Source organism: Streptococcus sp. 2579, from assembly GCF_013277195.1.
Classification (GTDB): Bacteria; Bacillota; Bacilli; order Lactobacillales; family Streptococcaceae; genus Streptococcus.
Genome location: NZ_VMMM01000012.1, coordinates 1 through 57,671, shown reverse-complemented (window position 1 = coordinate 57,671; position 57,671 = coordinate 1). Strand labels below are relative to the sequence as shown.

Below are 57,671 nucleotides of genomic sequence, written 5' to 3'. Positions count from 1 at the left end.
TTAAATTTTGCTCGCAGGCGGTCTGCTTGGGCTTTTCCAATCACCTTATCCAACAAACGGGTTCGAAGACTCATGACTCCATAAACTCCTCCTCCCATGGCACCAACAAGAGCTACATAAAAGAAGCTCCACAAACGTCCACTTGGTTGGAAGAAAAATCCTAACAGCCACTGGATGGTTCCTATTAACAGAAACATGACTAGGGTCAGCAAACTGATTAAAATGGTTCGCTTCACAATCACCTTGCGCTTAACACCCGTTACTTTACAAATATCCCGATACATCAAGACGTTAGGAATGATAAGAGCGATGGTTGTTGAAATCAAGGGACCATAACTGTGGAAAAGGGCGATGGTAGGCAGTTGCAAGACCAGCTTGGCAATAGAACCATAGATAAAATAGAGAACGGCCTTGCGGTTGCGGAACATGGCTTGAAGCATGGGGGACAAGACCATGTACAAGCCTAAAATAATAGACTGCAAAACTGCAAAGACAAATAAGCCCATAGCCAAACTGTCTGGCTTGCCATAGAAGACTGTATAAAGAGGTTCTCCTACCATAACCACTCCAACCGTTGCTGGTAGCAAGAACATAAAGAGTAGGGTGAGACTGTCCTGAACGAGACGAGAAGCTGCCTTCAAGTCCCCCTTGACATAGTTTTCTGTCAAAAGCGGCAAGCCTACACTCCCAATCGAAACCCCAACAGAAATCAAAATCATCGTGATTTTATTAGGATTGGCTGAGAAATAAGAAAACATGATAACCAAGTCCTCATTGCTGTAGTTGGTAAACCAGCTCATACTATTGATAAAGGTCAGCTGGTCCAAAATCTGGAAGAGCTGGATGGCAGACCCTGTCAAGATAAAAGGAATGGCTTCCTTAATAGTATCGACCAAAAGACGCTTGCTGTTAATCTTATCTCCTGTTTCAAGGACTCTTTTGAGTAAGCCTTCTTGAGCAAGGAAATAAATCAAAACTGCAAAACTGGCGACCATGCCGACAAAGGCCGCAAAGGTTGATTGGGTAACCGCTACTAGGTAATCTCCTGAACCAAGTTTCATAATGATAAAGGTTGCTAGGAGCATCCAGATAACACGAATGACCTGCTCAGCAATTTGACTCATAGCATAAGGTTTGAGGTTATTCATCCCTTGGAAAAATCCTCGGATAACACTCATAGATGGGAAAATCAAGACTCCCCAAGCCAAGCTTTGCATGATTGGGATCAAGTCTTTGCCCACGCCAGACAAGTCTGCTAGCCAAGGAGCAAAGAGATACAAAACTAAAGCAAAAACGAGGCCAAGTCCTGTCATAAATCCTAAAAAGCTCCGAATCAGGGCAAAGCTATGCTCTTCTTCTCGCATGGTATTGTACTTGGCAACTTGCTTGGCCACCGCAACTGGAATCCCTGCTGTTGAAACCAGCAAGAACCAGGCATAGATATTGTAGCCCATGGTAAAGAGACCATTTGCCGTAGCTGCATAAGATCCCATCCAGATGTACCATGGAATAATATAAATAGCCCCGAGTAGACGACTGATAAAGTTACTAGCCGTTAGCCAAGCAGTCCCCCGTAACATCTGGGCCTGCTGGTGATTGTTTTCGTGCGACATAGATTCCTCATTCAATTTTGATAACTAGGAAAAACTCCTTATCTTCCATTATAAACTTTTCCTTGTTACTTGTAAATTTACGACTTTCGGTTTACAATAGAAAGTATGATTAAGATTGAAACCGTATTAGATATATTAAAGAAAGATGGTCTCTTCCGCGAGATTATCGACCAAGGACATTATCACTACAACTACAGCAAAGTTGTTTTTGATAGCATTAGTTACGACAGCCGAAAAGTAAAAGAAGACACTCTTTTTTTTGCAAAAGGTGCTGCCTTTAAAAAAGAATACCTTCTTTCTGCTATAACACAAGGCTTAGCTTGGTATGTAGCTGAAAAAGACTACGAAGTCGGTATCCCTGTCATCATTGTGAACGATATAAAGAAAGCCATGAGTTTGATTACCATGGAGTTCTATGGTAATCCACAAGAGAAACTAAAAATTCTCGCCTTCACAGGAACTAAGGGTAAGACAACAGCAGCTTACTTTGCTTACAACATCCTATCTCAACGCTACCCAACCGCCCTCTTGTCAACCATGAATACAACTCTAGATGGCAAAACTTTCTTTAAGTCTGCATTGACAACTCCTGAGAGCATTGACCTCTTTGATATGATGCATCAAGCTGTGCAAAATGACCGTACCCACCTCATCATGGAAGTATCCAGTCAGGCCTATCTGGTCAAACGTGTCTATGGTCTAATCTTTGATGTGGGAGTTTTCCTCAATATCAGCCCAGACCATATCGGCCCGATTGAACACCCTAGCTTTGAAGACTACTTCTACCACAAGCGTCTCTTGATGGAAAATAGCCGAGCAGTCATCATTAACAGTGACATGGACCACTTTTCTGTCTTGAAAGAACAAGTGGCAGATCAAGACCATGATTTCTATGGTAGCCAGTCTGATAACCAAATCGAGAATTCCAAAGCCTTTAGCTTTTCAGCTACAGGTAAACTTGCTGGAGACTATGATATCCAACTGATTGGTCACTTCAACCAAGAAAATGCCGTTGCTGCTGGACTTGCTTGTCTCCGTCTCGGAGCTAGTCTTGAGGACATCAAAAAAGGAATTGCTGCAACCCGCGTTCCTGGTCGTATGGAAGTCCTCACTCAGAAAAATGGAGCCAAGGTCTTCATCGACTATGCCCACAATGGGGATAGTCTAAAAAAACTAATCAAGGTTGTAGAGACTCATCAAACAGGAAAGATTGCTCTGGTTCTGGGTTCGACAGGAAATAAGGGAGAAAGTCGTCGCAAAGACTTTGGCCTCCTCCTCAATCAGCACCCTGAAATTCAAGTCTTTCTGACTGCTGATGACCCCAACTATGAGGACCCAATGGCCATTGCAGATGAAATCAGTAGCTACATTAGTCATTCTGTTGAAAAGATTGCGGATCGCCAAGAAGCCATCAAGGCAGCTATGGCTATCACAAATCACGAATTAGATGCTGTCATTATTGCTGGTAAGGGAGCCGATTGCTACCAAATCGTCCAAGGCAAAAAAGAATCCTACTCAGGAGATGCAGCCGTCGCAGAAAATTATTTATAAGAATAGAAAAAATCAAGGGAAAATGAAACCCTTGATTTTTTACTATTATTTAGTAAAAACGTTTTTCAAACCTTCAACGGCACCTTCTACAGCACCTTTAGCGTCTTCTACAACGTCTTTTGCCTTAGCAACTGTTTTTTCAACAGCTCCTTCAAGTTCTGTCTTGCTGTCTCCAGTAACTTTACCAAAACCTTCTTTGACAGCACCTGTTGCTTGTTCCAATTTGTTTTCAAGTGACATATGATTGTCTCCTTTAGTTCTATTCCGATATGTGTTATCGGTTACATTAGTATAAACTTATCGATAGATAAAGTCAAACAATGTGCTCAGAAAAAGCAATCACACTAAATAGAAAGTTAATCTCTCCTTGTCAAAATCAACGGCCAACTCATACTTTCCATCTTCATTTTGGACAATATAACCTAGGACAACTAAACTATCCACAAAGATGTCTCGGCGTTTCTGCATAAGCTGGTCTTTTTTGAGAAATTTCAACAAAAAAGTCGTCATATACTTGAGGGCATACTCAGGATTAACATCTCCCAAAATGTCATAAAGTTCCTGCTGTTTTTCTGTCAAAGGATACTGATGTTTGACCTTGTAGAAATAATTAGACAGGGTCATTTTAGTCCGCGCAAAATCTGTTTTTTCAACTAAAATAGCTGCATTGGTTTGATTGCGCAATTCTGTCTCAAAACTCTGCTCCAACAAAGCTTGATAGGCCGGGCTATCTTCGCTGACAAAAATCTCTTGATCCAGTTCGAGACTATCGAGTGATTCAAGCATAGGAAGATTGAGGTAATAACGCTTATTTTCCCGACGAACCAAGCCCACTTTTATATACTCTTCCATGAGTTTGTCAACTGCTACATCTGGAAATTGAGTCTTAATTTCCCGTAGAATCACATCCTCATGCTGGTCCAGATAGCGGATCAATTCTCCAAAAAATGGCTGTCTCGTCAAACGAGATGGATTAAAAATCTGAATCATGAAGATTCCTTTCTTTACATTCTAACAGAGGTGATGTTGCCAACTGACTAGGATTGGTCCCAGCTTGGTTCAGAGGAACAGGCAGACCTAGTTCTCTATAATACTCTCTCCAAAAATCACTAATGTCCTGCTCCCCATCACCAAATTTCATGGGAATAGTTTCAAAAATGGGGAGGATTTCTACCATATACTGAGAACAGTAAAAACCTTCTCCATCTGGATAGAAAGAAGCATTGTAGGGTGCCCCTAGATGTTTACAAGCTCTTTCCTTCACCGACTGGATATCCATTTCTGGGTAGACATAGAGGTCGTACAAGTGATTAGACTCAAAGAAGTCTGCTGATTCCTGACAAACAACACCCGCCTGTCCACTAGCATGATAAATCATCCCATCCAAATAAATGGCAACATGGTTATAGTTGCCTGTGGAAGTCTGGATGGCTTGCCCCATGTCCGACTCATCTCTCACAAAAATCAAATCACCAGTTTCTAACATGCTTCACTCCTAGAAAAAAGGAGCCGAAACTCCTTTCGATATAAGGCAAACTAGCCTTTCCGATTTTGAACTTTAACACTCAAAATCTTAAGCATTAAAGCTTTCAGTCAATTGAGGTACCACTTGTTTCTTACGTGAAACAGCACCAGCAAGGAAGGCATGATTGTTTTCAAGTTTGAAGTTGAAGGCTGCTTCAACCTTGTCCATGTTAGCACCAAGTGCTAGGATTTCTGAGTTTGAGTTGACGATATCTGTAATCATCAAGACAAAGTCAGAGTAACCGTTTGCTTCGTTAGCAGCCTGCATTGCAGTTTCAATTTCTGCTTGGCGTTCCAATACTTCAGCGATGTCAACTGTGTTTACTTGGGCAACACGGACATTATTTCCGTTCAATTCAAAAGTTTTAGCATCGATGTCAATCAATTCGTCAGTAGATTTGCTAGCCAAGTTTGTACCAGCTTTCAACATAGCTAAACCATACTCTTCCAAGTTGACACCAGCTAATTCAGCCAATTCAGGAGCAATAACCTTATCTGTTGGGTGTGTTGTTGGTGATTTCAAAAGAAGGGTATCTGAAATCAAACCTGAAAGCATCAAACCAGCAATCTCTTTAGGCACAGCTACACCATGTTCTTTGAACATACGGTAAACGATTGAAGACGCTGAACCAACTGGCTCCAAACGCATGTAAAGTGGGCTTGCAGTCTCAAAGTTAGCCACGCGGTGGTGGTCCACCACACCATAAACTTCTACTTCAGCGATATCTGATACAGATTGTTGGAATTCATTGTGGTCAGTCAGGATAACTTGCTCTGCGCCTTCTGCTTTAGCAGAAGTGATAACACGCGGTGCTTCCACACCAAAATAGTTCAAGACAAAGGCTGTTTCTTCATTTGGAGTTCCAAGGGCAACAGCTTCCGTATCCAAACCGTAAGCTTCTTTTGCAAGGTAGGCAAAAGCTACAGATGACCCGATGGCATCTGAGTCTGGATTTTGGTGACCAAATACTAGAATCTTAGACATGATAATACCTCATTTTGTTTATTCTCTTTATTGTAGCATTTTTTTCGCTTTTTGACAAAAGTAAGAGGAGTCAAAGGACTCCCCGCTACTCTTCAAAATAACTGAGTAAATTTCTATCTTGATTTTCAGATAAAAATATTTCCTTCTGTGGCCTCTTCTTACGCTTGAGAAGGGCTTCTGCCGACATGGCTTCTTCCTTACTGGCAAATCCTTCTGCATAAATAAGTTTCACTGGTAAGCGAGCCCTAGTATACTTGGCTCCCTTCCCACTATTGTGGACAGCAAGGCGTCTCCTCACGTCAGTGGTATAACCCGTATAGTAGGAACCATCACGGCACTCCAGCACATACATATAAGCCTTATGATCCATAATAAATCTCTTCGAGTTCCGGCGTATAAGAGCCATCATCATTGTGAACAATGAGAGGTGGCAAGACCTTAAAGCCACTTGTCGAGCCATCCTTGATAGCCTCAATCAAGAGCATATTGGCTTCCTTTTCCCTCTTTGGATAAACAAACTGCAGGCGCTTAGGGGCTAGATTATGTCGTTGCAACATATCCAGAATGTCCAAGAGTCGGTCAGGACGATGAACCATAGCCAACCGTCCATTAGACTTGAGAATACTCTGGGCACTACGACAGATTTCCTGCAAATTGGTCGTGATTTCATGGCGCGCCAAGAGATAATGTTCACTCTCATTTAAGTTGGAATGAGTATCTACCTTGAAATAGGGCGGATTACACAAAATCATATCCACCTTACTTCCCTGGATGTAAGCAGGCATATTTTTCAAATCATCACAGATGACCTGCATCTGCTCCTCTAATCCATTCAAACGGACAGAGCGTTCAGCCATATCCGCCAAACGCTCCTGAATCTCAACAGCCAAAATCTGTGCCTGAGTCCGAGTGCTAGCAAATAGCCCCACTGCTCCATTTCCAGCGCAGAAATCCACTATCAAGCCCTTTTTAGGAAAACGTGGAAAGCGTGACAAGAGAACACTATCCACCGAATAGCTAAAAACCTCTCTATTTTGAATGATTTTAATATCTGTCGAAAAGAGCTGGTTAATGCGCTCCCCTGATTTTAATAATTGTTCTTCTTCCATGGTTCTATTATAACAGATTTATATTAACATTACAAAAAATATAAAATTCTAAACTACTTCTTCTTTTTTAAATAGTGCAAGGCTTCTCTAGTCCAAATTGGCATCATTCGTTTGAGAGGAGCAAAGCCATAGTTAAAACGATCGCTTGAAAAGCGTCTCCGTCTTGGAAACTGGTGCTTTTCTTCCTCCAAAGTGCGGATAGAAAGACTGGCTTTCCCTGTAAATTCATCTAAATCCACTACCTGAACTTGAACCTCTTCATCGACTTTCAAGGCTTCATGAATATTTTCAATAAAGCCTGTCCGAATCTCTGAAATGTGAATCAGCCCTGTATCACCTGTCTCTAGCTCAACAAAGGCACCATAGGGCTGAATCCCTGTAATACGCCCCTTTAGCTTATCACCGATTTTCATCTTAGTCCTCGATTTCAATTGTTTCAATCACAACATCTTCAACTGGCTTGTCCATAGCCCCTGTCTCAACGGCAGCAATGGCATCCAAGACTGCGTAAGATGCTTCATCAGCTAACTGACCAAAAACCGTGTGACGGCGGTCTAGGTGAGGAGTTCCTCCTTGGTTGGCATAGATTTCCGCAATCGGTTCTGGCCAACCACCACGCGCAATTTCTTTCTTAGAATAAGGCAGGTGTTGATTTTGCACGATAAAGAACTGGCTGCCGTTGGTATTTGGACCAGCATTGGCCATGGAAAGAGCACCACGGATATTGTAAAGTTCTTCTGAGAATTCATCCTCAAATGATTCGCCGTAGATTGACTCGCCTCCCATACCAGTTCCAGTTGGATCTCCACCTTGAATCATAAAGTCCTTGATAATACGGTGGAAAATGACACCATCATAGTAGCCATCTTTTGATAGAGCTACAAAGTTAGCCACTGTTTTAGGAGCATGTTCAGGGAAGAGCTTGATCCGCAAGTCTCCGTGATTGGTCTTAATAGTCGCGATAGGACCTTCTACTGTTTCAATGTCTACTTGTGGGAAATGCAATTCTTTTTCTACCATACCAAATCCTTCTAAGGCATCAAAAATGCCATCTTCTTCTAGTGTTTTTGTTATATAATCTGCTTTTTCTTTGATTTTATCATGAGAAATTCCCATTGCAACGCTGATTCCAGCATAATCAAAGAGTTCCAAGTCATTGAGCCCATCTCCAAAAACCATGACGTTGTCTGGTTTCAAGCCAAGGTGTTCCACAACCTTTTCCACACCCGTCGCTTTGGAACCTGAAATCGGCACAATATCAGACGAATGCTCATGCCAACGAACCATGCGAAGTTTATCTGAGAGACTGTCAGGCAAGTGCAAGTCATCTCCTTTATCTTCAAAAGTCCACATCTGATAGATATTTTCTTTTTCATGAAAATCAGTATCTACATCTAAATCGGGGTAAATTGGATTGATAGCTTCACTAATCATATCGGTGCGAGTCGACAACTTGGCATCATGACTCCCAACCAAACCATACTCAATTCCCTCTTGCTTGGCCCAAGAGATATACTCCTCAACATCTGACTTCTTAATCTGATGTTGATAAATGACCTGACCTTTTTTATCTTCAATATAGGCACCATTTAAGGTCACAAAAAAGTCAGGCTTGAGGTCACGAATCTCCGGAACGACACCAAAAATCCCTCGTCCAGAAGCAATACCTGTCAAAATTCCTTTCTCACGTAATTGCTTAAAAACAGCTGGGATTGAAGACGGAATAAAACCAGTCTTTGAATTCCGCAAGGTATCATCAATATCAAAAAAGACAATCTTAATCTTTTTTGCCTTGTATCTTAATTTCGCATCCATCTCACTACCTCTTTCAATCTAACTCTTTCCATTATACCATAAAGTAGCTAAATCCCCTATTTTCAAAGAAATTCGCTATCTCTTATTCGAACTTCTTGGATAAGTACAGAACTAAATCATCATTATTTTGAATAGTAGCATTCATTTCCAAGGGTTGATTTCGATACCAGACACCTGTCCCATCTGGAATATAGCCTCGTTTGATGTACAATCTCTGGGCAGGGCCATAGCCTAAGTGTAAACCTACACCAAGAGTGACCTTACTCGAAACAAACTTGACTCGTTTTTCTGCTTCTTCTAGCAGTTGACTCCCAATCCCTTGATTTCGAAAAGGCTCAAACACATTAAAATCTGATAATTCTGGATAGACTTCTGCAAAAGGACCATGTTTAGCCAAAGGTAAAATGGTAACGTAGCCCGCTACAGCACCATCAATCTCTGCAACTAAGACTTCTCTCTCCCCACTTTCCTGTTCCAGAAAATATCTAGCCAAAATTTCCTCTCTACCAGGCCAACCTTGATTCATAAAGCCATGAGATAAGGACTCAATATCAGACTTAATCATATTTCTAATCGTACAATTCATCTTTGACTTACCCACCTTTACTCTTTCTATTACTATTATAGCACGCCAAGGTCAGAAAAAAACTATCTCGTGAAAAAAGACCCGTCGGGGTCTGAAAAAGAGGTCCACCCGGACCTCTTTTTTAATCTTCGTTTACGAAAGGCATCAAAGCCATTACGCGAGCGCGTTTGATAGCTGTTGTTACTTTACGTTGGTTTTTAGCTGAAGTTCCTGTTACACGACGAGGAAGGATTTTCCCACGTTCTGAAACGAAACGGCTAAGAAGCTCAGTATCTTTGTAATCAACATATTCAATTTTGTTTGCTGCGATGTAATCAACTTTTTTACGGCGTTTGAATCCGCCACGACGTTGTTGAGCCATGTTTTTTCTCCTTTATAATTTTAGTTGTCCATTAGAATGGTAAATCATCATCTGAAATATCCAATGGATTTGTTGCTCCAAATGGATTTTCATCACGTGAAAAGTCTGGTACTGAATTTGTAGGTGCTGAATAGTTTGCAGTTGGGGCAGAGTAAGCTCCACCTGTATGACCTTCACGCACACTACGGCTTTCCAACATTTGGAAATTCTCAGCCACGACCTCTGTCACGTAGACACGTTGTCCTTGCTGGTTATCGTAACTACGAGTCTGGATACGACCTGTCACCCCGATAAGTGAGCCTTTTTTAGCCCAGTTAGCAAGGTTTTCAGCCTGTTGGCGCCACATAACGACATTGATAAAATCAGCCTCACGTTCGCCATTTTGACTCTTAAATGTACGGTTTACTGCAAGAGTAAAAGTCGCAACTGCTACATTTGATGGGGTATAACGCAACTCAGCGTCACGTGTCATACGCCCTACAAGTACAACATTGTTAATCATAGTTTACCTTCTTACGCGTCAATTTTGACGATCATGTGACGAAGAATGTCAGCGTTGATTTTTGAAAGACGGTCAAACTCTTTAAGAGCTGCATCGTCGTTTGCTTCAACGTTAACGATGTGGTAAAGTCCTTCACGGAAATCTTGGATTTCGTATGCAAGACGACGTTTTTCCCAAGATTTTGATTCAACAACAGTTGCACCGTTGTCAGTCAAAATAGAGTCAAAACGTGCTACCAAAGCGTTTTTAGCTTCTTCTTCAATGTTTGGACGAATGATATAAAGAATTTCGTATTTAGCCATTGATATGTTCCTCCTTTTGGTCTAATGACCCCAAGACTTTGCAAGGGGTAAGTGAGGTTCGCTCACAATAAACTATTATACTAGAAAAAAATTTTTTACGCAAGTAAAAACACCTAAATAAAAAAAGAAGATGACGAATCATCTTCTCAAAAACTATGAGTTTTTAGTCCTCTTTTTTCTTGCGAGCAAGAAGTCCAAATCCACTTAGGGCTCCAAGAAGTCCAAGCGCTGCAAGGCTAGCGTTAGCTTCTGTACCTGTGTTAGGCAATTCTTTTTGACCATCAACGTATTTAGGTGTTGCTGGTTGGGTAGCTGAATCAGTTGCTACTGATGGTTCAGCTGGTGTTGGAACAGCAGGTTGGCTTGGAGTGCTTGGTTGAGCTGATTGGGAGTGCTGAGACGGAGTTTCAGGAACTTCTGTATCAAAATGTTGCGGTGTCACCACTCTCTTATAATGATGAACTTTATTGCCATTTTCATCTATCGTAGTTTTTGTAAACTCATATCCTTCAACAACTTTAGGTTCTTTAACACCTTCCTCTGATGTTGAAATATCTTTACCATTTTCATCAATAAAACGAGTCACTATTTTAACGTTTGGAGTTAATGGTGACGGTGTTGGATTTTGTTCAACAACTGTAACAATTGCTGGTACTTCCACCAAGACTTTATCCCTTCGCTTAACAACAACAATAACTTTTTTATCTCCAGTTGTACTTGTGTCTGGATTATCTTTATATTCAAATACCACACCTTCTGGATAATCAGATGGATTGATATTTTTCTTAGGATTTGGCACTACACCTTTAGATACCACTTGTGCTTTTCCTTCCACTACTTTAACCTTAGCTGGAACTTCAACAAGTGTATCATCTCCGTCTTTAGCAACAACGACTACATCTTTTTCACCTGGGGTTGTGGTATCTACAGGAGTTTTATACTCAAATGTTGAACCCTCTGGGTATTCCGTTTTATCAATACTGTTTTCTGGATTTGGTTGTTTATTGTTTTCATCCACTGGAACGATTTGAGGAACTCCCTCTACAACAGTTACTGGAACTTTAACAACCGTTGTTTTTTCTTCCCCATCAACAGTGTACTTCACAGTAACATTTACATCAGTATCATCTGACAAATCTGGATTTTCTACATTTTCATCAATACTTACATTTGTAACATTTGCTGGAAGTTTTCCTTTAAATGTACCATCTGCAATAGCTTCTTTCGCCTTAGCAAGAACTTTTTCTTTTGCTTTTTCCTTGTCGCTATCTTTAGCAACAATTAGACCTTTCGGTGTTGGTTTTGGAAGAACTATTACTTTAACTATTACTGGTTCTGTTAAAGTTGCTCCATTTTGATCCGTATAAGTTACTGGTACAGTTACTTCTTTCACACCTGGGTTTGCAGTAATATCTTTTGCTAAATCTTTGGGCACACCTTTCGTTCCATTTTCCCCTGGAGTGACAGCGTCAGTTATATCCTTGGTTGTTAATTCATCTCCTTCAAATACAACTTTAGATGTTGAAGTTGAACCAACTACATTGATTGGAACGTCGACGTCAACTGAAATGTCATCAATAACTTTTCCACTATTATCTCTGTATTTAACTGTAACAGTAGCTGGAGTTTGTTGTCCATTTTTATCAGTTTTTGGAGTGACAATAGCATCGTTCGTTACAAATGGAGTTACACCTTCAGGAACATTTGTCAAGCCATCTATTGCTTTTTTTACGTTTGCTCGAATCGCATCAATTAAAGTTTCATTTGGTGTACCGTTTAAGACCGTAACCCCTTTTGGTGCTGGTTTTGGTAATACTGTTACAGGGACATTTACAGTTTCATCTCCTGTTGGATACGTTACTGTAGTTGGAACAGTTATATCCGTTACTCCTGCTTTACCTGTTGTTTCTGGTAAATCAGTTGCTTTTGGTTCATTTACCTTTCCTCCAGTACCCGGTGTTACAGCATCTTTTACTTTGTTTGCATCTGGTTTTGTTCCTTCTACAGTGTAGACTGGTTTTGTTTCTGAACCTAATACGTTAATCGTTACTGGTACTGTTGTAGGGTATTCTGTTCCATCTACTGTATAAGTAGCTGGTACATTTACAACACCTTTGTTTGTACCTTTTTCATTTGTTAGAGTTGCTGCTACTTCTTCTGTTATATCCCCAACTGTTACTGTTGCTCCTGCTGGTAATTTCCCTTTGAAGTCTGCTGCTTCTACTAATGCTGTTGCTTTTGTTTTAGCAACTTCTTTTACTTTATCTACTGAGGCTCCTTTGTGTACTTCTACTTCACCAGTTGCTTTTGGTAAGACAGTCACTGGTACTTCAACAGTTTCATTAATGTTTGTTCCATTTATTTCATGTGTGATAGTTGTAGGAATCTTAAGTCCTGCTTCCCCAGCTTTTCCTGTTGTATTAATCACATCTGCTTCATTAGGATTATTCACCACTCCAGTTTTAGTATTAATTGTTGCTGATGTAACAGAAGATTTCACTTGGTCATCAGTAATCTTGTCTCCTTCGAATACTACTAACTTATTGGTAGTTGATTTCACTACATTTACTTCTATATCTACAGTATTTTTATAATTTTTTCCATCTCGACTATGAACTACTGGCACTTTTATAACACCGGCATTCTCTTTCGCTACGTCAGTAGCAACAACTCCCGTAGACATTCCTTGATCATCTAGAGTAGCCGTAGCATTAGTTTCATCCAGTTTTCTCTTGTATTCTTCTGATTCAATCGTTTCTTTCGCTTTTGATTTAGATAGCTCCTTGATCTTATCTAAACTAGTTCCGACTGGAACAGTGATTTTATCAACATCAGTAAATGAATCGATATACAAGGTCTTTTTATATTTGTAGTTCGGTTCATTTGAATATTTAAGACTTGGAGCATTGACATTTTCTGAAACATCATAAAAATTGGAATCATTATTTCCATATCTATGGAGAACATTTCCCAAACTATCATCTCCTGGAAATCCATTTTGACCTGAAACTTCAAAGGTAGAACTACCCACATAATCTGCTGTTGTTTCAAATGGAATTTTAACAATAAAGTCTGATTTACGATTATCTCCAGCTATAATCCCTCTTTTTGAAGAATCAACAAGAAAACTTAGCTCTGACTTAATTTTATCAAATCTAAAATCACTTGTCCATGTATTATTTAGTTCCCAAGCAGACTGTCCGTTAGCAGTATTCAAATCTAGCCTACCACTTGGCGTACCTAGTGAGCCAAGTACAACACCTTTCGGTACTTTAATCGTTACTTTATATTTTGTTTGGAATCCAGTGATAGACGCTCCACCTAAGTTTCGTATGTTTAAATCAATTGTTCCTGTTTGTTTTTTACCATATATAGCATCATCGGTAAACCCATATTTCCCAGATTTCTTTTCACTAGTGATATTAGTTGAAATATTAACGGCTGGACCTGTAGCAATCCCGATACCTCCAATGATATAACCATCTTCGATAGGGTTATTGCCAAGTGTTTTGTTGGTTTGTCCTGGACTTCCTGCTTCAACAATCACACGAACTTTTGTGGTTCCCTCTGGGATATGGACAGCACGAAGTAAATTTCGCCAACCATTTCCGACACTGCCAGGATTTTGTTCAAACTCATTTGTTGATTTTCCATTTTTACGCTTCAATTCCGTTAGTTTTTGACCAGTATAAGCATCTACTATTGTTAATTTAACATTTTCTCCCTCTGATGGTAGAGCAAGTGGTCCATAAGCTCCATTATGTAAAACATTCACAAAGAGCAGAGAGTTAGGGTTAACATCCACATCTCGATAAATTCCATTACCTTTCTTCCCTAACTCTAAGTAATAGTCTCTATCAACCCTTCCTAATCCCACTTTTTTCATGTCCTCTGCAGAAATTAACCCAGATAACATACCACCACCTGCATTAGGTCTATTTTGTCCACCAGTGGCTGTTACTTTATCATTATTGCTATATAGCTTAGCAGATTTCGGAGTGTAGGTTTGGTTAGGTTTAGGGGTGATATTGGTAGGGGATTCTCCTTTTACTAGAGTCACCTTTTCTGTATTATTTGTTAATTTCCAACCATTTAGCTTGGTGCCATCTGCTGCCTGTTCTCTGGTAAGTTCTAGTTCCTTCCAATGATATGTAGCTGAACCAACATTCGGACTATTAGTATCCGGACCTAATTGTTGATCCCCACTATCTTTTTGTTTACTAATAGCACTAGAGAAGTTCTGTTCACCAAAACCTTCCTTTAAATTTGCAAAAACACCTGTTTCATTATTATTCCCAAATCTAACAGCATTATTATTGATTGGTGCACCCCAATCAACTTTACCTGATTGATAATAACGAAGAGTATCTTTTTGAGCTTTTAGCTTTTGGAGAGCAGCATGCTTTTCTTTTTCAGTTGTTAGACTAGCTATTTCTACGTTATAAATAGTTTCTGACTTAGTCTTAATCGTGTTCAAAAGTTCAACAAATTCTTTATCTATCTCACCCTCTCCCTTTGCTTCCTCAGTAGAGATTTTAGCCGTAAGTTTTGTAATTTCACCTTGTAATTCTTGTTTAGCTTTTGTCAGTTCATCATCTGATACTCTTGCTACATCTGCAAGCGGAGTTTCTTGAGCACCTGTAGCCTCTCTAAACCCACTTTCCCCATTACCAGGAATCGCTTGTCCATTACGCGAGTCTTGATTATTGTTTGCTTCCTTCTTTTCTGCTTTTGGCATACTTTCAATAACGAAAGCTTTGTTTTTTAATTCTCGCGTAGCTTTATCTACTTCTTCTTGTGTTGCTTTTTCATTTGATAGGAAGGTTTGAGCCTTAGCTAGTTCTTCCTTAGCATTTTCGATTGTTGCGGCAGTCTTTTCAGATACGCCTGCTTTTTCAAGAGCTGATTGCATACGAGCAATAGCTGCTTCCAATTTGCTTGTATCAACCTTTGTAACTTCTGACGCTTCAATTGCTGTTTCTGGTTGTGGTTCCACAGTTGCTGGCACCCTTGGAACTGATACCGCCGGTTCCATTTCTGAGTCTGTCGAACTTTCACTAGCTAGTGTATTGTCATTCACTTTTGAAAGTGAGAGCGATTCACTATCTCCCTGTACTCCTCCTTCAGCACCTACTTCTGGTCTAGCTGGAACTACTGGAGAATTTGCTTGAACGCTGCCCCCACCTAAGAAAAACAATCCTGTAGCTACAGCTACACTAGCTACCCCAAAACTAACCTTACGAATGCTATAACGTGTAAATTTTTCCACTTGTGAACGAGCATGTACGCCTTTATTCTTAAACATTGCTACACTCCTTTTGTAATGATTATCTGTTAATATGTTTTGAGAAGGCAAATAAAAAGCCCCCCCTAAAATATCGTAGCATATTTTAAATGGACTTAATTTATTATACTCTTTTTTTATCTACAAATCAAACATTATGACGTAACTAAAAATCTAAAATTTTCTTCTTATACTCAATGAAAATTAAAGAGCAAACTAGGAAGCTAGCCGCAATCTGTACTTGAGTACGGTAAGGCGACGCTGACGTGGTTTGAAGAGATTTTCGAAGAGTATTATTTGTTAAAACCTTCAGAAGATTAGCTATGACTCGAACTCTAAGAGCACTAAAGGCTGGGCAAAAACCCGCTTTTGTCTTATTTCAATCCACTATGCCTGATAATATTTCCTTTCGCTTCCAGAGATTTCTATGAAAAAAACGCCACATGGGCGTTTTCCTATTCTTATGGTTTAATACGGTGCAACATACGTGGGAATGGAATGGCTTCACGGATGTGTTTTGTTCCTGCCGCGAAGGTTACCATACGTTCGATACCGATACCAAATCCACCGTGTGGAACTGTACCGTATTTACGAAGGTCAAGGTAGAATTCGTACTCTGTACGATCCATACCAAGTTCATCCATCTTAGCGACAAGGGCATCGTAGTCTTCCTCACGCATAGACCCACCGATAATTTCTCCATAGCCTTCTGGAGCAAGCAAGTCTGCACAAAGTACGCGCTCTGGATTTCCAGGAACTGGTTTCATGTAGAAGGCCTTGATGGCTGCTGGATAGTTCATGACAAATGTTGGCACACCAAAGTGGTTTGAAATCCAAGTTTCATGTGGTGAACCAAAGTCATCACCATGCTCAAGATGTTCGTAGTCAGCATCTTCATCATTCTCATGCTCTTGCAAGAGGTCGATGGCTTGATCATAAGTGATGCGTTTGAAGGGCTCTGCAATGTAGCGTTTCAAGAGCTCTGTATCACGTTCCAAGGTTTCCAAGGCTTGAGGCGCGCGATCAAGAACACCTTGTAGAAGAGCTTTCACATAAGCTTCTTGCAAGTCAAGCGACTCATCATGTGTCAAGTATGAGTACTCAGCATCCATCATCCAGAACTCAGTCAAGTGACGGCGTGTTTTTGATTTTTCAGCACGGAATACTGGACCAAAGTCAAAGACACGACCAAGAGCCATAGCCCCTGCTTCTAGGTAAAGCTGACCTGATTGGCTCAAGTAGGCTGGCGTTCCGAAGTAGTCAGTTTCAAAGAGTTCTGTTGAATCTTCAGCCGCATTTCCTGAAAGGATTGGGCTATCAAATTTCATGAAGCCGTTCTTATCGAAGAACTCATAAGTTGCATAGATAATAGCGTTACGAATTTGCATCACCGCTACTTGCTTACGAGAACGAAGCCACAAGTGACGGTTGTCCATCAAGAAGTCTGTTCCGTGTTCTTTTGGTGTGATTGGGTAGTCTTGAGATTCACCAATCACTTCGATGTCTGTAATATCCAACTCATAGCCAAACTTAGAACGTTCGTCTTCTTTGACAATCCCTGTCACATAAACAGAAGTTTCTTGACTCAAGCGTTTGATAACATCAAACTTCTCAAGCCCCACTTCTTCACCAAATTTTTCGACAAAGTTTGGTTTAAAGGCTACACCTTGAAAGAAGGCTGTTCCATCACGCAATTGCAAGAAGGCAATTTTCCCTTTTCCTGATTTGTTGGCAACCCAAGCGCCAATCGTCACTTCCTGACCAACATAGTCTTTTACATCAATAATCGTTACACGTTTTGTCATTGTTTTTCCTTTTCTTTTTTATTCTTTATGGCAAACCACTTCTATATTGTTCCCATCTGGGTCAATCATAAAAGCAGCGTAGTAAATCGGATGCTCACTGCGATAACCAGGGGCCCCATTGTCTCGCCCACCTGCCTCTAAGCCAGCCTCATAACAAGCTTGAACCTCTTCCTTATTTTCTGCTAAGAAAGCAAAGTGAATAGGGTCTTGTGTCCCCTGAGCCAGCCAAAAATCTCCACCAGGATGAGGGCTATTTGGGGCATGAAAACTGATTAGAGAACTAGTCTTAAAAGCCAATTTATAGCCCAAAGGAGCGAGAAAGCTCCTATAAAATCCTTCTGAAATTTGTAAATCCTTTACCTTAATTTCAAAATGATCAATCATTCTCACTACCCATAAATGCTTTCAAGCGTTTAACAGCTTCTTTAAGCGTGTCTAGGTCTGTCGCATAACTGAGGCGCACATTTTCTGGTGCTCCGAATCCTGCTCCTGTAATCAAGGCCAGACCAACTTCTTCAAGAATAGCCGTTGTAAATGCTGTTACATCGCTATAACCTTTCATCTCCATAGCTTTTTTGACATTTGGAAAGAGATAGAAAGCTCCTTGCGGTTTGACTACTTCAAATCCAGGCACCTCAGCAAGAAGGGGATAGATGGTGTTTAGTCGCTCCTCAAAAGCCTGACGCATGATCTCAACAGAATCCTGTGGTCCTGTTAAGGCTTCGATGGTTGCATATTGTGAAACAGCAGTTAGGTTAGAAGTTGTTTGACCTGTCAATTTGCTCATAGCAGCAATGATTTCTGGATCACCTACCGCATAACCAACTCGCCAACCCGTCATGGCATATGCCTTAGATACACCGTTGATAACAATGGTTTGCTTACGAATTGCTTCTGATAGACTTGAGATTGGAACAAATTCATTTCCATTATAAACAAGGCGACCGTATATATCATCAGCTAAAATCAGAATGTCATGCTCAACTGCCCAATTTCCGATAGCTAGTAATTCTTCACGAGTATAGATCATACCTGTCGGATTGGATGGCGAATTCAGCACCAAAACCTTGGTCTTGTCAGTACGAGCTGCTTCCAACTGCTCTACGGTCACCTTAAAGTGATTGTCTTCCTTAGCAGGAACAAAGACGGGAACGCCTTCTGCCATCTTGACCTGGTCTCCATAGCTAACCCAGTATGGAGTTGGAATAATAACCTCATCTAAAGGATTGATTACAGCCATAAAGAAAGTATAGAGGGAGAACTTGGCACCTGTAGCAAATGTGACTTCGTTGGCCGCTACGGAATAACCATAATAACGCTCAAAATAGGTATTGACTGCTGCTTTTAACTCAGGCAAACCTGAAGCTACCGTATAGAAAGAAGCACGTCCATCTCGAATGGCTGCAACAGCTGCATCTTGAATATTTTTGGGAGTATGGAAATCGGGCTGACCTAAAGTTAAGAAAAGTACATCTTTTCCTTCAGCCTTTAACTTCTTTGCTCTTGCATCACTAGCCAGAGTCACACTTTCTTCCATTTCTAAAACACGATTGGATAGTTTCATAGGCCCTCCTTATTGACCAATGCTCCTGTTTCAAAATCTACTAGATAAAAATCAGATCCTGACTTGACTTCCCAGATTGGTTTGTCTTGATAACGACCAAAGGTAATTTTGTCAATCTCGCCAGCTCCTTTTTCCTTAGAAACGGCTTCTGCTTTTTCTTGTGAAACACCTTGATTTAGCTGATAAACGTAAATCTTATGGTCATCTTTTCCAATCAGGACAGCAAGTACTTCTTGTTTTTTATTGCGACCAAGAACGCTATAATAAGATTCTAAGCCATTGTATAAATCAACCTGATCAGCCTGCTCTAATCCTGCATACTGCTGAGCTAATTTTTCTCCTTCACTTTTAGCTGTTTGATAAGGTTTCATGCCAAGAGAAACCAGATACAGAAAGGAAGCACTGATAACCACAAACAAAATCGTCATCCCTAGACCATACTGCCACAGTAGATTATTTTTTGCTTTGTTTTGTCTTTTTTTCACTCGTCTATTTTACCATCTATCTTGCTTTATTACAAGTGAATATAAGAATACTCTGCGAAAATCCAATTCAAACTTTGTCAGCGTCGCCTTGCCGTACCCAAGTACTGTCTGCGGCTTGCTTCCTAGTTTGCTCTTTGATTTTCATTGAGTATAAGAAACCAATTCTATTTCTTCCTTTAAACAAAACAGATTTTTCTTGATTAAAACCGAGCAAGAAAAGTAAAGACAGCTCCGAAATCAACCTATTAAAAAACTTGAGCTTTGGCACTCAAGTTTTTAGAAGTTCTTTTAATCTATGGAATCATTTTATCATCTATTCTTTTAGCCATTTTTCCTAAAAATACAGGCAATAGAAGGCTAATCATGACTAAAAAGAATCCTAGATAAAGAAATGTTAGCACAAAGCCTAAATGATCAATCAACCAGCCTGTCAGTGGGAAGAAGACAATCATACTGAGGCTAAACATCATAGAATAGACACTCAGCATGGTTGCCCTTACTTCACTTGGAAGGCGCTCTTGCAAATCATTGTCAAAAATCGGCTGAAAAAGAGCATATAGAGCATTACTAATCAAATAGACCAAAATATAGATTAGAGGTGTTCCAAAGTAGGACAACATATAGGTGACGCCAGTCAGCAGGACGAGGATAGGGAAAAGCTTCAAGGCGGCATATTTCTTTCCAATCTTACTCGCTAGATAGACTGCGACGATATTCAAGAGACTACCAAGTAGCATAACTGCTGAAATTTGCCAACTACTTAAATCTGGTAACTGATTTTGATAGTAAAAATAAAACATGCACATGAGTACTCCGACAATCTGAGACAAAATCATCCAGTTGAACAGCATGGGATTTCGCTTCAACTCATCCTTAACGGTCCAAATAATCTGTTTCATGCTCACACTATCAGCTTTTTCTAGCTTGACACTAGGTTCTTTCAGCATCCAAATCAGGAAAAGAACTATGATAGAAGTGGCAATCATGATATAGTAGGTCAGGTGCAATTGGCCATGAACGAAAAATCCTGCCAACACTGTTCCCAAATACTGAGTTCCTTCTGACACTCCTGATAGGAAGCTTGAAATGGATAGGTAACGCTCCTTTAGTCCAGCCTCTACAGCCGAGTCATAGACCATTGCTGCGCTTGTTCCTGAATCAAAATTATAAGATAAGGCACTCACCGCCATAGCTAGTGCATAAATCCAAAAATTCCCCTGCCCAGCCAACATAAGAATAGAGGACACAATTCCTGCTATTCTACTTAAATAAAGGTTGGTCTTATAGGAATAGCGGTCAGCTAACATACCAGATGGAATTTCACAGAGAAGACTGGTCGTATGAAAAATACTTTCCAGAAGTCCAATCTGCCAAAGAGACATGCCATTTTGACTGAGAAAGAGAATCCAAAAACTGGTAATCCCTAAAAATGCAAAAAACTCAACTCCGGCCATCAGGCCAATATTTTTCCGATAATTTCTTATTAACATCTTTTCTCCTTTAACAAGTGTATTATTATTTCTTTTGTCCGTCACTTGTTAATCTGTGCCTTACATGATCTCCACTCCTTTTAGAAGCATTCTTCAATGCCATTATTGTTCCTTTAATGATTTATGAAATGATACCGGAAAATAACCGTTCTACGGTTTCTTTTTCGAGTTTCTCGTTTATTTTAGCACTTATGTCATCATATTACAAGAGAATATAGGAATGCTCTGCGAAAATCAAAGAAAACTAAAATCCAAAAAACAGTTCTTACTTTTTCAGTAGCAAGTGACTAGAGTTTCGGCAATTTTATAGTTTTACTTATCTTTGAGCAAATTTCTTGCAAGTTGCTTTATTTTGTTGTAATATGTTTTATAACAACTAGAGAGTTGTCGAAATTTTAAGAAAAAGGAGACACATCATGTCTAAAAAAGTATTATTTATCGTCGGATCACTACGCCAAGGTTCTTTCAACCACCAAATGGCCCTCGAAGCTGAGAAAGCACTTGCTGGTAAAGCGGAAGTTAGCTACCTTGATTATTCAGCTGTTCCTCTCTTCAGCCAAGATTTGGAAGTTCCAACTCACCCAGCTGTAGCTGCTGCTCGTGAAGCGGTTCTCGCTGCTGATGCCATCTGGATCTTCTCTCCAGTCTACAACTTCTCTATCCCTGGAACAGTGAAGAACTTGCTTGATTGGCTATCTCGTGCCCTTGACTTGTCTGATACACGTGGCGCTTCTGCCCTCCAAGACAAGTTTGTCACAGTATCATCTGTAGCCAATGCAGGTCACGATCAACTCTTCGCTATTTACAAAGACCTCTTGCCATTTATCCGTACACAAATCGTTGGTGATTTCACTGCTGCACGTGTCAATGACTCTGCCTGGGCAGACGGAAAATTGGTTCTTGAAGAAACAGTCCTAAACTCACTTGAAAAACAAGCGGAAGACTTGGTTAATGCTATTAAGTAACTAACATAACAAAAGCGAACAAGACTAGTCTTCTGACACTCAGAAGACTAGCTTGTTCGCTTTTTTCATTTATAAACTAAAATAGCTGATGATACATATTGTCAAATACAAAATATCTGATTTCTATACTTCCTTAACAAAAACCAATTCCTGTGGCTGTGACAAATCTTCTCGGTAGTTAAATCCTGCAACGCTTAAGCGACGAGCTTCCTCAACCGTCTGTACTTGATTTTCTATCAGAGCTGTCAGGAAGGCTCCACGCGCTTTCTTAGAAATGGTTGAGTGAATCTTCAGCTGATCTCCTCTATCCTCCATGAATTTGAAGGTCACCATTTTTTCTCTGATTTCCTTAGAAAATACCGTCTCAAACTCGGATGACAAGAGAGAGAAAATTAGGTCTTCATCATTCAGAGCTTCATCATAGGCTGCCTTCCAATGGCTCTTCAAAGTCTTACCTGCGACTTTTAACTTCATCAAAAAGTCCAAACGGTGAGGTGCCATAGGTGACAAGGCTGGAACAACACCGTACAAAGCCGAGGTAATGAAGACATGATTTTCAAGATAGGCTTGTTCTGCCTCGGTCAATTTATCTCGCTTGATATGGCGATACATCAGCCCATCAAAAAGTTTCAAGGCTGGATAGTGTTGAGCAGTTTGCCTTTTCAAAGCTTGGATATTTTGAAATGCTTCCTCAGCCTTCTCAGCTGATACCTTGTAAAAACTCTCCAATTGACTAGCAGAATAGAGTGCCAAGGCATCCAGCACAGCCTGACTTTCTGGTTTTAAAGGAGTGGCTTCAATACTTGGCAAATCTGTGTTCATTTCTTTTGCTGTTGGGATTAAAATTTTCATATTGATAGTGTAGCATATTTTTTAACCACAACCAAGAAATTCATCTGAAAAACCTCGGTTTGACCGAGGCTTCTCTATTTATTTTGGCCATCCTAACCAGATAGATACGAGAACAAGGGCTGTGCCAGCCAAGCTTGTTAAGATAGATAAGAATTTATCTTTTTTCTCCTTGAACTGAGAAAAACCGAGCTTCAAAGCGAACAATCCAAGTAGCATTGAAGCAACCATCACATAAAAACCCATTTCTTTGTCCTCCATTAGGCTTAATTTACCTTATTATAACATATATTTCTTAAATAAACCTTTTTTACTGTACTTTAAAGGTCTTGAGATAATTGTCTTTTCCTACTTGACCTTCGAAGGTTTTACCATTTTCAAGGTAAGGGAGGTCATCTGATACAGAGGCCTTGACCTTGTAAATCTTGCCATCAACTTTAAAGAAGTAGACGGTATCGCCCTTGATAACAGCTGATTTGAGGTCTGCTACTACTCCCTTGATGCTTTCTGTGGTTGCATTGTCAATTTCAAGATCGTTTTTATTGGCGTACTTGCTGAGCAGTTCTTCTACTGTAGTAGCTACGATAACGTTTTGGTACTCGACTGCATCTACCAGAGCATACTCTTTGACCAAGCCAGCATTGTCCTTCAAGCCCATGATGTAGAGAGGCTTGTTATTGAGGTTGATGAGGATTGGGAAGGTCGCCTTGTAGGATTTCTCCTGAACAGCACCTTCGGCTGATTCACGGGCTGATTCTTCGGTCGCAGAAGCCAAGCTATACTTCGTGATTTCTCCTGTTCGCATATTTTCAAGGATGAAACCAAGATTACTTTCATCTGCATTGGCCGATGTCACACCTGTGTAGAGGTAGATGTCATTACCGATAGACAAGTAATTATAGCCCTTGGTAGTCTGGGTCACGTTTTTCTTGGAAATCATTGCATTCCAGAAACCGTCCTTGTACTTGCCGTTGTAGTTGATTTGCTCAATGGTTTCCTCAGCTGGATAAACCCTGTCCACCCATTCCGGAACATCTGCCAAGCTGTATTCCTTGGTTTCTCCATTTGTAGCATCCAAGATAATGACTGAAACAGGACGAGGAACCGCCAGTCCAAATTGCTTTTGGTAAACCGTTGCTACATAGAAAGGATTGCCCTCATCGTCCACCTCAAAAGATGGAGTCTTGAAGATTTTAGTTGGGTACTTCAAGCGCAGGTGACGCTTGACATCACGGTTAAAATACTCCGAGTCCGAATACTTGATTGGTGTCTTCAAGTCCACCAAGTCCGCATTACCAGTTACCATGTCCACCTTGATATACTCGCCGATTCCCTTGGCTTGATTGTTAAACCATTTGATAGGATCTGCGTATTCTAGTGGTGTAACTCGATAAGGTTTCCCATCAATCGTCAATTGGGTATAGGTATCTGCCGCTACGTATTGCGACACCTTATCGGTTAGAGAACCCAAGTAGCGGTCCCCAATTTTTTCAGCAGTACTTCTATCTAAAATAGGAACCTTACTGGTGTCAGTCTTAGGAAATTCAGTAAAGTCTTTTTCCGTAACCGTGACTACATTGGCATAATTTTTAGCCTGAAAAATGCTGGAAGTCACCAAGGAAACCAAGGCTGCTAAGAGAAGAATTCCTCCAATAGAAGCTAAAAGGATTTTCCCTAACCGATTGATTTTGAAACCCTCTAGATTTAAGGTAGCTTCCGCCTTACCGTGGCGCACATGAACCGTTTTGACAAGGTTTATCCCCTTGCCAAATCCAAATAAGATTGCCACAACTAACAAATGCCCACAGAGGAAGAAGAGAAATTCCCAGCTGGTCAGGTTAAGGGGCGGTAAAAAGATATACCAGGTCGTTGCGATAAAAATAAGTTCAAAGACTATCCGTTTCATTTGCTTTCCTCCTAAATGATTCGTCCTTCCAAATGATCCAGTTCATGCTGGCAAATCTGAGCTGGGAAGCCTGTCAAGGTAATGGTCTGTTCCTGCCACTTGCTGTCACGATAGGCAACCCTTATGGTTTCATAACGCTTAGTGGGTCTCACACCTGTCAAGGACAAACAGCCTTCCTCTGTCTCATAAGGTTCTGAAAAAGACTTGAGAACAGGATTAAACATGACCACAGGAACCAAGCCAAGATTAAAAATAATCACGCGCTTCTGCACCCCAATCATATTGGCAGCCAGACCGACACAGGTCTCACGATTTGCTAAGAGTGTATCTTGCAAATCTCTGGCAAGATAAAGGTCTTCCTGACTTGCTGGCTGAGACACCTGAGATAAAAACAAAATATCCTTTACAATTTTCTTTTCCACTTCCTCACACTCCTCTTACTTTTTACTATATTATAGCAATTATAGCACAAAAGCCGATAACTGCAAGCTCTTTCCCTCAACTGTAGCAAAAAGCCATCCGAAGATGACTTTTTTTAAATCGCATTCTTATCAAAACCAAGTTTGCGTTGAATAAACTTAACGATTTCGACGATGATAATCATTGAGAAGCTTCCGCCCATAACGATTCCCCATTGTGACAAGTCTAGTTTAGTTACATGGAAGATTCCTTCAAGCGGTTCTACAACAATTGTTGCCATGAGAAGGATGAAGGATACCAAGATAGACCAGTTGAAGGTCTTAGACTTGAATGGGCCAACTGTCAAGATGGATTGATAAACAGATTTCACATTGTAGGCATGGAAGAGCTGAATCAAACCAAGTGTTGCAAAGGCCATAGTAAGGGCATCTGCGTGAATGGCATGATTGTCACCCACGTGAACTGGGTAAGCAATCGCAAGTCCATAAACACTCATAACAATAGCTGCTTGAAGTACACCTTGATAGATGATAGAACTCAAAACACCACCTGAGAAGAAGCTTGCCTTGCGTCCACGTGGTTTATGGTTCATGACACCAGGCTCAGCTGGCTCAACACCTAGAGCGATAGCTGGGAAGGTATCCGTTACCAAGTTGATCCACAAGAGATGAACTGGCTGCAAGACATCCCAACCAAACAAGGTTGATAGGAAGATGGTTAATACTTCAGCAGTATTGGCAGAAAGTAGGTACTGAATCGTCTTTTGAATATTTGAGAAGACCTTACGTCCTTCTTCAACTGCAACGATGATAGTCGCAAAGTTGTCGTCAGCAAGAATCATGTCTGAAGCCCCTTTAGAAACCTCTGTACCAGTGATTCCCATACCGATACCGATGTCTGCTGTTTTCAGGGCTGGCGCATCATTGACACCGTCACCTGTCATGGCAACGACTTTACCTTGTTTTTGCCAAGCCTTCACGATACGAACTTTGTGCTCTGGAGACACACGGGCATAAACAGAGTATTGACCAACTACTTTTTCAAAGTCTTCATCTGACAATTCATTGAGTTCAGCACCAGTTAAAACGTGAACTTCTGTATCGTTTGCGTCAATGATTCCCAAACGTTTGGCAATAGCTTCTGCAGTATCTTGATGGTCACCTGTAATCATGATTGGACGGATTCCAGCTTCCTTAGCCACATGAACAGCCTCAGCAGCTTCCGGACGTTCAGGATCAATCATTCCAATCAAACCAGTAAAGATTAAATCATTTTCAAGTTCTTCAGAAGTGAGATTTTCTGGAATGCTGTCAATAATCTTATAAGCACCTGCAAGGACACGCAAGGCTTGGTGAGCCATTTCAGAGTTGTTTGTGTGAATGAGGTTTGTAACCTTCTCGTCAATCGGAGCAATATCCCCAGCCTTATCACGAAGAACACAACGTTTCAAAAGTTGGTCTGGCGCACCTTTAACAGCTACGAGGAAGCGTCCATCTGCAAGTGGATGAACTGTTGACATGAGCTTACGTTCAGAGTCAAATGGCAACTCAGCCACACGAGGATATTTCTCTAAGAAACCTTTAACATCGTAGCCCTTGTCCAAGGCATATTGGATAAAGGCTGTTTCGGTTGGGTCACCAATCAGGTTGCCTTCCACATCGATTTTCGTATCATTAGCCAAGACAACTGAACGTAGAAGGGGCATTTCAAGACCCAGTTCAATGTCATCAGCTGAGTCATGTAGAACCGCATCGTAAAAGACTTTTTCGACTGTCATCTTGTTCATAGTCAGCGTACCAGTCTTATCAGAAGCAATGATTTCAGTTGAACCAAGTGTTTCTACTGCCGGCAACTTACGAACGATAGAGTTTCGTTTGGCCAACACTTGAGTACCAAGAGCAAGAACGATAGTTACGATAGCTGGAAGCCCTTCTGGAATGGCTGCAACGGCAAGCGCAACAGAGGTCATCAACTCACCAAGTGGATTTTTGCCTTGAATGAAAACACCGACTACAAAAGTAACAAGGGCAATGACCAAGATAGCATAGGTCAAGACCTTAGAAAGGTTGTTCAAGTTTTGTTTGAGTGGTGTATCCGTCTCATCCGCATCTTGAAGCATGCCAGCAATATGACCAACTTCCGTGTACATACCTGTATTGACAACAACACCAAGACCACGACCATAAGTCACATTTGAGTTTTGGAAGGCCATATTGACACGGTCACCAATACCAGCATCTGAAGCCAATTCTACTGATAAGTCTTTTTCGACTGGAACAGACTCACCTGTAAGAGCTGCTTCTTCAATTTTAAGAGAGTTGGCTTCTAGTAAACGTAAGTCTGCTGGTACAACATCACCTGCTTCAAGGGCAACGATATCGCCTGGTACCAATTCTTTAGAATCAATCTCCGCCATATGCCCATCGCGAAGAACGCGGGCAGCTGGACTAGACATGGATTTGAGGGCTTCGATAGCTTCTTCTGCTTTCCCTTCTTGGTAAACACCAAAGGCAGCGTTGATGATTACCACGGCTAAGATGATAATGGCATCTGCGATATCTTCCCCACCAGAAGTCACGACTGACAAGATTGCTGCTGCAACTAGGATAATAATCATCAAATCCTTAAATTGCTCGATGAATTTGACCAGGATTGATCGTTTCTCGCCTTCTTCGAGTTCATTGTGGCCAAATTCGGCAAGGCGCTTTTCCGCCTCACTTGATGACAAACCTTGCTCGGTCGCATCCACAGCCTGCAAGACCTCTTCAGGACTCTGAGTATAAAACGCTTGGCGTTTTTGTTCTTTTGACATGTGTCTCCTCCTTGACATTGTGTGCAAAACAGACTCTCTTTCTGTCATATCTTTTCACGACAAACAAAAAGAGACCTGTTAATCATAACAAGTCTCGCTGTTTAAGATAGTGCCGGAAAGCATACTTTTCAGTATAAAATTCGGAATGACGACACTATCACAGGTTTCTGCCAGCTACTCCCTTGAGTAGTACTATTATACCAAATTTTGAAAAATTTTCAAAGAGTAAAGATTCTATAAAATTCTATCCTTATCAAAAGTACGTTCACTGATAATATATCTAGGACGACGTTTCGTTTCTAGGTAAATCTTTCCAATATACTCACCAATTACTCCCAAACTAATCAATTGTACTCCACCAAGTAGGCTAACTATTGCATAGGTGCTTGCCCAGCCTGCCACAACCGTACCAGCAAACTTACTCCATAAAACCCAAATAATCAACAGAAAGCTAAAGAGTGATGTCAAGACCCCAAGACTTGTAATCAAACGAATCGGTTTGATTGATAAACTGGTAATACCATCCATAGCCAAACCAAGCATTTTAGATAGTGGATAGTGGCTCTCACCAGCAATTCGTTCATGGCGCTTATATGAAACGTAAGAATATTTAAAACCAACTAAAGGCATTAAACCACGAAGAAAAAGATTAACTTCTTGGAACCTCTCTAACTCCTGCAAAAATCTTTTTGATACCAATCTATAGTCGGCATGATTGAAAACAACTTCTGCTCCAAATAGGCGTAACACCTTATAAAACCCTTCGGCTGTAATTCGTTTAAAGGCAGAGTCCGTATCACGGTTATCACGTACACCATAGACAATTTCAGAACCACTTTTATACTCAGAAATCATCTTATCCATGCAGTTAATATCATCTTGTCCATCGGCATCAATGGTAATGATAATATCAGCAAACTGAATAGCCTCATACATCCCTGCAAGAACGCTACTCTGATGCCCCCTATTACGACTTTGTGACACGCCAACTACAGAAGGGATGGTTTTAGCATAACTTTCTATCAGTTCCCAAGTCTGATCCTTACTACCATTATTTACATACATGATTTTACTATGGGGATGTATTTCTTCTTTCTTTACTAATTGTTCAATTTTTTCAACAAACATTGGATTAGTATACGGTAAGACTTGCTCTTCATTATAACATGGAATAACTATATATAAAATTGGCTTTTTCCTGCTCATGCTATTCTCCTCCTTTTCTATAAATCATAGCTGTATCAATCTGTTTTTCTAAGTGATAATTTACTTTAATATAATCCTTAATAAAAGAGTCAGTCCTCTTACCATAATCCCATTCAGTATCAAATACAATATAGATAGGAGGATTTTCTTGTATAGATTTTTTAAACTCATCAATAATAACTCGATCATCTGTCACAGCTGGGATGAAGAAAAATTTTGTACTAGCTAGCCGTTCACTATACAAATAAATTGTTCCATTTTGACGGTGTGTATAAATTCGGTCATCCATCGACGTATTTTTCTCTATATAGCTAGCAACGCGTTGCTGTTTCTCAGATCTATTCAGATATCTTGTATTCATACTTTTCATGATGGATTTTACATCATTCTGGTATACAATAATAAATCCTAAGAATAAGACAAAAAATACTTGAAAAGACATTTTCTTGGATATGCTATGAAATAAATAGGAAATATATGGAATCAAAATCGGGAGCATTACTAAAATGTAATGACCATAGCTTCTTTTTGAGATAAGAGCCAGAAGTAAACAAACAATAAAAACAAAATGATAGAAGATTGATTTTATTCCAAATTTCTTCCACAGTGGTATCAAGGAAAATAACATCAATAAATTAAGACTTAAGAGATTTGTTTGAGAAATGTACCATCTGATAATCTCATACATCGAAACGTTATTAGACTCTGTAGTATAAATAAAATTAATTCCAATCGACTGGTATACCATTTCAATAAAGATGCCCTTTGATAACAGATATAAGCACAAAGGGATAGTTGGTATTAATATTCCAACGAAAAATAATCCTATCAAAGAAAACAAGTCCCTGTATGCTTTCTTAAGTATGAAATCAATCAATACATAAATACAAAATACAAGCCAAATCCCTATCATATTTGCTTTCGTAAAAAATACAATAGAGAAAAATGCACCTGATGCTATGATATCATTTTTGCTGAAATCATTTTGTATAAACAGTTTTAAAAAAATGTATAATGAATAAGCCAAAAAAGGTAAAATAAAACCTTCTAAACTCCAACCGCCATCAAAAAAATACTCATAAATTATAAAGATAATTGCTAAAGTTAAAATTGTTTGCTTATTTCCAGTAAATAACCTTGAAATCTTATAGCTAGCTATAAAGAATAGAAATGTGCAAAATAGGTATAAAAATTTAATTCCTAACGCACCACCAATAAGATATCCTAGGTAATTCAGTAAAAAAACGACTGGCCCCTTATGATCAAATAGGTTTGCATACATCAATTCTCCTCGATTCATTGCATACCCAAAATATTCAAAAATACTAGCATCTGAAAACGGTATCCCTTGTTTGACATTTGTTACCATCGAGAACCAGACTAAAACAGTAAAGAGCAAAGAAATACTCATCGCTAAAATACTCATTTTTTTCAATTTTATTCACCTCAACTTTTCACTTTATCAGTCTATCATATTTCCTAAAAAAAAAAGTATTTTCTGCTTTGTATTTTCTTAATTTTATCCATCCTATTTGAATTTTCCCTTGAAAACCAGTATAATGGTAGAATGCTATATGACTAGAAAGGAAGTTGAATGAAGCAATCTATCTCAAATCTCAAGTTAGCTGAGCGTGGAGCCATTATCAGCATTTCAACCTATTTAATCTTGTCTGCAGCCAAATTAGCAACTGGTCACCTCCTTCATTCATCCAGTTTGGTGGCCGATGGTTTTAATAACATCTCGGACATCATTGGAAATGTGGCCCTCTTGATTGGCATTCGGATGGCGCGCCAGCCTGCAGACCGGGACCACCGTTTTGGTCATTGGAAGATTGAAGATTTGGCTAGCTTAATCACTTCCATCATCATGTTTTATGTTGGCTTTGATGTGCTGAGGGATACCATTCAAAAGATTCTCAGTCGGGAAGAAACGGTCATTGATCCTCTGGGTGCAACTCTAGGAATTATGTCTGCAGCGATTATGTTTGTGGTGTATCTCTACAACACTCGCCTCAGTAAGAAATCCAACTCCAAGGCACTAAAGGCTGCCGCCAAGGACAATCTTTCTGATGCTGTTACCTCACTTGGTACGACTATTGCCATCCTAGCTAGCAGTTTCAATTATCCGATTGTAGATAAACTGGTTGCTATCATCATCACTTTCTTTATCTTGAAGACCGCCTATGATATCTTTATCGAGTCTTCCTTTAGTCTTTCAGATGGCTTTGACGATCGTCTGCTTGAGGACTATCAAAAGGCCATTATGGAAATTCCCAAGATCAGCAAGGTTAAGTCGCAAAGAGGTCGCACCTACGGTAGCAACATTTACCTTGATATTACGCTAGAAATGAATCCTGACTTATCTGTTTTTGAGAGTCATGAAATCGCGGATCAGGTCGAGTCTATGCTGGAGGAGCGTTTTGGCGTCTTTGACACCGATGTCCATATCGAGCCAGCACCTATCCCTGAGGATGAAATTTTAGACAATGTCTATAAAAAATTGCTTATGCGTGAACAATTGATTGATCAAGGAAATCAACTGGAAGAACTCTTGGCTGACGATTTTGTCTATATTCGTCAGGATGGAGAGCAGATGGATAAAGAGGCTTATAAAGCCGAAAAAGACTTGAATGCTGCTATCAAGGACATCCAAATCACTTCCATCAGTCAGAAAACAAAACTCATCTGCTATGAGTTAGATGGTATCGTTCATACCAGTATCTGGCGACGCCACGAAACTTGGCAAAATATCTTTCATCAAGAAACCAAAAAAGAATAGAGAAATCCCGTCCATGAGACGGGATTTTTCTATTCTTCTAGCTATCAAATTCACTTAGATACTCATAGCGTTCGTATTTTTCAAGGAGTGCTTCGTTTTTCTCATCCAGTTCTTTTTGGAGAGTAGCCAGTTTGCCAAAGTCGGAACCATTGGCCTGCATTTCCTCTTCAATAGCAGCAATACGATTTTCCAAGTTTTCAATATCGTCTTCAATGCTTGCCCACTCCTGCTTTTCTTGGTAGGTCATGCGTTTCTTCTCTTCTCGAACCTTGACCACTTTTTCCTTTTCAGCTTTTTGCACTTGATTGGCCATCTCTGTTTCAAAGGATTTTTCATCAAGATAGTCGGTGTAATGACCAAAGAAAGGACGAATCTTGCCATCTTCAAAAGCGAGAATCTTGTTCGCTACCTTATCCAAGAAATAGCGGTCATGGCTAACTGTCAAGACAGGACCTGCAAAGCCTTGTAAGAAATTCTCCAAAACTGTCAAGGTTGCAATGTCTAGGTCATTTGTCGGTTCATCCAAGAGAAGAACATTTGGTTTTTCCAAGAGCAGTTTGAGGAGATAAAGACGTTTTTTCTCGCCACCTGACAATTTCTCAATCAAGGTTCCATGCGTCGAACGTGGGAAAAGGAACTGCTCCAGCAACTCTGCAATCGAAGTCGTAGAACCACCGCTGGTCTTGACCTCTTCTGCCACTTCCTGCAGGTAATTGATAACTCGCTTGCTTTCATCCAAGCCCTCAATTTGCTGAGAGAAATAGGCAATGCGAACTGTTTCCCCAATCACAACTTGACCTGCTGTCGGCTCAAGACTGCCTGCAATCAGGTTGAGCAGGGTTGATTTTCCAACACCGTTATCCCCAACGATTCCGATGCGGTCTTTGGCCTGAACTAAGAGATTAAAATCTTGCAAAATAGGCTTGTTTTCATAGGCAAAGGAAACATCCTGAAACTCGATGACTTTCTTCCCAATCCGACTGGTTTCAAAGTTCATGGTCAAATCTGTTTCAGCAACGCCACCTGAAACTTCTTTCTTCAAATCGTAGAAACGATTGATACGAGCCTGCTGCTTGGTTGCACGCGCCTGCGGTTGTCTGCGCATCCAGGCCAATTCTTGCTTATAAAGTTGCTCTTTTTTGTGAAGAAGAGCCGCGTCGCGCTCGTCCTGTTCCGCCTTAAGGCGAACATAATCCTGATAATTACCCTGATACTCCGTCAATCCTGCTCGGTCCAACTCGAAAATACGTGTTGATAAAGCGTCTAGGAAATAACGATCATGGGTAATAAAAAGGACGGTCTTCTTGGAATTTTTCAAAAAGAGGGTCAGCCACTCAATAGTCGCAATATCCAGATGGTTGGTCGGCTCATCTAAAAGCAAAAGGTCGTGATTACCAAGTAAAACTTGCGCCAACTGGACCCGTCTTCTTAGACCACCTGACAATTCTCCAACTGGAGTAGATAAGTTCTGAATACCCAGCTTGCTAAGGACAGTCTTGACCTGACTCTCAATTTCCCAAGCTTGGAGAGAGTCCATTTCTGCCATGACCCGTTCCAAACGCGCCTGCTTGTCCTCACTATAGTTGAGCATGAGGAGTTCATACTCACGAATAAGCTGGATTTCCTTTAGGTCGCTGGAGAGGACCGTATCCAAAACTGTCTTGTTATCATCAAAATCAGGATCTTGAGTCAAGTAACCAATCTGGTAGTCATTCTTAGCTGAAAAGGGACTGACATCCCCATCAAAGCCAGAAACACCAGAAAGAACATCTAAAAGGGTGGTCTTGCCAGTCCCATTGACACCGATTAGACCAATTCTATCCAAGTCATGGATGATAAAGGAAATATCCTTAAAAACGGTCTTATCACCGACGGATTTACTTAGTTTTTCAACGATAAAATCACTCATTTTTTCTCCCTCAGGTAAGCATGGATGGCTTGACGGTCATTTTCCAATTCTCCATCGACAATGGCATATTCAATCTCTGTTAAAATCTCTCCCAAGTCTGGGCCCGGCTGATAGCCATATTCCTTGATCAAAATACCACCGTTGATTTGGATTTCTTTCTTGTCATGAATGGTCAAACTCTGATAGATTTCTGTGATGGCTTGTGGGTTAACTTCTTTTCCTTGAGCCTGACGAAGATTTTCAGCCTGTAAAAGCAAATCCAAGTCAAAGCGATAACAATCTCGCTTGCTCAATTCTCCCTTTTCACGCAATGCAAAAATAGTCAGCAAATCCTGAACTTGCTTAGCAAACTGGCGTGAGGTCTTCCAAGCCTTCAAAAATGGCTGCGCATTTTCAATCTCCAAAACCCACAGTAAAGCCGCCCAGGCTTGTTCAGAGGATTCAAAGGTAAAATCGGTCTCTAATTCAAATAGTCTGTTGATCTTGTCCTGGCTAGCTGCCATATCAGGGAGATAATCATAAGCTTGACTCTCAATCATGGAAGCCAAGCCCCTTCTCCAAAACGGAGACAGCAAGAGTTTATCAAACTCGACGAAGGTACGCTCTACAGAAATTTTCTCCAAAAGCGGCGTCAAGGTCTTCATAGCTTTAAATGTTTCTGGCTCAAGTTCAAAGCCAAGGCTGGCCTGAAAACGGAAACCACGCATAATCCGCAGAGCATCTTCGTTAAAACGCTCACTAGCTACTCCAACTGCTCGCAAGACTTGGTTTTCCAAATCCTCTAAACCATGAAACAAGTCAATGATTTCCCCTGTCTCATCCAAGGCAAAGGCGTTGACTGTAAAATCACGGCGCTTAAGGTCTTCTTCCAGTGAACGCACAAAGGAAACCGCGCTGGGTCTACGATAGTCCACATAGACATCTTCTGTCCGAAAAGTAGTCACCTCATACTCCTCGTCCCCATCTAAAACCAAGACGGTTCCATGCTCGATTCCGATATCGGCTGTTCGCGGAAAAATCTGCTTGGTTTCTGAGGGATAAGAAGAGGTCGCAATATCCACATCATGGATAGGACGATTGAGGAGGGCATCACGAACAGAGCCCCCAACAAAATAGGCTTCAAAACCTGCTTCTTTAATTTTTTCTAATACTGGTAAAGCCTTCTGAAATTCAGAAGGCATTTGCGTTAATCTCATAATAAGTGTTCTAATCCATAGACAAGCTCATGACGCTTGACAACTTCTTTAATTCCCAAATTCACCCCTGTCATGAAGGAGCTGCGATCATAGGAGTCATGACGGAGGGTCAATCCTTCTCCTTGATTGCCAAAGATGACTTCCTGATGGGCTACCAAGCCTGGTAAACGAACTGAGTGAATCCGCATGCCATCAAAGTCAGCACCACGGGCACCTGCAATGAGTTCTTCCTCATCTGCTGCACCTTGCTGAATAGACTCTCGAACTTCTGCCATTAACTCAGCTGTTTTAATAGCTGTTCCACTCGGAGCATCCTTTTTCTTGTCATGATGGAGCTCGATAATCTCCACATTTGGGAAATATTGGGCAGCCTGCATCGCAAATTGCATGAGCAAGACAGCACCCAAGGCAAAGTTAGGAGCAATTAAGCCACCCAGATCTTGAGCACGAGAAAATTCTTTTAGCTCTGCAATTTCTTCACTTGTGAAACCAGTCGTTCCAACTACTGGAGCAAAGCCATTTTCAAGAGCAAAGCGTGTATTTTCATAGGCAACAGCTGGAGCTGTAAAATCTACCCAAACATCCGCTTCAAAGCCTGCTAAATCAACCTTATCCTTGAAAACAGGAATACCCTGCCATTCTGACTCAGACTCAAAAGGATCCAAAACTGCTACCAAGTCCAAGTCTGGATCAGCCAAGACCATCTGACAAGCAGCTTGACCCATCTTTCCCTTAAAACCAGCAATAATTACTCGAATACTCATCTCTACTCCTGTCTAAGATACAAGGCCTGTAAGAACACAAAGTGAAAATAGGAATTCTGATCAAGAAGTGTCTACTCCTTGGAAGAACTATCTTTTTCACACAGGATCCCAGGCGTGTTCAATTATCAAGATACAAAGGACCTTAGCTGCCCATGAAAAATAGGGAATGACGCTGACTTGCCACGAAAGGCAAGACAGGCATCTTTTTTCAAGAGGCAGGTAGTCCGTGTTCAATTGCTAAGATACAAGGCATCTTGACTAGTCTAAAAGTGCCAACTAAATCACTGGAATATAACCTAGAGCAATACTTCCTGCTCCTAGGTGGGTTCCAATGACACTACCAAATGTAGCTAGTGAAATATCCGTACCCACTCCAGATTCAATCAAGTGGTGACGCAATTCTTCAGCCTTTTCAGGAGCATTCCCATGAATGACAATGACCCGATATTGGCCTGAAGCCGTTGTTTCCTTGATGATTTCAATCAAGCGCTTGGTTGCTTTCTTTTCCGTACGAACTTTTTCGTAAACTTCAATCACACCTTGATCGTTAAAATAAAGGATTGGCTTAATGCTAAGCAAATTGCCCAAAATGGCAGCCCCATTTGAAAGGCGCCCACCTTTTACCAAATGATCCAGGTCATCTACCATGATAAAAGCTGACGTACGGCTGATTTGAATAGCTAGCTTATCCTGAATGATAGCAAAATCATCGCCCTGATCTCGCCAGTTAAAGACGCTTTCAACCATGATGCCTAGGGGAGCGCTTGTAATCAAAGTGTCTGGGAAAGCAATGGTTAAACCTTCATAGTCATCCACCATATACTGAATATTTTGGTAAAAACCTGAAATTCCAGAAGATAGGAACAGTCCCAAGGCATGTGTATAACCTTGTTCTTTGAGCGAAGTTAAGATCTCATCTAACTTGGCAATACTTGGTTGACTGGTCTTAGGCAATTCAGAAGCCTGAGCCATTTTTTGGTAAAATTCCTCAGCAGTCAGATTGATGCCTTCGACATACTCCTCACCATCAATATTGACAGGAATATCCAAGACAAATAAATCTTCTCTTTGCAAGGTCTCTGCACTGAGATAGGCAGAAGAATCTGTGATAACAGCTAGTTTCATATTAGAACTCCAAATTGATTCCTGGTAAGTCTAATGCAATTTCAGTTACTTCGTAAGTCAAACGGTTGAGCATATTCAAACATGGACGAGCCAAAGTTTCCACTTCTTCTTGGCTCAATTCACTTGGTTCATTAACAATACGGCCATCGATGTGGTTTACCTGTGAAATGGTTCCACTGATGACAAACTTATCAAATACAATCATAAAGGTCAAGATGACAATCAAGGAAGTCACTTGATTTTCTTGATCATGTTGGAGCAATTGGAAGTTCACATCCACCTTAGTTTCAGGAGCTCCATTTTCATTTTCCCATTCAAAATTACGCGCATCAAAATGATACTGACTAACAAATTCTTGTTCACGTTTAAGATTCATGTCTTTCTCCCTTGGCTACAATATTATAAGCTATTGTACCATAATTTTTTATTTTCATCTAGTTTTCTAGGATTTAGTCAATCCCGATTTCAGATCGAACTACATCTGCGATAGTATCAACATAGTAGTCCACTTCTTCTGTTGTAGGCGCTTCTGCCATAACACGCAAGAGAGGCTCTGTTCCACTTGGACGAACAAGGATACGGCCATTCCCTGCCATTTCAGCTTCCATCTTCTCGATAATTGCCTTGATAGCTGGCACTTCTATAGCCCTTTCCTTCATGACATTTTCCACTCGGATATTGACTAATTTTTGTGGATAGATGGTTACTTCTGCTGCCAACTCTGACAAGCTCTTACCAGTTTCCTTCATGATTTTTGTCAATTGGACAGCAGATAATTGACCATCACCTGTTGTATTGTAATCCATCAAGATGACGTGACCAGACTGTTCACCACCGAGGTTGTAGCCTGATTTTCTCATTTCTTCAACAACGTAGCGGTCGCCAACTGCAGTAACTGCCTTGTTAATACCTTCACGGTCCAAGGCCTTGTGGAAACCAAGGTTGGACATCACAGTCGTCACAATTGTATTTTGGGCCAATTGTCCTTTTTCAGAAAGGTATTTCCCGATAATGTACATGATTTTGTCACCATCAACGATCTCGCCATTTTCATCAACCGCAATCAAACGGTCACTGTCTCCGTCAAAGGCTAAACCGATAGCTGACCCACTTTCTTTGACCACTTCTTGAAGGGCTTCTGGGTGCGTAGAACCAACATTAAGGTTGATGTTAAGCCCATCTGGCGTTTCTCCGATAACCGTCAACTGAGCACCGAGATCAGCGAAAATTTGACGGGCACTTGTAGACGCTGCTCCATTAGCTGTATCCAAGGCAACCTTCATTCCATCAAGAGGAGTTCCAGTTGAAACAAGGTAGCCTTCATACTTACGCAAGCCTTCTGGGTAATCTACCAAGGTTCCCAAGCCTTCTGCACTTGGACGTGGCAGAGTGTCTTCTGCAGCGTCTAGCAAGGCTTCAATTTCTGCTTCTTTTTCGTCATCTAGTTTGAAACCATCCCCACCAAAGAACTTGATTCCATTATCAAGGGCTGGGTTGTGGCTAGCAGAAATCATGACACCGGCGCTTGCTCCCTCTGTTTTGACCAAGTAAGCTACTGCTGGTGTTGCCAGAACACCTAATTTATATACGTGAATACCAACTGAAAGGAGACCTGCTACCAGGGCAGATTCTAGCATTTCCCCTGAAATACGTGTGTCACGTCCCACAAAGACTTTCGGTGCTTCCGTTTCATGTTGACTGAGAACATAGCCTCCAAAACGTCCTAGTTTAAAAGCTAATTCTGGAGTAAGTTCTACATTAGCTTCTCCACGGACTCCATCAGTCCCAAAATATTTACCCATTTTTATAAAATCCTTTTTCTATTTTTAATTCGTTTTTGAACCAGTTGCTTTCGTTGACGAAGATGTCTCCGATGAACTGCTTGTGCTTGAATTTGATGTGCTTGAACTTGATGCTACTGGTTTTGTAGTCACCTTCATTATTGTATCAAAGGGAGTGATAACTGCCGGTAAGACAACACCATTGCGGTCGATTGCCTGCAAAGGTACTGAACCACTGTAATTACCTGTTATGCGTTCGCTGGTTGGCAAGACAGCGATAATCTTATCAATTCTATCCAATGTCTCTTGGTCACTCGTAATCGACACTTCTTCATCTGACAGCGTGACATTTTCAATCTGTACCCGACTATCAATTTGACTAGGGTCAATCTCTGGTACAACCTTTACCTTATTCTTCTGAGCCTTCTTACCAATCTTGACTGTAATTTTTTGCGGAGTCGCCACAGCGGTCAGCCCATTGGGTAAATCTTCAATGCTCAAAGGAACTTCAATCGTTCCAACACTGGCATCTGTTAGGTCAGCAGTAACCTTGAATTTACGTGTGCTTTCTTGCATTTCACTAGCTAGCGATAGGCGATTTGCACCAGTCAAGACCACTGATACTTCTGAAGCAAAACCACTAATAAAATACTCATCACTATTATAGCGTATGTCAATAGGGACATTTGTTACTGTATTCGTATAGGTTTCCGTTTTTACCTGCCTAGCACTGGTACTGTTTTGAAAATTCGTCGCCGTAGCATAGACAAATAAGACACAAGCAAAAAAGAGTGAGGATATAATATATAAACTATTTTTTCTCATGTTTCCATCCTCCTAGCAATCGTTCTTTAAAACTAAGACCTGCTTCCTCTTTTGGAAGTAAGATTTCACGTAATTCTGTTTCAAATTCATCAAGTGTTAGGTTGTGCTTAAAGCTTCCATTATAGGTTATCGAAATTCCTCCCGTTTCCTCTGATACGACAAAAGTCAAGGCATCTGAGACTTCTGATAAACCGATAGCCGCCCGGTGTCTGGTCCCAAACTCCTTGGAAATACCTGTACTTTCTGTCAAGGGCAGATAGGCAGACGTCACAGCGATACGTTCTTCTCTGATAATCACCGCACCATCATGCAGAGGAGTGTTGGGAATAAAAATGTTAATGAGAAGTTCTGCAGAAATCTTAGCATCTAAGGGAATTCCTGTCGAAATATACTCCTGCAAGGTACGTACACGCTGAATAGCAACCAAGGCCCCGATTTTACGAGGACTCATGTATTCAACAGACTTAACAAAGGCACGAATCATCTGTTCCTCAGCACTAATAGGGGCATTGGAAAAGAAATCTGTCGCTCTTCCCAAACGTTCCAAACCAGTCCGAATCTCTGGAGAGAAGATAACAACCGCCGCAATAACCCCATAAGTAATAATTTGATTGATCAACCAAGAAATCGTAGTCAAGCCAATCATATTTGCAAGGATTTGAGCTAAAATAAACACCAAAACTCCACGTACCAAAATCATAATCTTGGTTCCTGCAATAGCTTTTGTAAAATGGTATAAAATATAAGCAACAATCAAAATATCAATCAGATTGATAGCTATCGTCCATGGACTTGCAAACAAACTAGTCCAATATTGCAGATTGGATAATTGTTGAAAATTCATCCCTGATATCCTCCCTATCAAAACACTTTCGTCCTATTATACCATTTTCTGGCATTTTTTTCCCTATCCTAGTCCATTTTACATTGAGCAAAAATATGATACAATAAACTGACTAGAAAAAACAAAGGAGAAACTATGTCTCAACTCTATGATATTACCATTGTAGGTGGTGGTCCTGTCGGGCTTTTTGCAGCCTTTTATGCCCACCTACGCCAAGCCAAGGTTCAAATCATCGACTCTCTTCCCCAGCTAGGTGGACAACCTGCTATTCTCTACCCTGAAAAGGAAATCCTAGACGTACCAGGCTTCCCAAATCTGACTGGAGAAGAGTTGACTAATCGCTTGATTGAACAGCTAAACAGCTTTGATACCCCTACTCATCTCAATGAAACGGTTCTTGAGATTGAAAAACAAGAAGAAGGCTTTGCCATTACCACTTCCAAAGGAAGTCACCTATCAAAAACAGTTATCATTGCTATGGGGGGCGGTGCCTTCAAACCACGTCCGCTGGAACTAGAAGGCGTTGAAGGCTATGAAAATATCCACTACCACGTTTCCAACATCCAGCAATATGCTGGTAAGAAAGTGACGATTCTTGGTGGAGGAGACTCGGCTGTTGATTGGGCTTTGGCTTTTGAAAAAATCGCACCAACCACCCTCGTTCACCGCAGAGATAATTTCCGTGCCTTGGAACACAGTGTAGAAGCCTTGCAAGAATCTTCTGTGACCATCAAGACACCATTCGTCCCTAGCCAACTCCTTGGAGATAAAAAAACACTCGATAAACTTGAAATCACAAAAGTCAAATCTGATGAAACCGAAACGATTGACCTAGACCACCTCTTTGTCAACTATGGTTTCAAATCTTCTGTCGGCAACCTTAAAAACTGGGGTTTGGAACTCAACCGACACAAGATTATCGTCAACAGCAAACAGGAATCCAGCCAAGCAGGTATCTATGCTATCGGTGACTGCTGCTACTATGACGGAAAGATAGACTTGATTGCGACAGGGCTTGGAGAAGCTCCAACTGCTGTCAACAATGCCATCAACTACATTGACCCAGAGCAAAAAGTACAACCAAAACACTCTACTAGTTTATAAAAAAGAACCACGAGTCAAATGCGATTCGTGGTTTTAAAATGAACTACACCTCAAAAGTTAGACAGAAATACATCTAACTTCTGATATGCAGCCCACCTTCTCTTTGCTCTTGTTTGAATAAGAAATTTTTTGAAGAATCATTAGATTATACAAAGTATTCATATCAGCCTTTTAAAGCTATATAAAAACTCTCCAACTATTCTATTATACCATATAAAAAAATAAATAAATAGACTTGTTTTTTTCTTTTTTTGACGTATACTAATAATAGAAAGCGCTTTAAATAAAATAAAAGGAGGTTTTATGAGGAAAGTAAATAAGGACATTTTATTCTTAACTGGAATCATAGTTTTATGTTTTGGTTTTTTATTATTTCACATCAACCCCTATTATGCCGAACCCTATGCGACACTGAAAGAAAGAATAAATTTATTCTTTTGGCAACTATATTGGAGACCTGTAGGAACTCTCAGTATTATTTCGGGTTGCATTATAACTTTCAAAGGATTGAAAAAATAATCTTTTGATCATGAACTTGGACTTATGCTCAGTGAAAATCAAAGATTGGACTAGGAGGCTAGTTATAGGTTGTTCAACGCACAGTTTTGATGCTTCAGATAAGGCGAAGTTAAGATACTTTAAGGAGAGTTTCGAAGAGTATTTGTTTAAATCACTGAATCTGCCACATCCTACTCCCCTACACTTATAGTTATATTAGACTAAAAGCATCTTACACAGTAAATGTTCGTAAACTAGAAGTTAGATACTTAGGCACCAACAAATGGGTTCCAGCTGGTGAAACCTCTACTATATCGAATGTTAGCGTTTGAAGCGAACTGGGCACTTGGAAATAACTAATTAGAGACTGGGTAAAAACTCAATTTCAGGAGAAAATGAAATAAATTTTCTCACAATAAAACGCATAGTATCACGGTTTTCAATACCTGATATTATGCGTTTTTGATTTTAAAGAGCCAAATTTCTTAACTTAATGACATTGCTTTTTGCCCAACCTCTTTTTATTTCAAAAAAGAACCTCGCAAAACAAGAGCCTGGTTTTATAGTTCATCGGCTAATTTGTTTATCTTTCTGAGTCTGTGGTTGACACCACTTTTGGTCAGAGGGGTGCTGAGGCTATCTGCTAACTGCTGGATAGAGTAGTCTGGATGCTGAATCCGCAATTGCGCTACCTCCTGCAAATCCACTGGCAGGTTTTCTAAGCCCATGATATCTTTGATTTTACTGATATTGTTGATAGTCTTCATGCTGGCAGAAACTGTCCGAGCGATATTAGCTGTCTCGGCATTATTGGCACGATTGAGGTCATTACGGGTTTCTCGCAAAATCTTAACCCGCTCAAAATCATCACGCGCCTTCATGGCTCCGATGACTATCAAGAAGTCCATAATATCTTCGGCACGCTGGAGATAGGTCACAGCCCCCTTCTTGCGCTCAAGCACCTTGGCATCCAGTAAAAACTGCTGAAGAAGGGAGGCAATCCCTTGCGCGTGGTCCAGATAAACAGAACTGATTTCCAACTGGTACTTCCCTGACTCAGGGTCACGAATACTTCCATTTGCCAAGAAAGCGCCACAGAGATAGGCACGGCCTGCTTCCTCGTCTGATAAAATCTCCTCATCAATACCTGTTTCCAAACCAAAAAAGGAGTCTGCCAAGTGCAAATCACTCAACAAGTCCTGCACCTTTTCATCTGTAAAAACGGTATAGACCCGATTCTTGCGAAGATTGCTCCGTTGGTGGTGACGAATTTCCGATTTGATTTCATAGAAATGGAGAAAGGATTCATAGAGGTGACGAGCCAGTTTGGCATTTTCTGTCACAACTGACAAGGTCAGGCCCGAAGTCGAGAGACCGATGCTACCAGACATCTTGATAATGGCAGATAATTCATGCCGGCTCAGATGGTGTTGACCTAGAATTTCTTCTTTTACTGCTACTGTGAAACTCATTTTCTCACCTGTATAATCCGCATCAATTCATCCACAATCAAATCTCCATCGTGAAAGGCACCCCCATTTTCCAGACGAAGGAAGTTGGATGAAATCACACGCGGAACTTGCTTACAAAGACCAGCAAAATCATGTTCCACCTGCACCAAATATTCATCAAAACGATTGGAATTCATGTATTCCTGTGGCACTTTTTCGATATTTACCAAGACCGTATCGATAAAAGGTCGGCCAAGGTGGCGATGCAAGACTTCCACGTGGTCGCTATCTGTAAAGTGTTCCGTCTCCCCACGTTGGGTCATGATATTGCAGACATAGGCGATTTCTGCCTTGGTTTCCAAAAGCGCCTGCCCAATTTCCTTAATCACGATATTAGGTAAAATAGAGGTAAAGAGGGAACCAGGTCCAAGGACAATCATATCACTCTCAAGAATGGTCTGCACTACTCGACGGCTAGCCAGAGGCGTATCATCGTTGAGGGTATTGGTTACATAGACATGGTCAATCATACCTGGATGGTCTGCAATATGACTCTCTCCAGCCACTTCTGTCCCATCCTGAAAGACCGCATGAAGAGTCAAAGGATGGTCACTGGAAGGATAAATCTTCCCTGTTGTGTGGAAAAATTTGCTCAGCAACTGCATGGCATTATAGGTCGAACCCTGCATTTCTGACAGACCTGCAATAATGAGATTGCCCAATGGATGGCCAGCAAAGGCTCCGGCATCCTCGGAAAAGCGATACTGAAAGACTTTCTCATAAAACTTAGGCATATCCGACATGGCCACAAGGACATTACGCAGATCACCTGGCGGTGTCAATTGCTGCATATTTTTTCGGAGTTCACCTGATGAACCACCATCATCCGCCACCGTTACGATAGCAGCGATTTCCACATCTTTTTCCCGCAGACTTTTTAGAATGACGGGGATCCCAGTCCCTCCACCAATCACCGTTATCTTTGGTTTTCTCATGAACGGTTTACCGTTTCCTTTCTTCGGTCTTTGTCACGATGTCCTTCATTGACAGGCCACTTCTTGGATAAGTCCTGCGCCAAGCGTTTAGCAAAGGCCACACTACGGTGTTGTCCACCCGTACATCCCATAGCAATGGTCAAAACGGACTTCCCTTCCTTTTGGTAACTTGGCAAAATCGGCTCAATCAAAGCCAATAAATGTTGATAAAAGTCTTCTGACTCAGGATGATTCATGACATAGTCATAAACTGGTTCATCCACACCCGTTTGGTTTCTCAGTTCTGGTAGGTAGTAGGGATTTGGCAAAAAGCGCACATCAAAGACTAAATCTGCATCAATCGGGATTCCATATTTAAAGCCGAAAGACATGACTTCGATACGGAAAGACTGGGCTTGTTCTTGATCTGAAAACTGCTCTGCAAGGGTTTTACGCAGCTCACGAGGAGTGAGTTCAGTCGTATCCACCACATTTTGACTCATATTTTTCAAAGGTGCCAAGAGCTCACGTTCCAGCTTGATTCCATCCAAAATCCGTCCATCTGCTGCTAGTGGGTGACTCCGTCTGGTTTCCTTGTAACGCGCGACCAATTCCTTATCAGCTGCATCCAAAAAGAGAATTTTGAAGTCCAGTTCTTCCTTGTTTTCCAACTCATCCAAAACAGCTTGAATCTCTGAGAAGAAAGAACGGCTACGCATATCTACTACCAAGGCCAACTTATGGTCGTCTTCCTTTGTTTCCACCAACTGCAAAAACTTAGGCAAGAGAGCTGGAGGCATATTATCAATAGTAAAATAACCCAAATCTTCGAAGGACTGAATGGCTACAGTTTTGCCTGCCCCACTCATCCCTGTCACAATCACCAAGTGAAGTTGTTTCTTTGTCATCTTTTTCTCCTTATATCAAAAGAAGTTTGGCAGAACCAAACTTCAACTAGCTTATCCAATCTCTGCGATGACTTCAATTTCGACTTTTACATCACGAGGAAGACGAGCTACCTCTACTGCTGAACGAGCTGGAAATTCCTCTTTAAAGGCCGTTTGGTAAACCTCGTTAAAAGGAACAAAGTCGTTCATATCGCTCAAGAAACAAGTTGTTTTGACAACATGGTCAAAGTCTGTTCCTGCTTCTGCCAAAATAGCACCGATGTTTTTTAAGACTTGTTCTGTCTGTTCTTGGATAGTCTCTCCTACGATTTCCCCAGTTTCAGGAGATAGGGGAACTTGACCACTAGCAAACAAAAGGTTGCCAACGATTTTTCCTTGAACATAGGGTCCGATAGCCTTTGGAGCTTTGTCTGTATGAATTGTTTTTGCCATTTTCTTTTCCTCACAATTTTTCTAAGATTGCATCCCAAGCCTCATCCATCCCTGCCTTACTGACAGATGAAAAGAGGATAAAGTCGTCACTTGGGTCAAAGTTTAATTTCTTTTTTATTGCTGATTCATGCTTGTTCCATTTACCACGAGGAATCTTGTCCGCCTTGGTCGCCACAATGATAACCGGAATCTCATAGTATTTGAGAAATTCGTACATCTGTACATCATCTGCTGATGGGTCATGACGGAGGTCAACTAGACTAACAACTGCACGAAGATTTTCCCGAGTCGTTAGGTACTCCTCAATCATGCGCCCCCACTTTTCACGTTCCTTTTTAGAAACACGGGCATAGCCATAACCAGGCACATCCACAAAGCGCATCTTGTCGTCAATGTTAAAAAAGTTGAGAAGCTGGGTTTTCCCAGGTTTCCCTGACGTACGAGCCAGATTCTTACGATTCAGCATAGTATTGATAAAGCTAGACTTGCCAACATTTGAACGCCCTGCTAGGGCAATCTCTGGTAGTTCATCCTGCGGATAGTGGGACTTGTTAGCCGCACTGAGCAAGATTTCAGCATTATGTGTATTAAGTTCCATAGTCACCTCTAGGCTGTTTCTAGGATTGGTTTATCCGTTCCATCGACAGCTTCTTTTGTGATGCGGACCAATTTCACATTTTCCTGACTCGGTACTTCAAACATGACATCTAGCATGGTTTCTTCAATAATCGAGCGAAGACCACGCGCCCCTGTCTTGCGTTCGATAGCCTTATTGGCAATTTCCTGAAGGGCTTCATCGTCAAATTCCAACTCGACATCATCATAAGAAAGCAAGGTTTGGTACTGTTTGACCAAGGCATTTCTTGGCTCTTTCAAGATACGAACCAAATCATCTACTGTCAACTGTTCAAGAGCAGCAAAGACTGGCAAGCGTCCAATCAACTCAGGGATAATACCAAATTTTTGAATATCTTCTGCGATGATTTCTTGCATGTATGAGCTGTTTTCATCAATCGCCTTGTTATTTTGACCAAATCCGATGACTTTTTCTCCAAGACGTTGTTTGACGATTTCTTCAATGCCATCAAAGGCACCACCCACGATGAAGAGGATATTTTTGGTATCCACTTGAATCATCTCTTGTTGTGGATGTTTGCGTCCACCTTGAGGCGGAACGCTAGCAACAGTTCCCTCAATAATCTTGAGAAGGGCTTGTTGCACCCCTTCACCAGAAACATCACGTGTGATAGACACGTTCTCACTCTTCTTGGCAATCTTGTCAATTTCATCCACGTAGATAATCCCACGCTCTGCACGTTCAATATTAAAGTCAGCAGCCTGCAGGAGTTTGAGGAGGATATTTTCCACGTCCTCACCCACATAACCAGCCTCCGTCAGAGCTGTCGCATCTGCAATCGCAAAAGGTACATTCAAACTCTTAGCCAAGGTCTGAGCAAGGAAAGTTTTCCCCGAACCAGTTGGGCCAATCATCAAGATATTTGACTTCTGCAAATCCACATCTTCCGACTCTTCACGCGTATCGTGGAAATTGATACGTTTGTAGTGGTTGTAAACCGCCACTGCCAAAGCACGCTTGGCACGATCTTGACCGATTACATAGTGATTCAAGATATGGAGGAGTTCGATTGGTTTTGGAACTTCTGACAAGTCTGCCAAGACTTCCTCAGCCAACTCTTCCCGAATGATTTCCTGGGCCAACTCCACACATTCATTACAGATAAAGGCATTGTTGCCAGCGATTATTTTTTGTACTTCTTCTTGGCTTTTGCCACAAAATGAGCAATAAACCATCATATCATTTTTCCTAGTTGTAGGCATGATTTCCTTCCGTTCTATTCTATACTGTCATTCTATCTAAAATAAGGTCATGTAAAAGGCATGGACACTATTGACCAAATTGGTAAAGGCATTTAACCAGAGCAGGATAGAAAGCCCGTAACGCTTTTTACGAAAAGCCTGTGCTCCTGCCAGAAGGCAGATGAAACACAGAAAAGCCGTGAATAAACCAAATAAACTCCGTTCCATTAGACTTCCTTTCTCTTGCGGTATTGGATGGTAAAATCATAAGGATTTTTCTCATCTTTGGTATAGGATTTGCTTGAAACTGTCTCAAAAAGAGATAAGTCAAACTCCTCAGGAAAATAGGTATCTCCCTCCACCCGAGCATGAATGTGAGTCACAATCACTTCATCCAAATAGGACTCAAAAGCCTGAAAAATCTGCTTCCCACCGAGAATGTAGAGATTCTTTTCTTGAGCCTGATACCAGTCCAGAACAGACTGGACGTCCTGAAAAGTAGCAACCCCATCTATCTTTTCTTCCGAATTACGCGTCAAAATCAGGGTTTCCCGTTTTGGAAGCAGGCGACGCCCCATTCCATCAAAGGTCACCCGTCCCATCAAGATAGCATGATTCAGAGTTGTTTCTTTGAAGTGTTGCAGTTCTGCTGGCAAATGCCAAGGCAGACGATTGTCCTTACCAATCACACCCTCTTCATCCTGGGCCCAAATAGCTACGATTTTCTTAGTCATGCTTCCATCCTTTTCACTGATAGTACTATTTTATCAAAAAACTCAAAAAAAGACTGGTTTGGAATAGCTTACAAAATAGAAAAAATCTGTAAGAAATTTCCTACAGATTTATCTATGTTTCCTTGTTTCTTACAAACCAGGTGCTTGTCCAAGTTCTGCGGCAAGCATCCAAACTGTTTTCTCAAGTTCAGCCTTAGCACCAACAAAAATATCGTTTGTAACATCATCGCCTTCTTCGTCAGTCACATCCAACGCTTTTTGGAAAAGAGTGATGAGGTAGCGATAAATATCTAGAACACGTTCCAAGCTTTCTTCAACATTACGGTATTCACCAGCTTCTTCTTCGATTTCACTGTTTTGAAGGAACTCTGTCAAAGTAGAGAATGGGCTTCCACCAAGTGTGATCAAGCGTTCGCTGATTTCATCTAAATGACCATCAAGAGCATCCATGTACTCATCCATTTTTGGATGCCATACCATAAAACCGCGTCCACGCATGTACCAGTGCACTTGATGAAGAGCAATATGCGCTACATACAAATCTGCAACAGCTTGATTCAAAACTTCCTTTGTTTTTGCCAATGCTACTGGCGCTGCTTTTGTTAATGTTGCGACATCTTTTGCTGCTTCTTTTTTCAATTCTACCATTTTATTTTACCTCGTTCATTATTTTTTGTAACCACTTCTTAATGATTACTACCTTAGTATACTACTAAGGAAAGACAATAGCAAGCCAAATGACCCACATGAGAAAAGTTGCAATAGACTGATAATTTAAGAATTCTTTAGAAGACGAAAAAGAGGTCTGGATGCTTATAGTCAATGGAAATCCATCAGCAAACTAGGAAACTAAACCCAGCTTAACCAAAGTACAAGTTTTGAGGTCGCAGGTAGAACTGACCACGCTGACGTGGTTTGAAGAAATTCCCCAAGACTATAATAGATTGAAATAAGAGGGAGCCAAGTCGATTAGGAAAGACAAATGAATTTCTAAAAATGTTTTAGCAACCGCAATGTCCTGGTCTATATTCAATCTACTATATAAGATTCATTTCCTAGCAAGTTCTTGAATTTACTCGAGGATAAACTATCATAAAACAAAGAAAAGAGGGTGCTACTCTCACATCCCTCTTTCTAATCAGAGCTTAATACCAAACGCTGACATCCACACGCCCTTGGATTCCTTTCATGTATTCAGAAGAGGTATATTGCCAACCTTTTTCTCCTGAATAATGAGGGTTTTCCCATTCTAAAGCATTGGTATAGGCCGCTACCCAGTTTACATGTTTTAAAATATCTGGGTGTTTTAAACGTGTCTGTAATAAACTACGATAGCTATAGACATACACATTTTGATAACCCGCCTGCTTCATCGTCTCCATGTACTTGTTAATAATCTTAACCCAAGTACCTGTATCACTCGGAGCACGCTTACTTTTATTCACATACTCCCAGTTCTCAACATCATAGTAGATAGGGTAAGACAAGTTCATATTGTATTTCTTCAGAAGTTCAATGGTCTGTTCAGCGTCATTCTCAGCATCGGTCTCATTTTCAGCATAGGTATAGAGATAGACGCCATAAGGAATTCCCAGACGGTTTAACTCCTTAATGTTATGCGCCAATTCCTTGTCTTCTTTACCGCTATAACCTAGACGAACAATGACACCATCCACCTCGTTCTCATCAATAACCTTTTTCCAATCATTGATACGACCATTGTGCTCACTAATATCAATAACTTTCTTAGCATGTTCGGTTCCCACTTGCTCTTCTCTATTATTAAAGAAATAGCGTTTACCATCTCTGTGAACCCAGCCGACATTCAAATCTTTCTTTTCTTTGAGCTCACCAGAAGCCGCAAAGATATAGCGAGCACCATCCATAATCACTTCATCAGTCGCCATGGCACCACTTCCAGTCAAATAGTAGTTGCCTTGCCACTCATTCCGCGCCATATAGCCCCACTTCTTGAAATAGTACCATTTGCCGCCCACTTTTTGCCACTCTTGGTTGGCATAAGTTCCATCGGATTTTAGATAAAAATAAGCAGAATAAGCCGGATCATAAAGCCATTCATTTTGCATCATGGCACCTTGACCATTCAAGAAATAACTTCCTTGCCATTGGCTTTTAGCCATGTAACCCCACTTCTTGAAGTAATACCACTTATTTCCAATCAATTGCCATTCTTGATGAGCATAAGCCCCATCTGACTTGAGATAAAACCAACTCTTGTAATTACTGTCATAGATCCACTCGTTTTGGGCCATATACCCACCTGATTTCAGGTAGTAATTTCCATGCCATTCATTCTGCGCGTAACGACCATCTGAATTAATATAAAACCAAGCCTTATAGTAGTTGTCAAAAATCCATTCACTTTGAGCTTTAGAACCATCAGCCTTTACATAATAATCTCCATCCCAGTGGGCAGAGACACTGTTTCTCTGTTCATTGCTACTAGTTGATGAAGTCCCTGTTGATAGACTAGATTTTTCTGAAACTGTGCTTCCACTTGTTTCATCTGCCGCAATTCCTGAAACTCTTGCGCCAAGTAAGCAAAGACTTGCTAGCCCTATACATACAATTTTTGTTTTCAATCTTTCCTCTCCTATAAAAAATGGAACAGACATCTGAATGCTGTTCCACCTAGCTTTTGCTACTTACTGATTATTTTACAAAGTCAAGCAATGCCAAGAAGCTTTCAGCTTCAAGTGACGCACCACCAACAAGGGCACCGTCAACGTCTGGGCAAGCCATGTATGAAGCAACGTTTTCAGGTTTAACAGAACCACCGTATTGAACACGAACTTTGTCCGCAACTTCTTGACCGAAGTCAGCAGCTACAACGTCACGAACAACTTTACACATTTTTTGTGCGTCGTCTTGTGAAGCTGATTTACCAGTACCGATAGCCCAGATTGGCTCATAAGCGATAACTGATGCTGCAACTTGTTCAGCAGTCAATCCAGCCAATGCAGCAGATACTTGAGCACCTACAAATTCAGCAGCTTTACCAGCTTCGTAAGTTTCAAGTGACTCACCACAACAGATGATTGGAAGCATACCGTTTGCAAAGATTGCTTTTGCTTTTTTGTTGATATCTTCGTCAGTTTCATGGAAGTAGTCACGGCGTTCTGAGTGACCGATAACAACGTAGTCAGTACCGATTTCTTTCAAAACTTGTGGGCTAGTTTCACCAGTGAAAGCACCTGCATTTTCAAAGTAGCAGTTTTGAGCAGCAACTTTAAGGTTTGAACCTTTAGCAGCAGCAAGAACAGTTGTCAAATCAAGAGCCGGAGCTGCGATACCTGCTTCAACAAGATCTGATGAAGGAAGTTTTGATGCAACTGCTTCAACGAATGCTTTAGCTTCTTCTGGATTTTTGTTCATTTTCCAGTTACCAGCGATAAATGGTTTACGTGACATTTCACATACCTCTTTTTTCAATTTATTTTCTATTTATTTTATCACAATTAAACACAGCTTGCAAATCTTACTCGGATTTCAAGCCTGCTTACATGGATTAGTCCTTCCAGAGATCCATAGCATTTCTGAAATCTGCTGATACCTGTGTCAACTGAGGATTGCTTGCTTCTCTTTCTGCCCGCTTAGCCTCGATTTGAGCCACACTTTTGATACCTTCATGGCGCCAGTTTCTCAAAATCGCCTGAATGTACTTCCAGTTTGCTTTTCCATTCAAAACAGCTTCACGAAGAGCTTCCTTAATCAAGTCAGCACTGGTTCCATCTTCCTTTAGTGTCTTGGTCAAATCTTCAATCTCAAAAGGTGTCAACAAGCGTCCTAATTCCTGCTGGAAGGTTTCCACCAAATCTTTGAGCTGATTTTGAGATGTCAACTGGTCTGAACTCGAATGAGCGGCTCCAAGCAAATTATCCAAACGTTCCAAAGCCAAACTAGCATCAAAAAGCAATTCAATTTCGCCATTCAATTCGATCGTTCGATACTGAAGTAGTCCCCTCTCCGTCAGATTGGAAATAGCCTGATTGACATCCGAAATTTCCTTGCCAATCCTTTCAGCAATCTGGCTTGGCGACATTTCATCCAAACCTGTCGTATTTTGCAAATAGAAAAATTGCCAGACCAGAAAATCGTCGCTGGAAGGAAATAGTTCCTTAAAATGCAAGAGCAGGGCACTTGGTAAAACCAAGTTCCCTGATTTAAAAGCGTCTAAATATGTCATAATTCCTCTTATAAATACCCAAATGCAGATGCATCATCTTCTATTTTTCTCCAGTCAAAAGGCGTCTCCTGATAGACCGCATAATTCACCCAGTTACTGAAAAAGAGGGCTGCTGATGAAGACCAACAAAGACAAGGTGTCTGATTGACATCATCATCCTTAAAGTAATTTTCTGGAATATGTGGGTCTAAACCTGCATCACGATCCCTAAAATACTCTTTTGCCAAGGTATCACGGTCATATTCCAAATGCCCAAAACTATAAATTTCACGCAAATCCCGACTAGCCAAAATCGAAACCCCAACCTGAGATCCCTCTGATAAAATCTCGAGATTGGTCTTATTCAGAATCTCTTCCTTAGAAATCTCCGTATGTCGAGAATGAGGGGATACATAGCTATCATCAAAACCTCTAAAGAGAAGGTGCCCTTCTTTTAAAGTATCCTGAGGATAAATACCTGATAGCTTACTGTCCATCTGGTATTTTTCTACACCATAGCGCAGATAAAGCCCAGCCTGAGCCCCCCAACAGATATGAAGGGTCGAATAGACATGGGTCTTGGACCACTCAAGCACCTGGCTAAATTCCTCCCAATAGTCCACTTCCTCAAATGGTAAATGCTCAACTGGAGCACCCGTGATAATCATTCCATCAAAATACTCATCCTTGACTTCAGGAAAAGTTTTATAAAAGGTCTCCATGTGCTCTGAACGAGTTGTTTTAGAACGATGGCTCTCCATATAGAGAAAATCAATATCCAGTTGTAGAGGTGTATTGGCCAAATGGCGCAACAACTGGGTTTCTGTGACCATTTTTTGTGGCATAAGATTTAATATTAAAATCTTCAAAGGACGGATATCTTGGTGGGCAGCACGTTGATCATCCATGACAAAGATATTCTCTGTCCGCAAAATCTCAACAGCTGGTAATTTTTTATCAATTCGAATCGGCATAACCCTCTCCTAACTGTATTCTTTCAGGAATCATTGCATATGTTTGAAACTCTTCGAAAATCTCTTCAAACTGCGTCAACATTGCCTTGCCGTAGATATGGTTACTGACTTCGTCAGTTTTATCTGCAACCTCAAANNTTTGATTTTCATTGAGTATGAAACTAAATCTCAAACACCTAGTCCTTTTATTATACTGCAAGAAGATATAGTTTTCAATTATAGTTTTTCTCTAACTAGCTATAGTCTATTTTTATATCCTAATGTAGAGAAAACAGCCCTAGGGACTGTTTTTCATTAATAATGCATCAAAACTTTGTAATCGTAGTCACCGATTTTTTCACGACCGTTCAATTCATCCAATTCAACAAGGAAGGCACAACCCGCTACAACACCACCAAGTTTTTCAATCATTTCGATAGTTGCCTTAACAGTTCCACCTGTTGCCAAGAGGTCATCTACGATCAGAACACGTTGACCTGGCTTGATGGCATCAGCATGCATAGTCAAGGTATCAACACCGTACTCTTTTTCATAGTCAGCAGAAATGACTTCGCGTGGTAATTTTCCTGGCTTACGAACAGGAGCAAAACCAATTCCCAACTCAAAGGCAACTGGACAGCCCACGATAAATCCACGAGCCTCAGGCCCTACGATCATGTCGATTTTCTTGTCAGTAGCATACTGAACGATTTCACGAACAGCATAGCTATAAGCATTTCCATCAGCCATCAAAGGACTGATATCACGAAAAGTAATCCCTTCCTTCGGATAATTTTCAATTGTTGCAATGTAATCTTTTAAATTCATCTTTTTCTTTCTTTCAAAGTTTTTTACTCCCTATTATACCATATTTTCTAGTAAAGAAGAAAGAGAAAACAATATTTCATCTCCTAATCACCCTATAAGCCAAACAAGATGACCATTTTTATTCAAGGAGTATCACAAGATAGATGCCTAATATGACTTCCCTAACAAAAAGGAGAGAAGCATTTTGTTTCTCTCCCTAGATTAACTGATATCTCTCCACTACAATTGATAAAGAGATATCTTTTCTTGTAGTGCTTTGAATTTTATTTATTTTAATAGACTGTTTTTTCAGTTTCTACATCAAAGAAGTGTGCTTTGTTCAAGTCAAATCCAAGCTCAACTGTTGCACCTGTCTGCAAGTAGTCACGAGCATCAACTTTAGCAACAAATTCGTCTTTACCAACTTGGCAGTAAAGGTGAGATTCTGAACCAAGCAGTTCTGATACAGAGATAGTCGCTTTTACAACACAGTCTGGGAATGTTTCAAGGAAAGCAGGTTCTGCATTCACGTCTTCTGGACGAATACCGAAGATCAATTCTTTACCTTCGTAGCCTTTTTCACGAAGAACTTTCAAAGCACCTTCTGGAACTTTCAAACGGAAACCATCAGAAATAATTTCACTTCCAACCAATTTCACATTGATGAAGTTCATAGCTGGACTTCCGATAAATCCTGCTACGAATTTGTTAACCGGGTTTTTGTAAACTTCTTGAGGAGTACCGATTTGTTCTACACGTCCGATAGTACCTGTACCAGCAGGGTTCTTAGTTGCTGACATGATAACGATACGGTCTGCAAGTGTCATCGCTTCTGTTTGGTCGTGAGTTACGTAGATAGTTGTAGCTCCGATACGACGGTGGATTTTCGCAATTTCAGCACGCATTGATACACGAAGTTTAGCATCCAAGTTTGACAAAGGTTCGTCCATCAAGAATACTTTTGCATCACGGACGATAGCACGCCCCATGGCAACACGTTGACGTTGACCACCTGAAAGGTCAGCTGGTTTACGTTCCAAAAATTCTTTCAATCCAAGAATTTCAGCTGCTTCTTGCACACGTTTGTCGATGTCTTCTTTGCTGTATTTACGCAATTTCAAACCGAAAGCCATGTTGTCATAAACAGTCATGTGTGGGTAAAGAGCGTAGTTTTGGAATACCATAGCGATGTCGCGGTCTTTTGGAGCTACGTCGTTGACAACCACGCCATCGATAGATGCAGTACCTTCTGTGATGTCTTCAAGACCAGCAATCATACGGAGTGTAGTTGATTTACCACATCCTGAAGGACCTACGAAAACGATAAATTCTTTATCTTTGATGTTCAAGTTGAAATCTTCAACTGAATAGTGTTCGCTATTTGGATATTTTTTGTAAATATTTTTAAGATTTAATTCTACCATGAGGTGAACTCCTTTTGTCTTTTGATAATTATATTATAGATGAAAACGCTTTATATTTCTATGGCAAGGTGACCAAAAAAATTAAAAAGTTCTGTGCAACTTGCACAAAACTTTAGAGAATATCGGAGAATTTGAAGAAGATAATCTTTATTATTCTTCTATACAAAAGCAGAAACAAGAATCAGCTTTCCCATATTTTCGCTGATTCTCCACTACATTTGACTGGATTCTAATTTTTTAGAGAAATACAAAAGAGCTAGCCTAAGCTAACTCTTATCCTATGCGGAGAGAGGGACTTGAACCCTCACGACCTAAAGCGGTCACAGGATCCTTAGTCCTGCGCGTCTGCCAATTCCGCCATCCCCGCGTCGATTACTTTACTAGTATATCAACTTTTGGGATGCTTGTCAACACTTTTTTTCAATTTTTTTCATTTCATCAACCAAATTACTCTAAAATTTCATTTAGATTTTCATCTACTAACTTAGCTCCAAGTGTATTTTTGAAATGGCCTAGGGCAAATTGATGATTTTCAGGCCAGATGGAAGCAACAGCTGGTTGAACAATCTCGATGTCATATCCTAGATTATAGGCATCTATAGCTGTATGTAGGACACAGATATCCGTCAAGACACCTGTTAAGATAACGGTAGACACTCTACGCTCTCTCAAACGAATATCCAGGTCAGTCCCTGAAAAAGCTGAGTAATGGCGTTTATCCATCCAAAAGACACGACTGTCTGAACCATGCTCTTGATAAAAGGTCCCCAAATCTCCGTATAAATTCCGTCCGCTCGTCCCAATCAGATTATGAGGAGGGAATAGCTTGCTTTCTGGATGGAAACAATCGTTTTCTTCATGAGCATCGATGGTAAAGAAGATGTAATCTCCTCTTTCAAAAGCTAATCGAGTCACCTTGCTAATGGCATCCGAAATAGCCTGGGCTGGAGCGCCTGCTGTCAGCTTCCCACTATCAGCAACAAAATCTTCTGTATAATCAATCGAAATTAAAGCTTTAGTCATTAGTAATCTCTTTTCTTCACTTCTTCAAAAATATCTGAAATCAAGACCTTAAGATAGGTTCCCTTCATTCCAAGTGAGCGACTTTCAATAATCCCTGCAGACTCAAGTTTACGAAGGGCATTGACAATCACAGAACGGGTAATTCCGATACGGTCTGCAATCACAGACGCAGTCAACTGCCCTTCATTTCCATTTAATTCCCCTAAAATTGCTGAAACAGCACGGAGTTCGGAGTAAGAAAGGGTATTAACCGCCATGGTGACAGCAGTACGGCGACGGATATTTTTCTCATCTTCTTCACGCTGGAAGTTAAGAAGCTGAATCCCAACCACGGTACTGGCAATCTCAACCAAAATCAAATCTTCATCTTCGAATTTTTTATCATTGCGCCAAATAATCAAAGAACCAAGGCGAATCCCCGATACATGAATCGGTGCAATAGTCGTCAAGCCATCTGGAAAATCATCTCTACTCTCAACAGGGAAAATACTCATATCATGCTCAACAGGCAAGTTTGATTCTGTTTCGTAAATCATATTAGCCCCTTGAACGTAGTCATCTGGGAATATCTTAGTTTGGAAGAATTGCTCTACGCGATCTGTATTTGTTTTATAACGCATAAAATAGCCAAGCAGACGTCCCTTACTATTGATAATGCAGGCATTGCAATGAATAATATCCGCTAACTGACGCGTAATAGCGTTGTAAGGAAGCTCATCCTGCAACTGCTCCTCTGAGCGCTTCAAAATTGATGTAATCTTTCTTGTTTTTTCTAATAAATGTGCCATTTTTCACCTCGAATTTAATCGCTATCATTATAACATAAAAACGTCTCTTTTTCAATCATTATCTGAAAATTCCTTATTGACTTGCAATTTTTAAAAACCAGAATATTTTTAATTAAATTGTTCCTTTTCTATTGACAAACTGCCTATTTTTGTGTATTATAACATTATAAAAAGATAATACAATGATTTTATTTATACTCAATGAAAATTAAAG

Annotated in this window: 55 protein-coding genes and 1 tRNA gene (1 of these 56 running past the window's edge); 4 read left to right on the top strand and 52 right to left on the bottom strand. The window is 40.7% G+C overall.

Going from position 1 to position 57,671, the window contains the following annotated elements:
• Positions 1-1,613, bottom strand: partial view of a polysaccharide biosynthesis protein gene (locus HT725_RS06920; protein WP_173253293.1) — the 5' portion only. 10 nt of this gene lie to the left of the window's left edge; 1,613 of the gene's 1,623 nt are visible here — the first part of the coding sequence; it begins with the start codon at positions 1,611-1,613; its stop codon lies beyond the left edge, outside the window.
• Between the two features lie 105 nt (positions 1,614-1,718).
• Here HT725_RS06920 and HT725_RS06915 point away from each other — a divergent pair, with 105 nt between their 5' ends.
• On the top strand, positions 1,719-3,164 hold the full coding sequence (locus tag HT725_RS06915) for a UDP-N-acetylmuramoyl-L-alanyl-D-glutamate--L-lysine ligase (protein ID WP_173253292.1): 1,446 nt from the start codon (positions 1,719-1,721) through the stop codon (positions 3,162-3,164).
• Between the two features lie 45 nt (positions 3,165-3,209).
• On the opposite strand, the gene HT725_RS06910 is transcribed toward HT725_RS06915, so the two are convergent.
• The 18 genes from HT725_RS06910 to HT725_RS06825 form a co-directional block, all read right to left on the bottom strand.
• Positions 3,210-3,404, bottom strand: a complete 195-nt coding sequence (locus HT725_RS06910; RefSeq protein ID WP_000051195.1) for a CsbD family protein — start codon at positions 3,402-3,404, stop codon at positions 3,210-3,212.
• Between the two features lie 99 nt (positions 3,405-3,503).
• The gene (locus tag HT725_RS06905) at positions 3,504-4,154 is read right to left on the bottom strand and encodes a DUF1803 domain-containing protein (protein WP_173213523.1); all 651 of its coding nucleotides are present in this window, start codon (positions 4,152-4,154) and stop codon (positions 3,504-3,506) included.
• On the bottom strand, positions 4,138-4,650 hold the full coding sequence (locus HT725_RS06900) for a YiiX/YebB-like N1pC/P60 family cysteine hydrolase (RefSeq protein WP_173213522.1): 513 nt from the start codon (positions 4,648-4,650) through the stop codon (positions 4,138-4,140). The genes HT725_RS06905 and HT725_RS06900 overlap by 17 nt, the downstream gene beginning before the upstream one ends.
• A gap of 87 nt (positions 4,651-4,737) precedes the next feature.
• Positions 4,738-5,673, bottom strand: coding sequence for a manganese-dependent inorganic pyrophosphatase (locus HT725_RS06895; protein ID WP_173253291.1), 936 nt, complete (start codon positions 5,671-5,673; stop codon positions 4,738-4,740).
• Positions 5,674-5,758: 85 nt separating this feature from the next.
• Positions 5,759-6,043: a GIY-YIG nuclease family protein gene (locus tag HT725_RS06890; protein WP_173253290.1), complete on the bottom strand. Its 285-nt coding sequence runs from the start codon at positions 6,041-6,043 to the stop codon at positions 5,759-5,761.
• The gene (locus HT725_RS06885) at positions 6,033-6,782 is read right to left on the bottom strand and encodes a tRNA1(Val) (adenine(37)-N6)-methyltransferase (protein ID WP_173253289.1); all 750 of its coding nucleotides are present in this window, start codon (positions 6,780-6,782) and stop codon (positions 6,033-6,035) included. The genes HT725_RS06890 and HT725_RS06885 overlap by 11 nt, the downstream gene beginning before the upstream one ends.
• A gap of 53 nt (positions 6,783-6,835) precedes the next feature.
• Positions 6,836-7,195, bottom strand: a complete 360-nt coding sequence (locus tag HT725_RS06880) for a S1 RNA-binding domain-containing protein (RefSeq protein WP_000689593.1) — start codon at positions 7,193-7,195, stop codon at positions 6,836-6,838.
• Position 7,196: 1 nt separating this feature from the next.
• Entirely contained in the window at positions 7,197-8,597 is a 1,401-nt protein-coding gene (locus HT725_RS06875; RefSeq protein ID WP_173253288.1) for a bifunctional Cof-type HAD-IIB family hydrolase/peptidylprolyl isomerase, read from the bottom strand.
• Positions 8,598-8,679: 82 nt separating this feature from the next.
• Positions 8,680-9,183: a GNAT family N-acetyltransferase gene (locus HT725_RS06870; RefSeq protein ID WP_173234695.1), complete on the bottom strand. Its 504-nt coding sequence runs from the start codon at positions 9,181-9,183 to the stop codon at positions 8,680-8,682.
• A 121-nt stretch (positions 9,184-9,304) separates the two neighbouring features.
• Entirely contained in the window at positions 9,305-9,544 is a 240-nt protein-coding gene (gene rpsR / locus HT725_RS06865; protein ID WP_000068664.1) for a 30S ribosomal protein S18, read from the bottom strand.
• A gap of 31 nt (positions 9,545-9,575) precedes the next feature.
• Positions 9,576-10,046: a single-stranded DNA-binding protein SsbA gene (ssbA, locus tag HT725_RS06860; protein WP_000609606.1), complete on the bottom strand. Its 471-nt coding sequence runs from the start codon at positions 10,044-10,046 to the stop codon at positions 9,576-9,578.
• Positions 10,047-10,057: 11 nt separating this feature from the next.
• Positions 10,058-10,348, bottom strand: a complete 291-nt coding sequence (rpsF, locus tag HT725_RS06855; RefSeq protein ID WP_166731100.1) for a 30S ribosomal protein S6 — start codon at positions 10,346-10,348, stop codon at positions 10,058-10,060.
• A 163-nt stretch (positions 10,349-10,511) separates the two neighbouring features.
• A complete protein-coding gene (locus HT725_RS06850) occupies positions 10,512-15,653 on the bottom strand; it encodes a YSIRK-type signal peptide-containing protein (RefSeq protein WP_173253287.1) in 5,142 nt (1,713 codons plus the stop codon).
• Between the two features lie 440 nt (positions 15,654-16,093).
• The gene (gene asnS, locus HT725_RS06845; RefSeq protein WP_000167160.1) at positions 16,094-17,437 is read right to left on the bottom strand and encodes an asparagine--tRNA ligase; all 1,344 of its coding nucleotides are present in this window, start codon (positions 17,435-17,437) and stop codon (positions 16,094-16,096) included.
• Positions 17,438-17,455: 18 nt separating this feature from the next.
• Positions 17,456-17,821, bottom strand: coding sequence for a VOC family protein (locus HT725_RS06840; protein ID WP_173253286.1), 366 nt, complete (start codon positions 17,819-17,821; stop codon positions 17,456-17,458).
• Positions 17,814-19,001: a pyridoxal phosphate-dependent aminotransferase gene (locus HT725_RS06835; RefSeq protein WP_173253285.1), complete on the bottom strand. Its 1,188-nt coding sequence runs from the start codon at positions 18,999-19,001 to the stop codon at positions 17,814-17,816. Before HT725_RS06835 ends, HT725_RS06840 begins: the two co-directional genes overlap by 8 nt.
• Positions 18,998-19,486 (bottom strand): DUF5590 domain-containing protein, encoded by a 489-nt coding sequence (locus tag HT725_RS06830; protein WP_173253284.1) that lies wholly within the window; start codon positions 19,484-19,486, stop codon positions 18,998-19,000. The genes HT725_RS06835 and HT725_RS06830 overlap by 4 nt, the downstream gene beginning before the upstream one ends.
• 293 nt (positions 19,487-19,779) lie before the next feature.
• The gene (locus tag HT725_RS06825; protein WP_173253283.1) at positions 19,780-20,976 is read right to left on the bottom strand and encodes an MFS transporter; all 1,197 of its coding nucleotides are present in this window, start codon (positions 20,974-20,976) and stop codon (positions 19,780-19,782) included.
• 416 nt (positions 20,977-21,392) lie between these two features.
• Here HT725_RS06825 and HT725_RS06820 point away from each other — a divergent pair, with 416 nt between their 5' ends.
• Positions 21,393-21,941 carry an NADPH-dependent FMN reductase gene (locus HT725_RS06820; RefSeq protein WP_173253282.1) on the top strand — a complete coding sequence of 183 codons (549 nt, stop codon included), beginning with the start codon at positions 21,393-21,395 and terminating at the stop codon, positions 21,939-21,941.
• Positions 21,942-22,064: 123 nt separating this feature from the next.
• Here HT725_RS06820 and yaaA read toward each other — a convergent pair whose 3' ends face one another.
• The 7 genes from yaaA to HT725_RS10255 all read right to left on the bottom strand — a co-directional run bounded on the left by yaaA (position 22,065) and on the right by HT725_RS10255 (position 30,569).
• Entirely contained in the window at positions 22,065-22,793 is a 729-nt protein-coding gene (gene yaaA, locus HT725_RS06815) for a peroxide stress protein YaaA (protein WP_173253281.1), read from the bottom strand.
• A gap of 78 nt (positions 22,794-22,871) precedes the next feature.
• A complete protein-coding gene (locus HT725_RS06810; protein WP_173253309.1) occupies positions 22,872-23,036 on the bottom strand; it encodes a YczI family protein in 165 nt (54 codons plus the stop codon).
• Positions 23,037-23,100: 64 nt separating this feature from the next.
• On the bottom strand, positions 23,101-24,696 hold the full coding sequence (locus HT725_RS06805) for a hypothetical protein (protein WP_173253280.1): 1,596 nt from the start codon (positions 24,694-24,696) through the stop codon (positions 23,101-23,103).
• An 11-nt stretch (positions 24,697-24,707) separates the two neighbouring features.
• A complete protein-coding gene (locus HT725_RS06800; RefSeq protein WP_173253279.1) occupies positions 24,708-25,118 on the bottom strand; it encodes a peptide deformylase in 411 nt (136 codons plus the stop codon).
• Between the two features lie 113 nt (positions 25,119-25,231).
• Positions 25,232-27,928: a cation-translocating P-type ATPase gene (locus tag HT725_RS06795; protein WP_173253278.1), complete on the bottom strand. Its 2,697-nt coding sequence runs from the start codon at positions 27,926-27,928 to the stop codon at positions 25,232-25,234.
• Positions 27,929-28,162: 234 nt separating this feature from the next.
• Positions 28,163-29,134 carry a glycosyltransferase family 2 protein gene (locus HT725_RS06790; protein ID WP_173253277.1) on the bottom strand — a complete coding sequence of 324 codons (972 nt, stop codon included), beginning with the start codon at positions 29,132-29,134 and terminating at the stop codon, positions 28,163-28,165.
• Between the two features lies 1 nt (position 29,135).
• Entirely contained in the window at positions 29,136-30,569 is a 1,434-nt protein-coding gene (locus HT725_RS10255) for a hypothetical protein (RefSeq protein ID WP_240149615.1), read from the bottom strand.
• Positions 30,570-30,728: 159 nt separating this feature from the next.
• Here HT725_RS10255 and mntE point away from each other — a divergent pair, with 159 nt between their 5' ends.
• Positions 30,729-31,913, top strand: coding sequence for a CDF family manganese efflux transporter MntE (mntE, locus tag HT725_RS06780; protein ID WP_112445507.1), 1,185 nt, complete (start codon positions 30,729-30,731; stop codon positions 31,911-31,913).
• A 37-nt stretch (positions 31,914-31,950) separates the two neighbouring features.
• Here mntE and HT725_RS06775 read toward each other — a convergent pair whose 3' ends face one another.
• The 8 genes from HT725_RS06775 to cdaA form a co-directional block, all read right to left on the bottom strand.
• Positions 31,951-33,822 (bottom strand): ABC-F family ATP-binding cassette domain-containing protein, encoded by a 1,872-nt coding sequence (locus HT725_RS06775; protein WP_173253276.1) that lies wholly within the window; start codon positions 33,820-33,822, stop codon positions 31,951-31,953.
• The gene (locus HT725_RS06770) at positions 33,819-35,018 is read right to left on the bottom strand and encodes a CCA tRNA nucleotidyltransferase (protein ID WP_319946284.1); all 1,200 of its coding nucleotides are present in this window, start codon (positions 35,016-35,018) and stop codon (positions 33,819-33,821) included. The genes HT725_RS06775 and HT725_RS06770 overlap by 4 nt, the downstream gene beginning before the upstream one ends.
• A complete protein-coding gene (gene dapB / locus HT725_RS06765) occupies positions 35,015-35,782 on the bottom strand; it encodes a 4-hydroxy-tetrahydrodipicolinate reductase (RefSeq protein ID WP_173253275.1) in 768 nt (255 codons plus the stop codon). Before dapB ends, HT725_RS06770 begins: the two co-directional genes overlap by 4 nt.
• A gap of 276 nt (positions 35,783-36,058) precedes the next feature.
• Positions 36,059-36,907 carry a DegV family protein gene (locus tag HT725_RS06760; RefSeq protein WP_173253274.1) on the bottom strand — a complete coding sequence of 283 codons (849 nt, stop codon included), beginning with the start codon at positions 36,905-36,907 and terminating at the stop codon, positions 36,059-36,061.
• Between the two features lies 1 nt (position 36,908).
• The gene (locus HT725_RS06755) at positions 36,909-37,283 is read right to left on the bottom strand and encodes a DUF1149 family protein (RefSeq protein WP_001050087.1); all 375 of its coding nucleotides are present in this window, start codon (positions 37,281-37,283) and stop codon (positions 36,909-36,911) included.
• Between the two features lie 73 nt (positions 37,284-37,356).
• Positions 37,357-38,709 carry a phosphoglucosamine mutase gene (gene glmM, locus HT725_RS06750; protein ID WP_173253273.1) on the bottom strand — a complete coding sequence of 451 codons (1,353 nt, stop codon included), beginning with the start codon at positions 38,707-38,709 and terminating at the stop codon, positions 37,357-37,359.
• Between the two features lie 24 nt (positions 38,710-38,733).
• Positions 38,734-39,513 carry a CdaR family protein gene (locus tag HT725_RS06745; RefSeq protein ID WP_173253272.1) on the bottom strand — a complete coding sequence of 260 codons (780 nt, stop codon included), beginning with the start codon at positions 39,511-39,513 and terminating at the stop codon, positions 38,734-38,736.
• Positions 39,500-40,357, bottom strand: coding sequence for a diadenylate cyclase CdaA (cdaA, locus tag HT725_RS06740; protein ID WP_050089436.1), 858 nt, complete (start codon positions 40,355-40,357; stop codon positions 39,500-39,502). Before cdaA ends, HT725_RS06745 begins: the two co-directional genes overlap by 14 nt.
• Positions 40,358-40,492: 135 nt before the next feature.
• Between cdaA and HT725_RS06735 the strand changes: the two genes are divergently transcribed.
• Positions 40,493-41,461: an NAD(P)/FAD-dependent oxidoreductase gene (locus tag HT725_RS06735; RefSeq protein ID WP_173253271.1), complete on the top strand. Its 969-nt coding sequence runs from the start codon at positions 40,493-40,495 to the stop codon at positions 41,459-41,461.
• Positions 41,462-42,519: 1,058 nt separating this feature from the next.
• Here the strand turns inward: HT725_RS06735 and whiA are convergent.
• The 18 genes from whiA to codY form a co-directional block, all read right to left on the bottom strand.
• Positions 42,520-43,431 carry a DNA-binding protein WhiA gene (gene whiA, locus HT725_RS06730; RefSeq protein WP_049521492.1) on the bottom strand — a complete coding sequence of 304 codons (912 nt, stop codon included), beginning with the start codon at positions 43,429-43,431 and terminating at the stop codon, positions 42,520-42,522.
• Positions 43,428-44,405: a YvcK family protein gene (locus HT725_RS06725; protein ID WP_001231075.1), complete on the bottom strand. Its 978-nt coding sequence runs from the start codon at positions 44,403-44,405 to the stop codon at positions 43,428-43,430. The genes whiA and HT725_RS06725 overlap by 4 nt, the downstream gene beginning before the upstream one ends.
• The gene (gene rapZ / locus HT725_RS06720) at positions 44,402-45,292 is read right to left on the bottom strand and encodes an RNase adapter RapZ (RefSeq protein WP_173253270.1); all 891 of its coding nucleotides are present in this window, start codon (positions 45,290-45,292) and stop codon (positions 44,402-44,404) included. The genes HT725_RS06725 and rapZ overlap by 4 nt, the downstream gene beginning before the upstream one ends.
• 51 nt (positions 45,293-45,343) lie before the next feature.
• Complete coding sequence (locus tag HT725_RS06715; protein ID WP_001140420.1) at positions 45,344-45,724, bottom strand: RidA family protein; 381 nt, start codon at positions 45,722-45,724, stop codon at positions 45,344-45,346.
• Positions 45,725-45,734: 10 nt separating this feature from the next.
• On the bottom strand, positions 45,735-46,322 hold the full coding sequence (yihA, locus tag HT725_RS06710; RefSeq protein WP_000422605.1) for a ribosome biogenesis GTP-binding protein YihA/YsxC: 588 nt from the start codon (positions 46,320-46,322) through the stop codon (positions 45,735-45,737).
• 8 nt (positions 46,323-46,330) lie between these two features.
• Complete coding sequence (clpX, locus tag HT725_RS06705; RefSeq protein ID WP_025170719.1) at positions 46,331-47,563, bottom strand: ATP-dependent Clp protease ATP-binding subunit ClpX; 1,233 nt, start codon at positions 47,561-47,563, stop codon at positions 46,331-46,333.
• A 36-nt stretch (positions 47,564-47,599) separates the two neighbouring features.
• Positions 47,600-47,770: a hypothetical protein gene (locus HT725_RS06700; RefSeq protein WP_000442277.1), complete on the bottom strand. Its 171-nt coding sequence runs from the start codon at positions 47,768-47,770 to the stop codon at positions 47,600-47,602.
• Entirely contained in the window at positions 47,770-48,276 is a 507-nt protein-coding gene (locus HT725_RS06695; RefSeq protein ID WP_173253269.1) for a dihydrofolate reductase, read from the bottom strand. Before HT725_RS06695 ends, HT725_RS06700 begins: the two co-directional genes overlap by 1 nt.
• Positions 48,277-48,405: 129 nt before the next feature.
• Positions 48,406-48,924, bottom strand: coding sequence for a Dps family protein (locus HT725_RS06690; protein WP_050107673.1), 519 nt, complete (start codon positions 48,922-48,924; stop codon positions 48,406-48,408).
• A 497-nt stretch (positions 48,925-49,421) separates the two neighbouring features.
• Positions 49,422-50,912 carry a choline binding-anchored murein hydrolase LytC gene (lytC, locus tag HT725_RS06685; protein WP_173253268.1) on the bottom strand — a complete coding sequence of 497 codons (1,491 nt, stop codon included), beginning with the start codon at positions 50,910-50,912 and terminating at the stop codon, positions 49,422-49,424.
• 37 nt (positions 50,913-50,949) lie between these two features.
• The gene (gene tpiA, locus HT725_RS06680) at positions 50,950-51,708 is read right to left on the bottom strand and encodes a triose-phosphate isomerase (protein ID WP_000087893.1); all 759 of its coding nucleotides are present in this window, start codon (positions 51,706-51,708) and stop codon (positions 50,950-50,952) included.
• Positions 51,709-51,805: 97 nt separating this feature from the next.
• Positions 51,806-52,483, bottom strand: coding sequence for a DnaD domain-containing protein (locus tag HT725_RS06675; protein ID WP_173253267.1), 678 nt, complete (start codon positions 52,481-52,483; stop codon positions 51,806-51,808).
• A gap of 8 nt (positions 52,484-52,491) precedes the next feature.
• The gene (metA, locus tag HT725_RS06670) at positions 52,492-53,436 is read right to left on the bottom strand and encodes a homoserine O-succinyltransferase (RefSeq protein ID WP_173253266.1); all 945 of its coding nucleotides are present in this window, start codon (positions 53,434-53,436) and stop codon (positions 52,492-52,494) included.
• Positions 53,437-53,730: 294 nt separating this feature from the next.
• On the bottom strand, positions 53,731-54,243 hold the full coding sequence (locus HT725_RS06665; protein ID WP_001049318.1) for an adenine phosphoribosyltransferase: 513 nt from the start codon (positions 54,241-54,243) through the stop codon (positions 53,731-53,733).
• Positions 54,244-54,515: 272 nt separating this feature from the next.
• On the bottom strand, positions 54,516-55,646 hold the full coding sequence (ugpC, locus tag HT725_RS06660) for a sn-glycerol-3-phosphate ABC transporter ATP-binding protein UgpC (protein WP_000229957.1): 1,131 nt from the start codon (positions 55,644-55,646) through the stop codon (positions 54,516-54,518).
• Between the two features lie 281 nt (positions 55,647-55,927).
• Positions 55,928-56,013 (bottom strand) — tRNA-Leu (locus HT725_RS06655).
• A gap of 80 nt (positions 56,014-56,093) precedes the next feature.
• Positions 56,094-56,669, bottom strand: a complete 576-nt coding sequence (locus HT725_RS06650) for an isochorismatase family cysteine hydrolase (RefSeq protein ID WP_173218162.1) — start codon at positions 56,667-56,669, stop codon at positions 56,094-56,096.
• Complete coding sequence (gene codY / locus HT725_RS06645; RefSeq protein ID WP_061439548.1) at positions 56,669-57,457, bottom strand: GTP-sensing pleiotropic transcriptional regulator CodY; 789 nt, start codon at positions 57,455-57,457, stop codon at positions 56,669-56,671. Before codY ends, HT725_RS06650 begins: the two co-directional genes overlap by 1 nt.
• Between the last annotated feature and the right edge of the window lie 214 nt (positions 57,458-57,671).

Coding starts and splice junctions, on each gene's coding strand:
- HT725_RS06915 (WP_173253292.1), top strand. CDS start 1,719: ATGATTAAGATTGAAACCGTATTAGATATATTAAAGAAAGATGGTCTC.
- HT725_RS06910 (WP_000051195.1), bottom strand. CDS start 3,404: ATGTCACTTGAAAACAAATTGGAACAAGCAACAGGTGCTGTCAAAGAA.
- HT725_RS06905 (WP_173213523.1), bottom strand. CDS start 4,154: ATGATTCAGATTTTTAATCCATCTCGTTTGACGAGACAGCCATTTTTT.
- HT725_RS06900 (WP_173213522.1), bottom strand. CDS start 4,650: ATGTTAGAAACTGGTGATTTGATTTTTGTGAGAGATGAGTCGGACATG.
- HT725_RS06895 (WP_173253291.1), bottom strand. CDS start 5,673: ATGTCTAAGATTCTAGTATTTGGTCACCAAAATCCAGACTCAGATGCC.
- HT725_RS06890 (WP_173253290.1), bottom strand. CDS start 6,043: ATGGATCATAAGGCTTATATGTATGTGCTGGAGTGCCGTGATGGTTCC.
- HT725_RS06885 (WP_173253289.1), bottom strand. CDS start 6,782: ATGGAAGAAGAACAATTATTAAAATCAGGGGAGCGCATTAACCAGCTC.
- HT725_RS06880 (WP_000689593.1), bottom strand. CDS start 7,195: ATGAAAATCGGTGATAAGCTAAAGGGGCGTATTACAGGGATTCAGCCC.
- HT725_RS06875 (WP_173253288.1), bottom strand. CDS start 8,597: ATGGATGCGAAATTAAGATACAAGGCAAAAAAGATTAAGATTGTCTTT.
- HT725_RS06870 (WP_173234695.1), bottom strand. CDS start 9,183: ATGAATTGTACGATTAGAAATATGATTAAGTCTGATATTGAGTCCTTA.
- rpsR (WP_000068664.1), bottom strand. CDS start 9,544: ATGGCTCAACAACGTCGTGGCGGATTCAAACGCCGTAAAAAAGTTGAT.
- ssbA (WP_000609606.1), bottom strand. CDS start 10,046: ATGATTAACAATGTTGTACTTGTAGGGCGTATGACACGTGACGCTGAG.
- rpsF (WP_166731100.1), bottom strand. CDS start 10,348: ATGGCTAAATACGAAATTCTTTATATCATTCGTCCAAACATTGAAGAA.
- HT725_RS06850 (WP_173253287.1), bottom strand. CDS start 15,653: ATGTTTAAGAATAAAGGCGTACATGCTCGTTCACAAGTGGAAAAATTT.
- asnS (WP_000167160.1), bottom strand. CDS start 17,437: ATGACAAAACGTGTAACGATTATTGATGTAAAAGACTATGTTGGTCAG.
- HT725_RS06840 (WP_173253286.1), bottom strand. CDS start 17,821: ATGATTGATCATTTTGAAATTAAGGTAAAGGATTTACAAATTTCAGAA.
- HT725_RS06835 (WP_173253285.1), bottom strand. CDS start 19,001: ATGAAACTATCCAATCGTGTTTTAGAAATGGAAGAAAGTGTGACTCTG.
- HT725_RS06825 (WP_173253283.1), bottom strand. CDS start 20,976: ATGTTAATAAGAAATTATCGGAAAAATATTGGCCTGATGGCCGGAGTT.
- HT725_RS06820 (WP_173253282.1), top strand. CDS start 21,393: ATGTCTAAAAAAGTATTATTTATCGTCGGATCACTACGCCAAGGTTCT.
- yaaA (WP_173253281.1), bottom strand. CDS start 22,793: ATGAAAATTTTAATCCCAACAGCAAAAGAAATGAACACAGATTTGCCA.
- HT725_RS06810 (WP_173253309.1), bottom strand. CDS start 23,036: ATGGGTTTTTATGTGATGGTTGCTTCAATGCTACTTGGATTGTTCGCT.
- HT725_RS06805 (WP_173253280.1), bottom strand. CDS start 24,696: ATGAAACGGATAGTCTTTGAACTTATTTTTATCGCAACGACCTGGTAT.
- HT725_RS06795 (WP_173253278.1), bottom strand. CDS start 27,928: ATGTCAAAAGAACAAAAACGCCAAGCGTTTTATACTCAGAGTCCTGAA.
- HT725_RS06790 (WP_173253277.1), bottom strand. CDS start 29,134: ATGAGCAGGAAAAAGCCAATTTTATATATAGTTATTCCATGTTATAAT.
- mntE (WP_112445507.1), top strand. CDS start 30,729: ATGAAGCAATCTATCTCAAATCTCAAGTTAGCTGAGCGTGGAGCCATT.
- HT725_RS06775 (WP_173253276.1), bottom strand. CDS start 33,822: ATGAGTGATTTTATCGTTGAAAAACTAAGTAAATCCGTCGGTGATAAG.
- HT725_RS06770 (WP_319946284.1), bottom strand. CDS start 35,018: ATGAGATTAACGCAAATGCCTTCTGAATTTCAGAAGGCTTTACCAGTA.
- dapB (WP_173253275.1), bottom strand. CDS start 35,782: ATGAGTATTCGAGTAATTATTGCTGGTTTTAAGGGAAAGATGGGTCAA.
- HT725_RS06760 (WP_173253274.1), bottom strand. CDS start 36,907: ATGAAACTAGCTGTTATCACAGATTCTTCTGCCTATCTCAGTGCAGAG.
- HT725_RS06755 (WP_001050087.1), bottom strand. CDS start 37,283: ATGAATCTTAAACGTGAACAAGAATTTGTTAGTCAGTATCATTTTGAT.
- glmM (WP_173253273.1), bottom strand. CDS start 38,709: ATGGGTAAATATTTTGGGACTGATGGAGTCCGTGGAGAAGCTAATGTA.
- HT725_RS06745 (WP_173253272.1), bottom strand. CDS start 39,513: ATGAGAAAAAATAGTTTATATATTATATCCTCACTCTTTTTTGCTTGT.
- cdaA (WP_050089436.1), bottom strand. CDS start 40,357: ATGAATTTTCAACAATTATCCAATCTGCAATATTGGACTAGTTTGTTT.
- HT725_RS06735 (WP_173253271.1), top strand. CDS start 40,493: ATGTCTCAACTCTATGATATTACCATTGTAGGTGGTGGTCCTGTCGGG.
- whiA (WP_049521492.1), bottom strand. CDS start 43,431: ATGAGTTTCACAGTAGCAGTAAAAGAAGAAATTCTAGGTCAACACCAT.
- HT725_RS06725 (WP_001231075.1), bottom strand. CDS start 44,405: ATGAGAAAACCAAAGATAACGGTGATTGGTGGAGGGACTGGGATCCCC.
- rapZ (WP_173253270.1), bottom strand. CDS start 45,292: ATGACAAAGAAACAACTTCACTTGGTGATTGTGACAGGGATGAGTGGG.
- HT725_RS06715 (WP_001140420.1), bottom strand. CDS start 45,724: ATGGCAAAAACAATTCATACAGACAAAGCTCCAAAGGCTATCGGACCC.
- yihA (WP_000422605.1), bottom strand. CDS start 46,322: ATGGAACTTAATACACATAATGCTGAAATCTTGCTCAGTGCGGCTAAC.
- clpX (WP_025170719.1), bottom strand. CDS start 47,563: ATGCCTACAACTAGGAAAAATGATATGATGGTTTATTGCTCATTTTGT.
- HT725_RS06700 (WP_000442277.1), bottom strand. CDS start 47,770: ATGGAACGGAGTTTATTTGGTTTATTCACGGCTTTTCTGTGTTTCATC.
- HT725_RS06695 (WP_173253269.1), bottom strand. CDS start 48,276: ATGACTAAGAAAATCGTAGCTATTTGGGCCCAGGATGAAGAGGGTGTG.
- HT725_RS06690 (WP_050107673.1), bottom strand. CDS start 48,924: ATGGTAGAATTGAAAAAAGAAGCAGCAAAAGATGTCGCAACATTAACA.
- lytC (WP_173253268.1), bottom strand. CDS start 50,912: ATGTCTGTTCCATTTTTTATAGGAGAGGAAAGATTGAAAACAAAAATT.
- tpiA (WP_000087893.1), bottom strand. CDS start 51,708: ATGTCACGTAAACCATTTATCGCTGGTAACTGGAAAATGAACAAAAAT.
- HT725_RS06675 (WP_173253267.1), bottom strand. CDS start 52,483: ATGACATATTTAGACGCTTTTAAATCAGGGAACTTGGTTTTACCAAGT.
- metA (WP_173253266.1), bottom strand. CDS start 53,436: ATGCCGATTCGAATTGATAAAAAATTACCAGCTGTTGAGATTTTGCGG.
- HT725_RS06665 (WP_001049318.1), bottom strand. CDS start 54,243: ATGAATTTAAAAGATTACATTGCAACAATTGAAAATTATCCGAAGGAA.
- ugpC (WP_000229957.1), bottom strand. CDS start 55,646: ATGGTAGAATTAAATCTTAAAAATATTTACAAAAAATATCCAAATAGC.
- HT725_RS06650 (WP_173218162.1), bottom strand. CDS start 56,669: ATGACTAAAGCTTTAATTTCGATTGATTATACAGAAGATTTTGTTGCT.
- codY (WP_061439548.1), bottom strand. CDS start 57,457: ATGGCACATTTATTAGAAAAAACAAGAAAGATTACATCAATTTTGAAG.